The sequence below is a fragment of the Rhodopirellula sp. UH5 genome, assembly GCF_056839225.1.
In genome coordinates this window covers 3919729-3977399 of record NZ_CM166390.1, presented here as the reverse complement: position 1 = coordinate 3977399, position 57671 = coordinate 3919729, and the positions used below count along the sequence as shown (strand labels likewise).

Annotated in this window: 44 protein-coding genes, 2 tRNA genes and 2 rRNA genes (2 of these 48 only partly in view); 23 read left to right on the top strand and 25 right to left on the bottom strand. The window is 56.6% G+C overall.

Features of this window, described 5'->3' with window-relative positions; genetic code table 11:
* The 3 genes in view from UH5x_RS14240 to UH5x_RS14230 are tightly spaced (at most 23 nt apart) and all read left to right on the top strand, a layout consistent with a single transcriptional unit that may run on beyond the window.
* Positions 1 to 754 carry the 3' portion of an MBL fold metallo-hydrolase RNA specificity domain-containing protein gene (locus UH5x_RS14240; RefSeq protein ID WP_482632768.1) on the top strand. 581 nt of this gene lie to the left of the window's left edge, so only the last 754 of its 1335 coding nucleotides appear in the window; its start codon lies off the left edge, out of view; it ends in the stop codon at positions 752 to 754.
* Complete coding sequence (locus UH5x_RS14235; RefSeq protein WP_482632767.1) at positions 751 to 2184, top strand: NAD(P)/FAD-dependent oxidoreductase; 1434 nt, start codon at positions 751 to 753, stop codon at positions 2182 to 2184. Before UH5x_RS14240 ends, UH5x_RS14235 begins: the two co-directional genes overlap by 4 nt.
* A 23-nt stretch (positions 2185 to 2207) precedes the next feature.
* Positions 2208 to 3095: an RAD55 family ATPase gene (locus UH5x_RS14230; RefSeq protein ID WP_047815856.1), complete on the top strand. Its 888-nt coding sequence runs from the start codon at positions 2208 to 2210 to the stop codon at positions 3093 to 3095.
* Positions 3096 to 3211: 116 nt separating this feature from the next.
* Here UH5x_RS14230 and UH5x_RS14225 read toward each other — a convergent pair whose 3' ends face one another.
* Entirely contained in the window at positions 3212 to 5152 is a 1941-nt protein-coding gene (locus UH5x_RS14225; RefSeq protein WP_482632766.1) for a redoxin domain-containing protein, read from the bottom strand.
* Between the two features lie 278 nt (positions 5153 to 5430).
* Here UH5x_RS14225 and UH5x_RS14220 point away from each other — a divergent pair.
* The 4 genes from UH5x_RS14220 (at position 5431) to rrf (ending at position 9578) form a co-directional block, all read left to right on the top strand.
* Positions 5431 to 5504 (top strand) — tRNA-Ile (locus tag UH5x_RS14220).
* Positions 5505 to 5582: 78 nt separating this feature from the next.
* Positions 5583 to 5655, top strand: a tRNA-Ala gene (locus tag UH5x_RS14215).
* An 817-nt stretch (positions 5656 to 6472) separates the two neighbouring features.
* Positions 6473 to 9362: ribosomal RNA gene (locus tag UH5x_RS14210) — 23S ribosomal RNA — on the top strand.
* A 107-nt stretch (positions 9363 to 9469) separates the two neighbouring features.
* Positions 9470 to 9578 (top strand): 5S ribosomal RNA (gene rrf / locus UH5x_RS14205).
* A gap of 698 nt (positions 9579 to 10276) precedes the next feature.
* Here rrf and UH5x_RS14200 read toward each other — a convergent pair.
* The 3 genes from UH5x_RS14200 to UH5x_RS14190 all read right to left on the bottom strand — a co-directional run bounded on the left by UH5x_RS14200 (position 10277) and on the right by UH5x_RS14190 (position 12999).
* Entirely contained in the window at positions 10277 to 10537 is a 261-nt protein-coding gene (locus UH5x_RS14200; protein WP_047815853.1) for a hypothetical protein, read from the bottom strand.
* Between the two features lie 132 nt (positions 10538 to 10669).
* Positions 10670 to 12151, bottom strand: a complete 1482-nt coding sequence (locus tag UH5x_RS14195) for a DUF58 domain-containing protein (protein ID WP_482632765.1) — start codon at positions 12149 to 12151, stop codon at positions 10670 to 10672.
* Positions 12152 to 12378: 227 nt separating this feature from the next.
* Positions 12379 to 12999, bottom strand: a complete 621-nt coding sequence (locus tag UH5x_RS14190) for a peptidylprolyl isomerase (RefSeq protein WP_482632764.1) — start codon at positions 12997 to 12999, stop codon at positions 12379 to 12381.
* 313 nt (positions 13000 to 13312) lie between these two features.
* On the opposite strand from UH5x_RS14190, the gene UH5x_RS14185 reads away from it, so the two are divergent.
* Positions 13313 to 13792, top strand: coding sequence for a hypothetical protein (locus tag UH5x_RS14185; RefSeq protein WP_482632763.1), 480 nt, complete (start codon positions 13313 to 13315; stop codon positions 13790 to 13792).
* A 50-nt stretch (positions 13793 to 13842) separates the two neighbouring features.
* On the opposite strand, the gene UH5x_RS14180 is transcribed toward UH5x_RS14185, so the two are convergent.
* Complete coding sequence (locus tag UH5x_RS14180) at positions 13843 to 14322, bottom strand: EVE domain-containing protein (protein WP_047815850.1); 480 nt, start codon at positions 14320 to 14322, stop codon at positions 13843 to 13845.
* Positions 14323 to 14452: 130 nt separating this feature from the next.
* Here UH5x_RS14180 and UH5x_RS14175 point away from each other — a divergent pair, with 130 nt between their 5' ends.
* The gene (locus tag UH5x_RS14175; protein ID WP_047815849.1) at positions 14453 to 14671 is read left to right on the top strand and encodes a hypothetical protein; all 219 of its coding nucleotides are present in this window, start codon (positions 14453 to 14455) and stop codon (positions 14669 to 14671) included.
* A gap of 61 nt (positions 14672 to 14732) precedes the next feature.
* Here UH5x_RS14175 and UH5x_RS14170 read toward each other — a convergent pair whose 3' ends face one another.
* On the bottom strand, positions 14733 to 16112 hold the full coding sequence (locus UH5x_RS14170; protein WP_482632762.1) for an outer membrane protein assembly factor BamB family protein: 1380 nt from the start codon (positions 16110 to 16112) through the stop codon (positions 14733 to 14735).
* A 98-nt stretch (positions 16113 to 16210) separates the two neighbouring features.
* Between UH5x_RS14170 and UH5x_RS14165 the strand changes: the two genes are divergently transcribed.
* From UH5x_RS14165 to UH5x_RS14155, 3 genes are all read left to right on the top strand, one after another.
* Positions 16211 to 16732 carry a SixA phosphatase family protein gene (locus UH5x_RS14165; protein ID WP_482632761.1) on the top strand — a complete coding sequence of 174 codons (522 nt, stop codon included), beginning with the start codon at positions 16211 to 16213 and terminating at the stop codon, positions 16730 to 16732.
* Between the two features lie 99 nt (positions 16733 to 16831).
* A complete protein-coding gene (locus UH5x_RS14160; RefSeq protein WP_482632760.1) occupies positions 16832 to 18079 on the top strand; it encodes a metallophosphoesterase in 1248 nt (415 codons plus the stop codon).
* 349 nt (positions 18080 to 18428) lie between these two features.
* Positions 18429 to 18848 carry a hypothetical protein gene (locus UH5x_RS14155; protein ID WP_047815846.1) on the top strand — a complete coding sequence of 140 codons (420 nt, stop codon included), beginning with the start codon at positions 18429 to 18431 and terminating at the stop codon, positions 18846 to 18848.
* A gap of 91 nt (positions 18849 to 18939) precedes the next feature.
* Here the strand turns inward: UH5x_RS14155 and UH5x_RS14150 are convergent, their stop codons facing one another.
* Positions 18940 to 20328: a class-III pyridoxal-phosphate-dependent aminotransferase gene (locus tag UH5x_RS14150; protein ID WP_482632759.1), complete on the bottom strand. Its 1389-nt coding sequence runs from the start codon at positions 20326 to 20328 to the stop codon at positions 18940 to 18942.
* A gap of 371 nt (positions 20329 to 20699) precedes the next feature.
* A complete protein-coding gene (locus tag UH5x_RS14145) occupies positions 20700 to 21377 on the bottom strand; it encodes a Uma2 family endonuclease (protein ID WP_482632758.1) in 678 nt (225 codons plus the stop codon).
* A gap of 209 nt (positions 21378 to 21586) precedes the next feature.
* Between UH5x_RS14145 and UH5x_RS14140 the strand changes: the two genes are divergently transcribed.
* Both UH5x_RS14140 and UH5x_RS14135 read left to right on the top strand, forming a co-directional pair.
* On the top strand, positions 21587 to 22417 hold the full coding sequence (locus UH5x_RS14140) for a phosphoribosylformylglycinamidine synthase subunit PurQ (protein ID WP_008661600.1): 831 nt from the start codon (positions 21587 to 21589) through the stop codon (positions 22415 to 22417).
* Complete coding sequence (locus UH5x_RS14135) at positions 22405 to 23265, top strand: class I SAM-dependent methyltransferase (protein WP_482632757.1); 861 nt, start codon at positions 22405 to 22407, stop codon at positions 23263 to 23265. The genes UH5x_RS14140 and UH5x_RS14135 overlap by 13 nt, the downstream gene beginning before the upstream one ends.
* 10 nt (positions 23266 to 23275) lie before the next feature.
* Here UH5x_RS14135 and UH5x_RS14130 read toward each other — a convergent pair whose 3' ends face one another.
* From UH5x_RS14130 to hpf, 12 genes are all read right to left on the bottom strand, one after another.
* Positions 23276 to 23359, bottom strand: coding sequence for a hypothetical protein (locus tag UH5x_RS14130; RefSeq protein WP_482635997.1), 84 nt, complete (start codon positions 23357 to 23359; stop codon positions 23276 to 23278).
* 57 nt (positions 23360 to 23416) lie between these two features.
* Complete coding sequence (locus UH5x_RS14125) at positions 23417 to 27070, bottom strand: cytochrome c biogenesis protein (protein WP_482632756.1); 3654 nt, start codon at positions 27068 to 27070, stop codon at positions 23417 to 23419.
* A 67-nt stretch (positions 27071 to 27137) separates the two neighbouring features.
* Positions 27138 to 28385 carry a hypothetical protein gene (locus UH5x_RS14120; protein WP_482635996.1) on the bottom strand — a complete coding sequence of 416 codons (1248 nt, stop codon included), beginning with the start codon at positions 28383 to 28385 and terminating at the stop codon, positions 27138 to 27140.
* Between the two features lie 753 nt (positions 28386 to 29138).
* A complete protein-coding gene (locus UH5x_RS14115; RefSeq protein ID WP_482632755.1) occupies positions 29139 to 31319 on the bottom strand; it encodes an FdhF/YdeP family oxidoreductase in 2181 nt (726 codons plus the stop codon).
* Between the two features lie 152 nt (positions 31320 to 31471).
* Complete coding sequence (locus tag UH5x_RS14110) at positions 31472 to 32809, bottom strand: sulfatase family protein (protein ID WP_482632754.1); 1338 nt, start codon at positions 32807 to 32809, stop codon at positions 31472 to 31474.
* Positions 32810 to 32837: 28 nt separating this feature from the next.
* Positions 32838 to 34400, bottom strand: a complete 1563-nt coding sequence (locus UH5x_RS14105) for a sulfatase family protein (RefSeq protein ID WP_482632753.1) — start codon at positions 34398 to 34400, stop codon at positions 32838 to 32840.
* A gap of 5 nt (positions 34401 to 34405) precedes the next feature.
* Positions 34406 to 36010 (bottom strand): Rne/Rng family ribonuclease, encoded by a 1605-nt coding sequence (locus tag UH5x_RS14100; RefSeq protein ID WP_047815838.1) that lies wholly within the window; start codon positions 36008 to 36010, stop codon positions 34406 to 34408.
* Positions 36011 to 36121: 111 nt separating this feature from the next.
* The gene (locus tag UH5x_RS14095; protein ID WP_047815837.1) at positions 36122 to 36823 is read right to left on the bottom strand and encodes a TIGR03936 family radical SAM-associated protein; all 702 of its coding nucleotides are present in this window, start codon (positions 36821 to 36823) and stop codon (positions 36122 to 36124) included.
* Positions 36820 to 38565, bottom strand: coding sequence for a phosphoenolpyruvate--protein phosphotransferase (ptsP, locus tag UH5x_RS14090; protein WP_236696466.1), 1746 nt, complete (start codon positions 38563 to 38565; stop codon positions 36820 to 36822). The genes UH5x_RS14095 and ptsP overlap by 4 nt, the downstream gene beginning before the upstream one ends.
* 392 nt (positions 38566 to 38957) lie before the next feature.
* Positions 38958 to 39305: an HPr family phosphocarrier protein gene (locus UH5x_RS14085; RefSeq protein ID WP_047815836.1), complete on the bottom strand. Its 348-nt coding sequence runs from the start codon at positions 39303 to 39305 to the stop codon at positions 38958 to 38960.
* Positions 39306 to 39447: 142 nt separating this feature from the next.
* Complete coding sequence (locus tag UH5x_RS14080) at positions 39448 to 39927, bottom strand: PTS sugar transporter subunit IIA (RefSeq protein ID WP_047815835.1); 480 nt, start codon at positions 39925 to 39927, stop codon at positions 39448 to 39450.
* Positions 39928 to 40011: 84 nt separating this feature from the next.
* Positions 40012 to 40353: a ribosome hibernation-promoting factor, HPF/YfiA family gene (gene hpf, locus UH5x_RS14075; protein ID WP_047815834.1), complete on the bottom strand. Its 342-nt coding sequence runs from the start codon at positions 40351 to 40353 to the stop codon at positions 40012 to 40014.
* 262 nt (positions 40354 to 40615) lie between these two features.
* Here hpf and UH5x_RS14070 point away from each other — a divergent pair, with 262 nt between their 5' ends.
* The 9 genes from UH5x_RS14070 to UH5x_RS14030 all read left to right on the top strand — a co-directional run bounded on the left by UH5x_RS14070 (position 40616) and on the right by UH5x_RS14030 (position 51482).
* Positions 40616 to 40906, top strand: coding sequence for a hypothetical protein (locus UH5x_RS14070; protein WP_047815833.1), 291 nt, complete (start codon positions 40616 to 40618; stop codon positions 40904 to 40906).
* Between the two features lie 103 nt (positions 40907 to 41009).
* Positions 41010 to 41996 carry an agmatine deiminase family protein gene (locus UH5x_RS14065; RefSeq protein WP_482635995.1) on the top strand — a complete coding sequence of 329 codons (987 nt, stop codon included), beginning with the start codon at positions 41010 to 41012 and terminating at the stop codon, positions 41994 to 41996.
* A gap of 471 nt (positions 41997 to 42467) precedes the next feature.
* Entirely contained in the window at positions 42468 to 44234 is a 1767-nt protein-coding gene (locus tag UH5x_RS14060; protein WP_482632752.1) for a hypothetical protein, read from the top strand.
* 87 nt (positions 44235 to 44321) lie between these two features.
* Positions 44322 to 45239: a sugar phosphate isomerase/epimerase family protein gene (locus UH5x_RS14055; RefSeq protein WP_047815831.1), complete on the top strand. Its 918-nt coding sequence runs from the start codon at positions 44322 to 44324 to the stop codon at positions 45237 to 45239.
* Between the two features lie 21 nt (positions 45240 to 45260).
* A complete protein-coding gene (locus UH5x_RS14050; RefSeq protein WP_482632751.1) occupies positions 45261 to 45644 on the top strand; it encodes a group I truncated hemoglobin in 384 nt (127 codons plus the stop codon).
* 278 nt (positions 45645 to 45922) lie between these two features.
* Entirely contained in the window at positions 45923 to 47554 is a 1632-nt protein-coding gene (gene gpmI, locus UH5x_RS14045; RefSeq protein WP_083435040.1) for a 2,3-bisphosphoglycerate-independent phosphoglycerate mutase, read from the top strand.
* On the top strand, positions 47554 to 48873 hold the full coding sequence (locus UH5x_RS14040; RefSeq protein WP_482632750.1) for a glycosyltransferase family 87 protein: 1320 nt from the start codon (positions 47554 to 47556) through the stop codon (positions 48871 to 48873). Before gpmI ends, UH5x_RS14040 begins: the two co-directional genes overlap by 1 nt.
* A gap of 150 nt (positions 48874 to 49023) precedes the next feature.
* Complete coding sequence (locus UH5x_RS14035; protein WP_482632749.1) at positions 49024 to 49530, top strand: hypothetical protein; 507 nt, start codon at positions 49024 to 49026, stop codon at positions 49528 to 49530.
* A 422-nt stretch (positions 49531 to 49952) separates the two neighbouring features.
* Complete coding sequence (locus UH5x_RS14030) at positions 49953 to 51482, top strand: transposase (protein WP_482632748.1); 1530 nt, start codon at positions 49953 to 49955, stop codon at positions 51480 to 51482.
* Between the two features lie 235 nt (positions 51483 to 51717).
* Here the strand turns inward: UH5x_RS14030 and UH5x_RS14025 are convergent, their stop codons facing one another.
* The 5 genes from UH5x_RS14025 to accC form a co-directional block, all read right to left on the bottom strand.
* A complete protein-coding gene (locus UH5x_RS14025) occupies positions 51718 to 53250 on the bottom strand; it encodes a hypothetical protein (RefSeq protein WP_482632747.1) in 1533 nt (510 codons plus the stop codon).
* A gap of 14 nt (positions 53251 to 53264) precedes the next feature.
* Complete coding sequence (locus UH5x_RS14020) at positions 53265 to 54791, bottom strand: protein kinase domain-containing protein (RefSeq protein WP_482632746.1); 1527 nt, start codon at positions 54789 to 54791, stop codon at positions 53265 to 53267.
* 7 nt (positions 54792 to 54798) lie between these two features.
* Entirely contained in the window at positions 54799 to 55434 is a 636-nt protein-coding gene (locus tag UH5x_RS14015; RefSeq protein WP_047815824.1) for an RNA polymerase sigma factor, read from the bottom strand.
* Positions 55435 to 55564: 130 nt separating this feature from the next.
* The gene (locus UH5x_RS14010; RefSeq protein ID WP_482632745.1) at positions 55565 to 56560 is read right to left on the bottom strand and encodes an NAD-dependent epimerase/dehydratase family protein; all 996 of its coding nucleotides are present in this window, start codon (positions 56558 to 56560) and stop codon (positions 55565 to 55567) included.
* A gap of 110 nt (positions 56561 to 56670) precedes the next feature.
* Positions 56671 to 57671, bottom strand: partial view of an acetyl-CoA carboxylase biotin carboxylase subunit gene (gene accC / locus UH5x_RS14005; RefSeq protein ID WP_482632744.1) — the 3' portion only. 352 nt of this gene lie beyond the right edge of the window; the window shows 1001 of its 1353 coding nt (coding positions 353-1353); the start codon falls outside the window, past its right edge; its stop codon occupies positions 56671 to 56673.

The window sequence follows — 57671 nt, the reverse complement described above, 5'->3', positions numbered from 1 at the left end:
TTACGGGGATCGGTTGCATCCACCCAAGGCCGATCGACAAGCGGAACTGGAGGCAGTCATTCGGCGAACACTGGATGATTCGGGCGTGACCATCGTGCCGGCCTTTTCGCTGGGGCGTACCCAGGCGTTGTTGTATGAGCTCAACGCCATCTTTGAACGCATTCAAGAGACGGAACATCGAACGCTGATGAAACGAGTCGATGTGATCGTCGATTCGCCACTCGCCTCGCGTTTCACCGCGCTGTACAAGGAAATGAAATCGCACTGGGGCGAAGAGGCTCAGGTGACACTGGAAACCGACGATCAACCGCTGGTGTTCGAAAACCTGACGACGGTCGGCAGCCACACCGAACACAAAGAAACGGTTCGGTACTTGTCTCAGCACAAACTGCCCGCGGTGGTGATTGCCGGAAGTGGCATGTGCACGGGAGGGCGGGTGGTCAATTACCTCAAAGAGTTCATTGGCCAAGAAGAGACCGACATCGTGTTTGCGGGCTATCAAGCGGGAGGCACGCCGGGAAATCACATCTCTCGCGGGAGCGAATGGGTGCGTTTGGATGGTCGCCGATACGATGTGCGAGCCAAAACGCATCAGTTGACCGGTTATTCAGCGCACGGCGATCAGCAAGATTTGATCGCGTTGGTCGACGGAATGGCCGATGCACCCAAGGAGATTCGATTGGTGCACGGCGACTACGCCGCCAAGCGAGCGTTGACTCAAAAACTGACCGCCAAGGGTTACCACCTGATATGAGTGATTCGGAATCATTCACCGACAAATCATTCACGGAAACGTTGATCATCGGTGGAGGATTGGCTGGGCTGACTTGCGGTCGCGTGTTGGCAGAGGCGGGCCGCGAATTTCGGATTTTGGAAGCGACCGATCGGGTGGGTGGTCGCGTTCGCAGTGACGTGGTCGACGGGTTCACGCTGGACCATGGCTTTCAAGTTCTGCTCACGGCGTATCCCGCCTGCCGGCGTTTTCTGGATTATGACGGGCTGCGGTTGCGTCCCTTCGAACCTGGGGCCTTGATCCGCCAAAACGGTCAGTTTCGGGTTTTGGGAGATCCCTGGCGAAGACCGGGGCAAGCGATTCCGTCGGCGATGAATCCCGTTGGTTCCTTGGCGGACAAGCTGCGGATCGCGAAATTGCGTCGGGACAGCTTGCGTGGTTCCTTGTCGGATTTGTACGAGCGACCAGCGTCATCGACCATGGATCGCTTGCAAGCGGAGGGTTTCAGTGAACGAATCATTGACCAGTTCTTCCGTCCGTTTTTGGGCGGGGTGTTCTTGGATGAGTCGCTTTCGGTGTCCAGCCGGATGTTGGAGTTTGTGTTTCGGATGTTTGCCCGTGGCGAGATTGCCGTTCCCGCGGATGGAATGGCGGCGATTCCCCGGCAGTTGGCAGAATCGTTGCCGCGAGGATCGGTGCAATTTCGTACGACCGTGAAATCCATCGAGTCGCTTTCGGAATCGGAGCGGACCGCGGTTGGGAGTGAGTTGCCAGGTCATGCCAGGCACCGAGTGGTGTTGTCCGATGGGACGGCGGTGATGTGCCGGCACCTGGTGATCGCGACGCCTGCGAGTGCGGCGGCGAGATTGTTGGGGATGGAGTCCATCGCGACGCCCTGGTTCGGAACGACCAATTTGTATTACTCGGCCGAGCAATCACCGGATTCGCATCGGTTGCTGATGTTGCGAGGCGATGAGTCGGGGCCGATTCAGAGTGCCGTGGTGTTGAGCGATGTGGCGCCGTCGTACGCGCCGCCTGGCAAGGCGTTGGTTTCGATCAGCGTCGACAGCGATCATGAGCCAGCGGACGGTCTGGACGACGAGGCCCTGGATGCTCGAGTGAGATCGCAATTGAAGGATTGGTTCGGGGAAGAGGCGATGCGGTGGAGACTGCGGCGTGTTTTTCGAGTTCCCTATTCGCTACCGAAAATGTCACTGGACACGGTGGTGAAATCACCTGCGTGGGAAGATTGGCGGCGGGCGAACTTAGGAGACGGCAATGTGTCTCTACCCGAAATGTCATCGGGTGCAGCTCCTTCCGCAGACGACAGCGGGGCAGGGCAGGGTAGGGCAGGGGTGTGGATCGCGGGCGATCACTGTCAGACGCCCAGCATTCAGGGGGCCATGGACAGCGGACGAATCGCTGCCGAGCATCTGCTTTTGAATTCTTAAAACCCCGCGAGAATGGACGCACCATGAGTCAGAGATTGCATACAGGTATTCCCGCTTTGGATGAGATGCTGGGAGGAGGCCTGTTGCCCGGAACGATGACGGTCGTGCTGGGAGCAACTGGAATCGGTAAAACGCAGCTCGGGATTCAGTTCGCCAAGCAAGGGCAAACCCAGGAAGGCGAACGCGGCATCGTGTTTGACTTGACCTCAAGAGGGGATTCGCAAAACCACTCCGAGTACGCCAAGCGTTTGGTCGAGTGGCAATTGTCCGAGGCTTCGGCAGACGAACCGGTTGCGTTGAGTGAAGTGTGGAACCGCGAAAAAATGCGTCGCGACAGCATGCATCTGTTTCGCGATTCCGGCCGCCGAGTGACTTCCACGGACATGGACGCCGACGATTGGCGTCGCTGGTCGTCCGAGCGGGCCAAAAAACTGGACCGCGCGATCGCGTTTTTCTATGGCAACTTTGCCCATGGGGTCCGGCGAGTGGTGATCGATGGGGTGGAGCCGGTCGATCGGGCAGCTGAATCGATTCAGTTCGAGTTGATCGAATACATTCAGAATCAGATCCTTCGCAAAGAGCACGATTGGCTGGCCCGAGATCTGTTTCGCGTTCATTTTCGAGAGAACGCGGAGTCGATCCAGGCTCATGGATACGACCATCAGGAGCTTGGCAGTCTGCTGCTAGCGACCTCGCACGAGGTGATGTTGGATGATTTGATCTCTCGGCCGATCCAGAGCGGGGATGTGTTGTCCAATGCCAACACGATCATCCTGATGGGCAAAACGCGCGACGGAAACAAGATGGGGCGGGCGCTCTGTGTCGCGAAACATCGTGGCAGTTTCTGCGAGGAATCGATCGTTCCGTACCGAATCACCGAAGCCGGTTTGGTGGTTGGCGACGCCGCCTGAGCGTCGTTGGCGGCCTGAACCGAGGGTTTCTTGGGTTGGAAATGCCTGCCTGCGCAAAAAAATCGGCGAGCAACCAAGGTTGCTCACCGATTGAAATTCGACTGTGACAGCGACGTCTACTTCAGCAATTTCTCGATGGCGTCATCCAGTTCGGCGGCACCGATGTTGTGGTCGACCACGCGTCCTTTGGAATCGATCAGCATCGTGGTTGGTAGCGTTTGCACTCCAAATTGCTTGGCCAAGGGGCTGCTTTCCAGTCCACCATCTTCGTGCAGGTGAACCCACGGCAAGGCGTTGGTCTTCAGGAATTCGGACGCTTGTTCCAGTTGGTTGTCGATGTTGACGCCCACGATTTGCAGGCCGGCGCGTTGATAGCGAGCTTGCAGGCCACGCAGCAATTTCATGTCGTTCTTGCAGGGTTCGCACCAAGTCGCCCAGTAATGAAGCACGACCGGGCGGCCGCGAAGAGCACTCAAGCGAAAGGCTTTGCCTTGGACCGTGCGGCCTTCGAGGTCGACTTCTTTGCCTTCGGATTCCAGTCGACGAACCGCACCAGCGGCGCGCTCGGCGGCTTCGGTGCCGCGGAAATCTTTGGCGACCTCTTTGTAAAATCGAAGGGCTTCGGCTTCTTTGTCCTCAAATTCTTTGCTGAGTGCCAATTGCAGTTTCGCGGCGGCCGTTTCCGGTGCTTGGGGGTACTGATCGGCAAATTCGGTCAGTTGTTCCAACCACCAAACCTGGTTTTCCGCGAAGTCGGCGTCCCCGGTTTGGCGAGCGATGTACTCGGTTCCGATCAATTGATACTCGGTGTACGCCCGCATGGCGTCGGACTGGGCGCCCTTGGAATCGCGGAACGAAGCGGCCAACGTTTTCAGTCGTTTCAGGCCACCTGGGTAGGTTCCGCTCTGGGTCGCCACGCTGACGGTGTCGACCAATTGTCGCGTCCAGGTTTCGCGTTCGGCGGGAGTTTCCGCGGCAGCGATCAGTTTTTCAACGATGTCGGCACGGCGTTCGTTCAGCGTTGCGAGGGCTTTGGGATCGCCTTCGCCAACCATTTGCGAGTCAACCGCTTCGAGCGCACCGACCAATTCTTGTGTCTTCGAGTTCCCGGCCGATGAGATGCCAGCGCCTGTGTTGGCCATGCCACCGGGGGTGAAGAAATTGCCGTTGGACTGGGCAATTGGCTCGCCTGTTTCGGCCAGGACGGGCAGGTCGACCAATTTCCATGTGTCATCAATGCGGATCACGGTGCCGACCAGCATTTGGCCCGATTGGCCATTGGACTCGTACATGGCCACGGCGTTTTCGTATGCCATCACGTCTTTTTTGACCCCGATGTCATCTGCGGGAACGATCCCGGGAGTCGCCGCGGCGAACTGGATCCATTGCGATTTTGGGCCAATGGCACGTTGGGTGGCAGCGAACTTTTTGAAGTTGGAAGCGGCTCGCGAGGCCTTTTTGACCAAGCTTTCCAGGCGTTCGCCGGTCAGGCCGGCGGATTGCAGTTCTTTGGGGGACGCCAGCAGTGTGACAAAGCGGTTGCCATCGGAATTGGCCAATGATTCCACCAACTCTCGGGTGGTTTCCTCGGCTGAGATCATCTTCCAGCGATCGATTTGGCCATCTTCGTTTTCGTCGATGCCCCAGCGAGTCCCTCCGGTTCCCATCCAGCGGTATTGGTCCGCCTTGCCGTTGAAATTCGCATCGACATCGCGATAGACCTCGACGCCGAACTGGAAATAGCACCACAGATCGACCTTTTTGTCGCCGTTGGTGTCGGCGAAGCGTCGCAGCACGGTGCCATCGCCGGCGATGACTTCCCATCCCGACCAGTCATCTCGTTCGATGTCGCGAACCTCACATTTTTCGACATCGCCCGATTCGACTTGTTCGAATTCCACACCGTCCTGAACCGGTTTCAGCCCCAATGCGGCGGCGGCGGAAGGAGGAGCTGCGGATGCTGTTGTCGCCAATAGGCTGGAAAGGACGAGCGAACCGCCCCCGAGGACGAAGCCTCGAATCGACCAGGGCGCGGGAAAACGGTTGTGTTTACTCATGGCAGCTAAACAAATCCTTCTGATTGACTTGCACATCGAAATGGAGTGTTGGATCCGAACGACACGGACCGCGGACAAGCATTTTGGCTGAATTTGGCCGTCTGGGGGAACGTTGATTCAAGACTTCCTGTGGATGAAGCCGAAAAAAACACTCGCGGAAATGAAGGAATTGGTCAAAAACATGGCCAAAGTGCGTTTGACAACAAACCAAAACTTCCTAAACTTCCGACCCGCCTCACGAAAGCGAGGCGGAAACCATCAGGTCCTGTGGGCCTGACGGGCGTGTAGCTCAGTTGGTTAGAGCGCGTCGCTGATAACGACGAGGTCCCAGATTCGAGTTCTGGCACGCCCACTCGAGGTTCGAGGTGGCAGGGTGAGGTTCCCGTTCTGAAACGGAACGTCACCCTTCCTCCTCGGAGCTCAACACCACGGGGGTATAGCTCAGTTGGGAGAGCGCCTGCTTTGCAAGCAGGATGTCGTCGGTTCAAGTCCGTCTACCTCCACTTGGTTGAAATCACAAACTGACTCAAGTCAGAGGGTGAGGAAAGCCGAAAGTTGAAAGACACCCGCTCACTGCGGGTGACTGGAAACAAGCAGGGATGAGAAGTCCCGGTTTGCTTCTGAGACGCTTCCGTCTGAAACACTTCACGAAGAATCAAAGTTTTCTTCAGAAATGAGACAAGACGGGGTTGACCAGAATCGCCGGCTCGCTATCTTTCCTGTCCCGCCGCTGAGCAAGTCTCTGCGACACTCTTTCAAAGGGTTGAGCAAAGGTCTGCAACGCGGCAAACAAGTTGAAGTCAGCTTTGAAACTTTTTAAAAATTCATCGCTTCTTCCCCTTGACTCGAAGTTAGCAAGTCGCTAACTTCCTCGCTCGCTTAAAGGCGACCGGCTGATCTCTAACGCTCAACGCAAGAGATTGACCGGCTGTTTTTAGCAGCGTCTCTCGGGTCCTCGCCTAGCGAGCATCCGGGAAATTGATTTTTGAAAATTTGGTTGTTTGGTAGTTGGCATCTGAAAAGAGCACCATGCGACGGATGTGAGTGAACCTTTTTCCGGGGTTCAGGAGCATTTGTCAGTAGGGTAATAAGTTCTTCGGAAGCGTCGCTGCAAGAGAGTTTCGAAAGAAACTGACGGCAGTGATTTGATTCTGATTGGATTCTTGAGCGGTTCAGCAGCTTCTCGATGAGAAGTGTTGAGCCACTGTGTGATATCGTTAACTAGATAGCACTGAAGCTTGAAACCAAGATGTTGTGCCGGTTCGATGCTCTCGCAAGAGGGTGTGGTTCGGGTCTGCGTTTTGAGTTCGGGATTTCGGTGGCCAATCTATTAAGGGCACATGGGGGATGTCTTGGCGTTAGAAGGAGAAGGGCGTGGAAGTCTGCGAAAAGCCTGGGGAAGTTGACACACAAGCGATGATCCCGGGGTTCCCGACAACAGCACACTGAATACATAGGTGTGTATGTAACAACCTGGTGAACTGAAACATCTAAGTAACCAGAGGAATAGAAAGAAAAATCGATTCCGTCAGTAGCGGCGAGCGAAATCGGAATAGCCCAAACCGAGAAGGTTTCCTTCTCGGGGTTGTAGGACTTCAATATGGGATTGAGACGTGTTAGTGAAACGACTTGGAACGGTCGGCCACAGAGGGTGACAGCCCCGTACGCGAAAATATTGTCTCACCTTAGAAGCACCTGAGTAGGTCCAGTCACGTGAAACCTGGACTGAATCCGCGGGGACCATCCCGTAAGGCTAAATACTCTCTAACGACCGATAGCGAACCAGTAGCGTGAGTGAATGGTGAGAAGAACCCCTGCTAGGGGAGGAATGTGAACCTGAAACCATGTGCCTACAAGCGGTCGGAGCACTATTTTAATGTGTGACGGCGTGCCTTTTGCATAATGATCCGGCGAGTTGTGGTAACCGGCTTGGTTAAGTTCTGACGGAACGAAGCCCAAGGGAAACCGAGTCTGAATAGGGCGTTGGTCGGTTGCTGCAGACGCGAAACCTGTGTGATCTACCCATGGGCAGGTTGAAGCGCGGGTTAAACTGCGTGGAGGACCGAACCCACTTAGGTTGAAAACTGAGGGGATGACCTGTGGGGAGGACTGAAAGTGTAATCAAACCAGGAGATAGCTCGTTCTCTCCGAAATATCTTGAGGGATAGCGTCGAGCCACTATTTACCGGGGGTAGAGATACTGAATCGGATGGGGGCCCTTCCAAGGGTACCCCACCGAACCAAACTCCGAATACCGGTAAAATTATCTCGGCAGTCAGTCCCTGGGGGATAAGCTCCAGGGTCGAGAGGGAAACAACCCAGATCGCCTGCTAAGGTCCCGAAGTACTACTTAGTCACTAAGGAAGTTGAAGTGCCGTGACAGCTGGGATGTTGGCTTAGAAGCAGCCACCATTTAAAAAGTGCGTAACAGCTTACCAGTCGAGCATTTCTGCGCCGATAATGAACGGGAGTAAGTAGTACACCGAAGCAGCGGATTCTAGATTTATCTAGAGTGGTAGGAGAGCGCCGATGACCAGATACGAGCCGTACGGTAACGAGCGGTGTCGGGGTCATCGGGTGATTATGCCGGAATGAGTAACGATAAAACAGGTGAGAATCCTGTTCGCCGAAAGCCTAAGGTTTCCTGGGGAAGGTAAATCCGCCCAGGGTTAGCCGGTACCTTAGTCGAGGCCGAAAGGCGTAGACGATGGATAGAAGGTCAATATTCCTTCGCCACAAGGGTACTTCGATGCGGGGACGGCGTCCAGAAAGTGAGCGGTACGAATAGAAATGTCCGTAGCGAAAACTGAGGTGTTGGGGGATAAATGACCTGACATGAGCCAAGGTTGAGCTCGAGAGCATCCAAGTTCTCGAAGTCATTGGAAGGACGTCCAAGAAAAGCCGCTAAGTTATGTGCCCTGTGACCGTACTAAAACTGACACAGGTAGGCGAGATGAGAATTCTAAGGCGCTCGGGAGAACGGTGGTTAAGGAACTCTGCAAAATGGCCCCGTAAGTTCGCGATAAGGGGCGCCTCCGACGGTTCACGCTGTTGGAGGCCACAGAAAATCGGCTCTAACGACTGTTTATCAAAAACACAGGTCTCTGCTAACACGCAAGTGGATGTATAGAGACTGACGCCTGCCCGGTGTTGGTAGGTTAAGGAAGACGGTTAGTCCTTCGGGACGAAGCTGGCGACCGAAGCCCCAATAAACGGCGGCCCTAACTATGAGGGTCCTAAGGTAGCGAAGTTCCTTGTCGGGTAAGTTCCGACCTGCATGAAAGGCGTAACGATTGGAGCACTGTCTCAACCACCGACCCGGTGAAATTGTAGTTGTGGTGAAGATGCCACATACCCGCGGTTAGACGGAAAGACCCCGTGAACCTTTACTGTAGGCTGCTATTGGGTTGAGATATGTCTTGTGTAGGATAGCTGGGAGACTTTGAACTTTGCACGCTAGTGTAGAGGGAGTCGTTGTTGAAATACCAGCCTGGTCATATTTTAATTCTAACTTTGATCCCCTGAAACGGGGCAAAGGACAGTGTCAGTCGGGCAGTTTGACTGGGGCGGTCTCCTCCCAAAGAGTAACGGAGGAGTGCAAAGGTACACTCAGCCTGGTCGGCAATCAGGCGTAGAGCGTAAAGGTATAAGTGTGCTTGACTGCGAGACTCATAAGTCGAGCAGGAACGAAAGTTGGCCTTAGTGATCCGGTAATCCCGAATGGAAGGGTTATCGCTCATCAGATAAAAGGTACTCCGGGGATAACAGGCTTATCGCATCCGAGCGTCCACAGCGGCGATGCGGTTTGGCACCTCGATGTCGGCTCATCACATCCTGGGGGTGTAGAAGCTCCCAAGGGTTTGGCTGTTCGCCAATGAAAGTGGTACGTGAGCTGGGTTCAGACCGTCGTGAGACAGGTCGGTCCCTATCTGCCGTGGGCGTTCGAATCTTGATGGGATTCAACTTTAGTACGAGAGGATTTAGTTGGACGAAGCTCTGGTGTACCAGTTGTCGCGCTAGCGGCATGGCTGGATAGCTAACTTCGGAAAGGATAAACGCTGAAAGCATCTAAGCGTGAAGCCCGCCCAGAGATAAGGATTCGTAGACATTAGTCGAAAGCCCCCTGGAAGACTACCAGGTTGATAGGTTGGACGTGTAAGTGCAGTAATGCATTAAGCAAACCAATACTAACGGGCGAAAGTTTGGCCACCGATATCCCGCACTCATGCGGTCCAATCGGATCGGCTTCAAGAAGTTAACTTGTTCAACTACCAAACAACTGGCCTTACGGCGGCGAAACATTCGTCGTGAGGTCTTTCCGGCGATCATATCTGAAAGGTTATACCTGTTCCCATTCCGAACACAGTAGTCAAGCTTTCAGAGCCGATGATAGTGCCCACCAGCGTGAAAGTAGGTCTTGCCGGATTTTTAAAAACCCTTCTGAGTTTTCTCAGGAGGGTTTTTTTATGCGCGCACCGAATATTCGAGATCCGTTGCCAGTTGCCAGTTGCCAGTTGCCAGTTGCTAGTTGCTAGTTGCTAGTTGCTAGTTGCTAGTTGCTAGTTGCTAGTTGCTAGTTGCTAGTTGCTAGTTGCTAGTGGCTAGTGGCTAGTGGCTAGTGGCTAGTGGCTAGTGGCTAGTGGCTAGTGGCTAGTGGCTAGTGGTCTGTCACGACTTGTTTTTGGGTGGTGGACGAGGCCACGAGTCCTGAACTGGCGTCAAATCCAAGGACTCGTGGCCTCCTCCACTACGACCAACCCTAACTTTTAGCTTTAACAGACCACTAGTTGCCAGCGAGTAGCGATCAAAACTGCTGATCGGGCACGCTTCGCTGAGGTGGCTTGATTTGATTTCGGCGGTTTCAGGATCGCTTGGGCCCTGGATGCACGTTGCGGCGACCTGTTTTCCCCTTTGGGGCGTTGAATCGGGCAGAGCACGCCAGTGTGGTTCTTGTCTTTCGATTGCTCGGATAGCCTGGCCGCGTTTGATTGTCTGGTTCGTTGCGGGGTTTTGCTTGGATTGATGCCTGCATCAGTGTTCTGATTCTGATAGCGCAGCAAAAACGCCACGATCATCGGGTTGATGCGTGGCGTTTTCGGTTTTCAGTCAGTCGAAAGACCGGTTTCAGTCTCCGCTTCGTCCCCAGCGTTTGGGAAGGGTGATGGCGTAGAGGATGACCACGGCACCGACTGCGAGCATCACCCAAGGAAATCGCTCGGTTGGTGTCCAGACCTTGGTGGTTTGGGCGGGAGTCACTCCCGGATCCATGAACTCAGCAGCACTGGATTCGGCAGCTGCGTAGACGGTGGCGGAGTCGATGAGCATGGTTTCAACGCCCAGGATCACCATCATGATTCCGACGGCTAAAAAGAGACTTCTCCACATCCGATCACGCTCCGTTTGACTTGTCTTTTGGTTTGGTAGACATCCAAAGGAATCGGCTTGTGAAGTGGGTGCGGATGAGGGAGAGAGATTTCGTCGCCTCGACCGCCGTTTCTGTTGCGTTTGTTGCAATCGTTAGAGCAGGTGTTTGGCTTTGACCTGCAAGTATTGGTTGACCATGGGGGCGCTGAGTTCGTCTGGGAAGGCGTCGACGACTAGAACTCCTTTGTGCCGGAGCCCTGAGAGGACTTCTTCCCGCCAAACGAGCATTTCGGCCGCGGCGGCGGCACGGTAGGTCCGAGTTTCGTCGAGCATGTTGGAGTGCTGGACGTTTCCAGCGGTCTGCAGCATTTCTGCGGGGTAGTCTGCCGCATCGAACATTTCTCGATCGCGGAGCACAACTGCGAGGGGCAAGTGGGTGCCAGTCAGGTTGGTGAGATGGTCGGCGACCACTTCTGCGTTGACTTCGTCGACGATGTTGGTGGTCAGGGTGACGAGAGAGCGTCGTTTGCAGTGGGAATTGAGGTACAGAAAGGCTTGGTCGTAGCGGGATTCAACCATTCGCGGGAATTGGTCAAAACCGGCTTGAAGCAAGCGATTCATCTGGCTGGCCCCGCCCTTGGGTGGGAGATAGGCGTGGATCGTGTCGCTGAAACAGATCATCCCGACAGAATCGCCTTGATGGAGTGCCACGTAAGACATCATCAAGATGGAATTGAGTGCGTGATCGAGAAGGGAGTAGCCGTTTCTTTGGTTGGTCATCATTCGGCCGCAATCGAGCAGAAAGATGAGGCGTTGGCTTTGATCGCTTTGAAATTGTCGGACGGTGAGTTTGTTTCGGCGAGCGGTGCTGCGCCAATCGATGTGGCGATAGCTGTCATCGCGTGTGTAATCGCGAAGTCGTTCGAAATCGCTGTCTTGCCCGATTCGACGAGTTCTCCGGACTCCGATCAGGCTCAAGCGATCGGTTCGAGCTAACAAGGCGTAGTCCGACAGTTGTTTCATGTCGGGAAAGACATTCAGCGGGCTTTCGAGGGTGCGAGAAATATGTCGCTGCCACAGTCCCAGAGGGCTGATGAGTTTGAGATCGACGCGATCCATCTGGAAGGCACCTCGTCGGTGAGGTGTGAGTTTTCGACGAAGTTGCAATTGCAATCCGGGGGGCAAATCCAACTGGTGTTCTTCGGGATCTGATACGAAGGAGTTTGGAACGTCGTCACGAAGGACGCCTTTCATTCGCATCTGAGTGTGGTTTTGCAGCGAGAGGGAGCTGTCCAGCGGGACCCCGAGCGAACCGGTCCGAGAGACGCTTCGTTCCACGGTCAAGCCGTTTCCGAGCATCTTTTTGGTGGCAAAGAGATGGAGAAGGCCGTCAATTGCGGTGACCGTGAAGACCAATCCGTCGAACAATCCAAGGACGACCAAGAGGCTAGGAAAGAAGACCACCGCGACACTGAGGACAACACTCGTACCCAGCAGAGCCACCCAGCGACGGGTGGGGTAGATCCGCAACCAAAATGCCGCGACCACCAATGGCAAACTCACCAAAACCAGCAAGAGCCACGGCCATTGGCTCGCGATTTGGAAGAGAGCTTGAAAACGGTTTCCGAAACCCATGGAGACTCGGTCGGGTTGGAGAAAACAGAGGCGTGTTTCACGGTAGCCACCAGTCTATCACGGAGGTGGCTGGATCGTGGTTGTCGATTGAGTCAGCTGTTCCTCAGGCGAGCGATGTTGCGTGAGCATAAAAAAACGCGTTGTCGACTTGGAGCAAGATTCCAAGTCGACGACGCGTGCGTTTGTGTGGAGAGGCGTTGGATGCCGTTCCAAACGGAGGTTTGCTGTTATTTCACTTCGCCGGCTTCGGTGATCTTGATCAATTGGCGAGTGCGACCGGATTGGCTGCCTTGGGCTTCGACTTTCTTGACGACGTCCATGCCTTCCACCACGCGACCGAAGACAACGTGTTTGCCATCGAGCCAGGGGGTGGCGGCAACGGTGATGAAGAATTGCGAGCCGTTGGTGTTTCGACCGGCGTTTGCCATGCTCAGCAGACCCGGGGTGGTGTGTTGGAATTTGAAGTTCTCATCCGCAAACTTTTCTCCGTAAATGCTCTCGCCACCGGTTCCGTTGCCTGCGGTGAAGTCACCGCCTTGCAGCATGAACCCGGGAATGACACGGTGAAACGCGCTGCCTTCGAAATCCAAGGGGATGCCCGCTTTCCCTTCGCCTTTTTCGCCTGTCGACAACGCACGGAAGTTTTCGGCTGTCTTGGGGACATCTTTCCCGAACAACCCGATCACGACCCTTCCCGCTGGTTCATTGCCAATCGAGACATCGAAATACACTTTGTGAGTGACCTCTCCTTGGGCGGGATCCGCCGCAAAGGATGGGGAGGCGGGGCCTGCAGTCAAACCGAAGGTTGAAATTCCAACCAGCGACAAAACGAAAGCACGAACAGTCATGGCACACTTTTAAAGGGAGAATGGAGGGAGCCGCTCGCGGAGGGGCAGCTGACTTTGCTCATATTGAACCAAATCCGCCGGACAGTCTCCAACCCCACAATGCAGTCTTCGGTGCATCGAAGTTGGAGGACAACGATCGAAGAGCGTCTCGAGAATTTCTCTTGATCGGGGCAGGCATCGCTCTGAGCGCGAGTGGTTCATGAGTCAGACGCACGAAAGCTCGGTCTGGTTTGTTAAAATCGGTGGTCGTGTTCCAGTTCTCACGTGAATCGCGAGGGCACGGTCGATTTCATTGGATCCCAAGAGCGATGCCTTGATTGAATTTCCACAGTACGGGATTTATCCGCGTTGGCCGGAAGACGGTCAGGGGTGGATTCATCCGGACGATCTCCCCGTCGTTTCGAAGCTTTTGCCTAGCGAACGCGTCATCCGACGCGATTCTTTCGATGGCATCTACTACCACTGTTGCTATGGGAAATGGGCGTTTCGGTTGCGGCCGGCCCTGTGGTTGCAAATCAAGGCAGAGGACTTGGATTTGGGGGATGAAGTCGAAACGATCGGGCTCGGAATGGAGCGGGATCTGTTTGTGGGAGAAGTGATCGGCATGTACTTCGTTCGCCGCAAAGGGCGAATCGCTTACCGATTGAGACGGGCGGACCAGAGTTTGCCGAAATTGTTTCTGAGGGAGCACCTGCGGTTGCTGTCGGAAAAACAACGTGTTCGGCAGGGCGAGATCGAACACCCCACGCCCAAGTGGGATGGATCGGGGGAGCGAATCGACTTCACGGATTGATCGCAGTCGAACTGGATTGCTGGGAATTCGATGGTCTCCGCCTTAGCGGTTCATTTCTTTGACAATTTGATGACGCGGTCAAACTGCTTCTTGGTCACCGGTTGGACAGAAAGTCGGCTGCCTTTTCGCAACAACATCATGTCCACCAGGGGGCTGCCCGCCTGAGTGGCTTCTTCTCGGAGTTCAGCCAGGGTGACCGGGCGGTCCAGTTTCTTTTCAAGTTGAATGTCGACCATGAACCAGGTCGGTGAGTCGGGGGTGCTTTTGGGGTCGAAGTAATGGCTCTTTTTGTCCCAGGCATGGTGGTCGGGATAGCCGCCGCGAGAAACGGTCGCCAGTCCAACGACCGCAGGCGTTTTGCAAGCGGAGTGATAGAACAGGACTCGATCGCCTTCTTCGATCTCGTCCCGGAGCAAATTGCGAGCTTGGTAGTTGCGGACGCCTTCCCAGCAAGTGATTTGGTCGGGTTGCTCAGCCAAATCATCGATGTTGAACGTGTTCGGTTCCGTCTTCATCAACCAGTACTTCATCGGTTTGCTCAGTGTGTTGTTTGGGGGCGGGTGTTCGGTTGAGTCAATTTGTGCGGGCGCGGCGATTTTTCATCGAATTGTTTCGGAGCCATGCCGATAACTCAAGAAGACACACTTCCATTGTGTGTCGATGAAACGAATTCGTCTGCTTCCGCATGATCGCGGCAGCTTAATTCAGGCCATGGAAACGGCCTTGTATCCGTTTTCCATGCGCGGTCTCGTGTTTCACGCGAGATCACGCCATCGGCTTGAGACAAATATGAACGTTGACGCAATTCACACCGCCTTGGGCATCGCATTCACCGCCGTTTGGCTTTTTGTCGGCCAGATCATCGTCGATAGCCATTGAAAAAGCCTCGGTGGATGAACACCGAGGCTTTTCGGGACTTTGGAATTCAGGTGGCAGAAACTCACTCCGGTTTTGCCAAGTTGTAGGCGACGATTTCCTGGTCGTTCCGAATGAAAACGGTTTGGTTCGCGTAGGCAGGGTGAGTCCACGCCACTGAGCGGCCAAAGGCTTCGCCGGTGGGTTCGATCGCATGGAAACGCCCATGTTCTTCGAAACCATCTTTGGACAGAGTCGCGACCATCAAGTCGCCATTTTCGGAGAAGATGAGGAAACGGTTGGAGTCACCCAAGCGAGTCAAAAATGCAGTGCCGTGTTTGATGAATCGTTTTTCGTCTGGTTTGGTGGCTTGGAAGGTTGACCACAATCGGTCGCCGTTGTCCGCATCAAACGCAATCAGTTCGCCGACATTGCAATCAGTCCCGTAGACCACCCCGTCCATGAAGACGGCGGGGCTGTTGCTGGAAAAGACCGAGTGATCTCGTTCGCCACGCCAAAGTTCCGTGGCGGCAGTCGCGTTTTCGTTCAGTTCGAACATCACCGATTCGGTACGGATCCCGCTGGCGTAGATCCGATTGCCCTCAACCGCAGGGACCGCAATCGACATATCGAACATCGGGCTGAGTTCAACATTCCAGATGGGTTCGCCGCTGATCAGGTCCAAGCCGTGCACACCGGTGGGGGAGAACACCAGCAGTTTTTTCTGACCGCCCTGATTCAAAATCGAGGGTGCGGCGTAGCCCGCGTTGCAGTCGAGTTGTTTCCAGCGAACTTCGCCGGTCATTTTATCGAACGCGACCACGCCTTGTCCTTCACCGCCGACCATCGTGTAGAGCAGGTCCCCTTCGATCAGTGGATGCGAAGAGAATCCCCATATGGGCACTTCCGCACCGAAGTCGCTGGCAAAATTTCGGCTCCAGATCAATTCGCCATCGGTGACCGACAAGCATCGCAAATCGCCTTCGCTTCCGAGGATGTAGACTCGGTCGCCATCCACGGTGGGGGTGCAGCGAGGTCCCGCGGGATAGGAAATGCTGTAGGGACGTTCGTATTCATGCCGCCACAATTCTTTGCCGGATTCAGCGTCCAAGACGATCAGTCGTTCGTCACCGGACAGGTCCGCTCGCTTGCCAGGGTCGTTGAAAGCTTCGCCTTGACGGCGTGCGTAATCGAAAACGAACACACGCCCATCCGCAACCGAGGGGCCTGCGTATCCACCGGCAATTTTGGCTCGCCATTTGAGTTTCAGCCCTGATTCCGGAATGGAGTCCACAATGCCGGATTCGCGATAGACCCCATCGCGTTGATCACCCATCCAGCCGGACCAGTCGTCGGCGGATGCCAGCGACGAGGTGGTGAAAATCAACCCGAGTGTGAGCAACTTGGATCGAGCGAAGGAATCAAAATCCAAGGGCAAGAACTGGGAAAGAGAAGCTGCACGCATGTTTTGAAGTCCGAAAATTGGGATGGGAACCTGTGCGTACTATATGTTCTTTTGCGGGTTCAAACCGCTTTGTCTTCCCTCCGACTGATCGAAACCGAATGCGATTGATTTTGATGCGTCACGCGAAAAGTGACTGGGCCGACGCCAGTTTGTCGGATCACGAACGGCCCTTGAATGCTCGGGGACGACGCGATGCGCCGAGAATCGCCGGATGGATGGAGGAGCAGGGCTGCCAGCCCGATTTTTTGCTGTCCTCTGATTCCAAGCGGACTCGCGAGACGGCCGCGTTTTTGAATTCTCGCTGGGGGACGCCCGTTCCAAGCTTTTTTTCATCGGATCTTTATCTGGCGACGGCGTCCATGATTTTCCAGATGATTCGATCGACGGAAGAGTGGTTGCCGGAAACCAATCGCGAACCTGGAAACGCACCAAAAACCTTGCTCGTGTTGGGGCACAATCCAGGGATCAGTTCTGCGGCGAGCGAATTGTTGGACCACGCTTGCGGATTTCCCACGGCAGGGTTGGCCGTGTTTGATTGTCAGATTTCTTCTTGGGCAGAGGCACTGAGTCCGAAGAACTGCCAAGTGTGGAAAGAGATCCGGCCGAAACAACTTCCGTGATCGTTTGTCTGGATCGTTTGGGGCCCCATCGGGTTGACGATATCTCCCGGTGGTCACAATTCTTTTCCTTGGACGAAGACATTTGATTTTGTGCCAGTGATGGCAACCGTGTTTCACGGGTTCGTTTCTCGAGTTCAATCATCGGCCAATCGCTTGGACAGTTTTTTCTCGGACCCGTTTTCACGCATCGTGCTGCTGGCCGTTGTCTTGTTCTGTCACTTGGGGCTGCGGCTGACGTTTTACAACCGGCTGAATTCTCTGGGGTGGAAGAGAGCGACGATCAAGCGAACCGAAAAGATTGCATTTGCAGAAACGTGGGTCACGCCGTTGATCCTGGGTGCAATCTTTTGGCAGCCCATTTCCAAGTGGGTGCTCGGTCAGTCGGACTCGGAAGTCTTGCCGGTTGTTTTGCTGGTTTATGCGGCCTTCTGTTTGGTGATGGGCGCTATGTTTGGATTTCTGTGGTTGTTGTGGCGACCGATTTGGAGATTCCAGCATGTGCCTACGAAACGCGATGTCGAGGTGCATGACGTTTCGAAGCGAACTGGACTGACGTTGGCCCGGACTCGCAAGTGCCGATGGGCGGCGAAGGTTCCGGTGAACCAGATCTTTGAAATGGCGGTGGAGCAGATCGAGTTGCCCGTGGTTGGTTTGCCGGAGCAACTGGACGGTTACAAGATCGCTCATCTGTCCGACATTCATTTGACTGGGCAAGTCGCACCTGACTTCACGGCTCACGCGGTTTCGATCGCCACGCAGTGGTCGCCGGACTTGATGGCACTGACCGGCGACATTGTCGACAAGCAACCTTGTGTGGCTTGGTTGCATGATTTGTTTTCACCCGCGCGAGCGAAGGACGGTTGCTACTTTGTGCTCGGGAACCACGACACTCGCATTTCCGATCCGAGCGTGGTGCGTGATCGAATGACGGACGCCGGATGGATTGACGTTGGCGGGAAGATTGAAACGGTGTCGCTGCGTTCGCTCGATTGTCAGTTGCTGGGGAATGAGTGGCCCTGGTTCACTCGGCCGAACGACCCGTTGATCTCTGATGAAAGCATTGGCTTTCGATTGTGCCTGTCTCACAGCCCCGATCAATTCGATTGGTGTCGTCGGAACGGAGTGGATCTGATGTTGGCCGGTCACACGCATGGCGGCCAAGGTCGATTGCCGTTGGCCGGTCCGATCTTGAGTCCCAGTTGGCACGGCAGTCGTTGGGCATCGGGCGATTTTTATCGATCGCCAACAACAATGCATGTTTCGCGAGGACTCAGCGGAGTTCACCTGTTGCGAATTCGTTGTCGGCCTGAGCTGTCGCTGATCACCCTGCGCTGCCCAAGTTCGTGATCCGGAACGCAATCTCCGTAGCCGGATTCGCCAAGAATTCGGATCATTGAATCAGGCTCCTCCCACCCACCTCCATTATGAGCGATCCTTACGAGTCTCCCCGCACTACCGAGGATTCGCGGAAGACTTTGCTGCGAAGTACCTGAAACAGTAGTTTGTAAGGCAGCACATTCGAACTGGTTTTATCGTCGACCCGCGTCATCTCTGATTTTTGCTGAACCACAACCAAGACCATCACTAACAAACCGAACGCAACACAATCACCTTGTGATCACTGACGACGAGCTTGCTCTCTTTGGTTCGTTGCGCACCTGACTCTTTTCTCGACTCCAGATTGATAGGCCGCTCGATGAAAATACAGAAGTTCATGGCCGGAGTGCTTGCAATTTTGGTTGTATGCTTTGGTTGCACTTCGGCTTTCCTGTGGTTAAAAGTCCGCGACGCAAAAAAAGAAATTGACTTCCTCAGCAGGCAGAACGAGATATTCAGACTGGATAGGGCTTCCTTTGCTCACCGGTATTTCGCGTTGACTTTGCTGCTTGATCCTGAGCTACGAGCCCACGTGTATCTGCCGACAGAAAACCTTCCAGAAGAATTGGAAGACGAAAGCATCCTCCGAATCAGTGATGTCTACGAAGACGCTCTGGCGGCGGTCTCAATGTACCACGAAGGAAAGAATCTCTCTTATCCAGAGATAGTCGCTGTGCTCACCGACGAACTTGCCAAGGCTGAGCAGCGGTTGTCACGGGGGAGTGAAGAGGGCCAATGACATCCGGACGGTGTGCGCGTTCAGGCGATCGAATCTGCTGGTCATGAAGCTTTGTGATCCACTCATTGCTTCGTCCACTACGGTTCGATTCTTACTTTTGCGAAACGAACTTCTCGAGGGATCGGTCGAGCAACTTGATCGCAGCGTCGATGTGTTCGGTGGTGGTGATCATCGGTGGCGGCAAGAAACGCAAACGCGCCGGTTCGGCTCCGCAGAGGAATCCGAGCAAGCCTTCTTCGAACATCAAGTTCATCAGCAACTTGGCGTGATCGAGTGTGCCTTTGCCGGGTGTGAACACGATCATCATGCCTTCGCCGAACGGACCTGAAATCGAACCGGGGTATTTCTCGGCCAGCTTTTGAAGTTGCTCGGCAAAGTAGGCGTGGCGTTTCATGTTTCCGCCGTCCGCACCGAAGCAATTGGTGGATTGCAATGCATCCAACGTCGCCAGTCCGGTCGAAATCGCGGACGTCGATCCGGTGAACGTTTGGCTGAGGATCGGTGCCTTGGGGTGGAAGTCGTTTCGGTACAGCGTCGCGCAGACCTGAGTGATTTTGCCAACGGTGACGATGTCCGCGAACTGGTCCAGGCCGTAATGTTGAAACGCAAATGGTCGGCTGGTTCGCGAGAACGTTTGCACCTCGTCGAAGATGACCGGCACACCGGCTTCGCGAAGTGGCTCGCACAATGCGGTGAAGAAATCGTGGCTGCCGGGGTAGTAGCCGCCTTCGCCTGCGATCGGTTCGGCCCAGAAAGCAGCGTGCTTGCCTGGGTAACGTTGGAGCAATCGTTTCAATTCATCGACGGCCCATCGCTGAGATTTTTCGGGATGGTCTGGATGCAGGAAGGGCAAGTAGTCGACCTGGATCGCTTCGGGCAAACCGTTTCGATAGGCGGGCCGGTCGGTCAAGGCTGCTAACGCAATCGATCGCCCGGCGAAGGCATTGTCGAAGGCGATGATTCGGTCGGCGGGCTGTCGGTGGTGGAACGCGAGTTTCAATGCGTTTTCGTTGGCCATCGCGCCGCTGGTGGAAAGCAACACGTGTTCGAGTGGTGCTCCCGATTCGGAGGCGAGCGAGACGAGTCGCTGCATCATTTCGACGCTGGCCGGGTTCTGCTGCAAGTTTCCCTGCATGACCGTGTCTTCGATCGCCGCATCGATGCTGGCCGAAACCAAGTCGGGATTCGAGTGACCGCCGCCGTGCACGCCGATTCCGCCGATGAAATCCAGTTTGACGCTGCCGTCGGCCAGTTCGACGTAGGGACCGTTTCCGAGTCCGGACGCGAAGTAGGGCCAGATGGGTGGGCCGCCTCGGACCGAGGTGAACCCGTCGATCAGGGATTGGTAGCTCGCCGATTGGTCGGGATCGCTGGGCGAAACATCCGTCATGGAAGCGGAATGATCACGCATCGCCTCGGCAATCAATTGCTTGGCTTGTGCGATCCGGGGGTCCTGACGAAGTGATTCGGCGTGAAGCATGTTCAAAAGCGATTGGCGAAAACGGTATCAAACGAGGGGGGCCCCCGAGCTACAACAGAGAGCACGCATCTTGGTTCCCGGTTCGGTTCTTGGCAATCACGGGGGCACTGTGTAGCCGGATTCGCCAAGAATTCGGACCATCACTGCCACTTCGTGCTTTTCGCGTCCTTTGTGGCCTGAAAACGACACCAGAGTAGGACATTTGTCCCCAAATGTTTGCGTGACGGGTGAGTGCCGTCGAAGCAGCGTGACGCGAGCGGTTGGCAGTGGGATGGGGGGCAACAAGGCTTGGCGTTGGAGAAACGCTCGACGGAACAGTTGGGGACAACTGTTCTACTCTGGTGCCGTCGGTCCAGGCCATGAGGCGACTATCATTGTTTCGTAGTTCCTTCGGTGAGTATATGAGCGAGTGCCACGAGGTTTTTCTCGTCGTCGAAGATGGATTCGACATCCATCTCCAGGCCGGTGATGACATTGCTGACCAGGCGTCCTGAGGAGGATTTCATTCGCAAATGGTAGGTCCCCTTTTCGAGAACGAATTGTTCGATGGTCGCTTCTTCGGTGCTGATGATCCAGTATTCGCCGACCCCGTTGGCTGCGTAGTCTTCGAATTTGACCCCGCGATCACGTGACTCGGTGGAGGATGACAAAACCTCGACGGCCAAATCCGGTACCGGGAATTTCATCGTTTCGGGTTGGAACTGGGAGGTTTTTTCAGGGCCAAAAAAGACGATCTCTGGTTCGTAATCGTTTCGAGGAAAAACGCAGAGGCACTTTTCTGTTTTGACCGTCCCTAAGCGATGCCTTGCTACATAGGTGTGGAGAAGTTTGTAAATCCGGCCTGACGCGTCCAGATGACGATTGCGAGCGGGCGAATGCAAAATGACCTCTCCGTCAATGAACTCGATTTTTTGTTCGGGCGTCATCTCGTCATAGAAACGCTCTCGAGCGTCGCGTTCTGCTTGAAGTTGCTGCGTCAAACGATCGACCAACAACGGCAGTTGCGGTGAATGACGGATCGGTTGAATCAGTTCCTCGAGGGGGTCCATCGAAGGTTCCGGTGATCAGGGCTGCAGCGGCGGTCGAACCTGAATAGTTTAGCCTCGCTGTCGGATTGCTGCTACTTTTGACCCTTCGGAGTGACATCCCTTGAAAAAAACGTTCTGTGGTTGGTCACACACTTCCGACCGTTGACCCGAAAAACTAAGCTTTGCGGATTGGATTTTGTTCACCTACCTGCCTGAAAAGCTGCTTTTCCATGCCTCAGCCTCGCGTTCTTGTCCTGCGTGCTCCCGGTACCAACTGCGACGTCGAAACCGCTCACGCTTTTGAGTTGGCCGGCGCGGTCGCTGAACGCGTCCACGTCGGGCGATTGATGGAAAACGCGGCTTTGGCGAGCCGCTACCAAATCCTCTGTCTGCCCGGTGGATTCAGCTACGGCGACGACATCGCGGCCGGCCGAATTCTGGCGACTCGGATGCGGCGGCACCTGGGTGACTTGATGCATCACTTCGTCGACAGCGGCGACAATCTGGTGCTGGGGATTTGCAACGGGATGCAGGTTCTGATGCGGTTGGGCGTTTTGACCAGTGGCGTCGGGCAATTGCAAACCGCAGGCGGACCCGCCGAATCGGCGGACGACTCGATTCCACCCGCCACATTGACTTGGAACAATCACGGTCGATTCGAAGACCGCTGGGTGAACTTGGCCGTCGACAAAACGCCTTGCGTGTTCCTGCGAGACATCGAACAGATGTACCTGCCAATGGCGCACGCCGAAGGCAAGTTCATCGCTCGCGACGCGGAGGTGTTGGAAGAGTTGCGATCGGCTGGACGACTGGCTCTGCGATACTGCGAACCATCGGGCGAGATCCAATCCGAAACGTTGCCATTCCCGATCAACCCCAACGGTGGTGATGCCAACGTGGCCGGAGTGTGTGATGCCAGCGGCCGCGTGTTCGGTTTGATGCCGCACCCCGAGCGACACATTGATCCGACTCAACATCCGTTTTGGACTCGTCGCAAAGAGCAGCCTGAGCACGGTGAAGGATTGCAGATGTTCCGAAACGCGGTGGAGTGGTTTGCTTGAGTGAGCCTGTGACGCCCGTCGAAGAGTCGGAAACCCGGTTCGCGTTTGGCAAAAACTGGGCGTCGTTCTTGGATCGGTTTGACACCGAAAGATTGCAGCACGCGACGGCTTCCTTGAAGGCGCTTTTGCAAGTGGAATCCCTGGCGGGCAAACGGCTGCTCGACATTGGATCCGGCAGCGGTCTGTTTTCTTTGGCGGCTGTTTCGATGGGTGCCGAAGTCGTCAGCGTGGATTTGGACGATGACAGCGTGGCTTGCACTCGAGAGCTTCGCGATCGAGCGGTCACGGAGGATTCGGCTGTGGCTGAGCAATGGCAGGTCCAGCAAGGCTCGGCGCTCGATGCGGAGTGGTTGACTTCGCTAGGGTCGTTTGATGTTGTCTACAGTTGGGGAGTGCTCCATCACACCGGCCAAATGAACGCGGCGATCGAGGCAACCTCATCGGTGGTCGCACCTGGTGGTCAGTACGCGATTGCGATCTACAACGATCAAGGTGGCGGGAGCCGACGATGGTTGCGGATCAAGCAAGGTTATCATCGCCTGCCTGCCTTTTTACGTCCGGCGTATGTCATTCTGGTCGCAGGTTGCTACGAACTGAAGTTCGCACTCGCGAGGCTGGCTCGAGGACGCAACCCGCTGCCGTTCGCGGATTGGCGAGCGAAGAAGTCTGACCGCGGCATGAACGCCTGGCATGACTGGGTCGATTGGATTGGTGGCCTCCCGTTTGAGGTTGCCAAACCAGAAGCCATCGTTCTGCCACTGCGTGAAAAAGGATTTGTGCTCGACAACCTGACCACGGTTGGATCCGGGTGGGGATGCAACGAGTACGTGTTTTCTCGTTGCGAATGAGGCGATGGAATCATCGCCGTAGGCCAGGTTCCACCTGGCGATGGTTACTGGCTGGACGATTTACCACGTCAATGACATGCCCGACCGGGAACACGCCTCGCTTTGTTCCAAAGCATCGGCGTGGTTGCCAGGTAAAACCTGGCCTACCGATTTACGACTCGTCGGAGAGCGGGTTTCGTGGAGGAATGAGCAGACCCGCGGCGATGAACGCGAATTGGGTGACGAAGAAGATCGCGAGGTTGCGAAGCATGCCTTCGGTGAAACCATAGCTGTGCAGACCAATGCCCAGTTCGTTGGTGCCGAACCAGCTCCAGGCGGTGATGATGTTGCCGCCGATGGCCAAGATGGCGAACCCGCGTGCTTTGACCATGCCGTCCCAGCGAGCGTGGAGCATCAATGCGTTCCAGATCACGATCAACAGCGCTCCGTTTTCTTTCGGGTCCCAGCCCCAGAATCGGCCCCACGAGTCATCGGCCCAAAGCCCACCGAGCACGGTGCCGATGAAACTGAACAGGATGCCAAAGCAGGAGGCCCCGTAAACACAGCGATACAAATCGCGGCGGGCTCGATCGCTGGCGTTGATCCAACCGGAGATCAAGTACCCGATGCCGAGCAAGCCAGCGACCAGCGTCGCGACGTATCCGAGCGAAACGCTGATCACGTGCGTGCTGAGCCAGAACTGGGTGTCGAGCACCGCTTGCAGCACGCCCATCGTTTCGGCTTGGCCGACGTTCAGCGTGAGGTTGTAAGCGACTCGCAAAGTCATCATGCCAGCGACGGCGGCGAGCATGTTGCCAGTGCCGTAGCGGAAGATCCGTTCCACGACCAAGCCGAACAACACCGCTGCCCAGCCGATGAAGATGGCCGAAGAGTAAAGGTTGATGACGGGGGCACGACCGGTGATGTACACCCGAGACAGAATCACGATCGTGTGAATGACAAACGCGATCGCGATGGTGCCCCAAACCGCATTGCCAAGTCGAGGCGAATCCACTGCGAAGTAGATCAGCCCCAAGATGATCGCCAGGATATAGAGCCCCGTTGCAATGGCGGTTGGGTTGGCGGCGCCCAGCCATTGTTCCAGCGACACGGCAAAGTGATCGTAGCCGGGCACCTTGTAAGCTTGCACCGCGGCCAGGTGCGCGTCGACGGTTTCGTTGAACGCAGCGGGGTCACCGTCACCGTAGTCGCGAATCAATTCGCCAAAGGTGCGAATGCCAGGTTGGCTGTCTTTGGGAGCGATGCCATTCTTGGCCATGTTGAAAAAGGCGGGTGCGAACGCGGTCCAGTCGGCTTGTTGTTCGCTGTCGGTGGCTTGCTCCATGGAAGGCGGAATGATGGCCGGAGCCGGCATTTGTGCCAGGCTGTTCATTTGCCGTTCCAGCTGACGGAGCGCGAACAATTGGCGAGTTTGTTCATTGGTGCCCTCAGGGAAGAACTCCGCAGGAATGTCTTCGGGAACGGGCAACCGCATCGCGGCGGCGGCAACGGTGTACTGCCGGGTTCGCATGTCGAGTTCAATCGCCTTCTTGTCTTTGAAATCTTGGTCCAGCGATTCTTTTTCGCGAGCGTCCTTCACCATCTTGGTGAATCGCTCCAGGTTTTCGCCGATTTCGTCCAACGAATAGAGTTTGCTCTCGCGGCGATCCAGGTCCAGTTCCGCACGAATCTCTTCGGCATCGATGCGGAACATTGGAAGGTAACGCAGTGCTGGTTCGTCGATGGCGACTTCCATCAGCCACTGCACCGCGGACAGCTTTTTGGTTTCGACTCGATCTTTGATTTCACTTGGGGCGGCATCCAGTGGCAATGAATCCTTGTTGGTCATCGCTTTCATTGTCTGCCGGGCATAGGCGTCCAGCGGCATCACGCGACCCCCGTATTGAACGGGGATTCGTCCGAGTGCCGCCAAATCGAATTCGCTGGCTCGGTCAACGGGCTTCAGTTTGTTCTTCAGTGAGACACTGGGGGCGAGGATCACGGTGACCAATGCCGCGATTGCCGCGAGATAAATGATGACGGGCAGGTTCTTCCGAGACGCGGGGGTGGCGGAGCCCTCCATGCCTTCTGCAAATTTGGAATCGCCATCCGATTCTTCGCTGCCGAATTCGGCCAAGGCTCGTTCGTTTTCACGTCGGCGACGCGAGATGAATCGCGTGAGTGTTCCCCAGAAGTGGACCAGCATTCCCAGCCCGGTGATGCTGCAGGCGACATACGGGATCAGCCATCCGGAGTTGCGGACGACTTGAATGCCGGTCAGCTCCTTGCCACCGGGAAGTGGCGTGTAGTTGGATTGATAGAACGTTTCGCCGCGATAGCGAAGCGGGTTGTTCATCCAAACGCGTTCCTTGCGATCTTCACCGGTTTCGCTGTCGACGATGCGGATGAAGGAAGAGTAATCACGCGGTGTGTCGGTGTTGCTGTAGTTGACCCGACGAACGTCTTCGAGCTGAACCCAGTACGGTTTGACTTCGCGGTGCAAACGCAATCCGATTTCGTATTCTTTCTCACCGACGGTGATGGAATCGAACATGTCTTTGGACGTTCCATCGGGGACCAACATTTCGCGGTCGTTGATGGATTGACTGACCAGGAAGACCCCCAGCGATTCGTCGGATTTGGGGTCGAGCAGTTCGACATAAGCGGCGGGCAAGTTCATTGCCATGTCGGCGCCGCCCGATTTCGGACGTTCCACAGCGGAAACTTCCAGCCCGATTCCCTTGGTAGCGGGATCGTCGTCCTGACGGTCTTGGATGCCAGCGTTGTCGAAGTAGTCGAGCACCTTGATTTTGACCGGCAGCGAATCGTTCTCGATCGTCGACTTGGCCGACGCGGCGTCGGCCAATCTTTGAGCCGGAACAGCGACCACGTTTTGGAATTCCTCTTCCGTTTGGATGAACTGCAGTTCGACTTCGTCCAAATTCACAAACGTGTTCGTTGATTGCCCTTCGACCAGGCTGAGGCGTTGCTCCATTTGGCGGTCACCAAACGCGAACTGCCCGAACATCAGCAACCCAACGCCGAGGTGCAGCAGCACGTTGCCGCCTTGTTTGCCAAATGCCAACTGGCATCCGACCAACATGATCAGGCCAGCTCCAACGCCCTTGGCGAGTTGCCAGACGATTCGCAGTCCGGGATCGTCGATCCGGGTTCCGGTGAACAAGCAATACAACACCGTCAACGCCAAAGCTCCGGTGACGAAGTACGTCAACCAACGCAGGACGGGGAGTTTGACTGAGGAAGCCATCACGCCCGTCGCGACCGCACTGATGGATAGGATTGCCAGGACCACTGCCCACAGCCGATCGTAAGACAACCAGCTCGGCGGCGTGCCTTGCAGACCGTCGTCATTGTGTCCGGTGAAGACGATGACCCCGGCGACGAGGATGCCGGCAACCAAGAGTGCGAGCCCTGCCGCCAGGCGTCCGCCGCTGGCTTGCAAGCGAAACCGGGTGATCTTGGCTGCAATCAGGTTGACCATCAGCAGCATTCCGATCATCGCTCCGCCGGGAAATGGCAGGATGCCCGGGATCGGCTGCGCGTGACGGTAGAAGGCTTGCGGGAAAAAGTCGTCCAAGTGCAACGGAGCGACCCACGAGAGGAAGTACCGTTGTTTGACTTCCTGCATGTTCATTTCGTCTTGTGCCAACGTGCCGACCAACACCAGCACAATCGACATCGCGAACAGAGCGACGGTGAATTTGAGCGATCCTGCCAAGGCGAGCAATCGCGTTGGTGTCAGCCAACTCATCAAGGATGAGGTGCGATCGTCAGTGACGTGAGTGTCGTTGGTGACGGATGCCATCGGAAGACTCTTGAAAGGTGGGTTCGCCGCGGAAGCGGTGGGGAGGGCAGGGCGGTTGTTTTGAAGCTCAGTACTTCAGGGACTTCAAAAAACTTCGCATCGCTTCGTCTTGGTCCGCGATCACATCAGCGGGGCCGACCATCTTAATGAACAGACTGAAGTCATTTTCAAGCGGCACGATCGTCGCATCAATCGAGGATGCTTGGTTGTCGTCGCTCTTGTCTTTGGGATGCAGGATAAACCGTTGGGCGTCGCGTCCGGCAACGGTCAGTTTCTCGGCGGATTCGAGGGCTTCGTCAACATCGGTGTCCTCGGGTTGGCCGCCCTCGACCTGGCCCATCCAACGTGCCACGTTGCCACGCAGGTCGCCACCGGCGGAAATCACGGTGATCTCTGCGGAAGCTTCTTCGGGACCGGCGTTGAAGGCAGCCATTCGCATCATGCTCATCCGTCCGTCCCGCCATCCTTCGGGACGGTCAAAGTCGAGAGCCGGGTCGGATTTGGGGGCGTCATCGCTGGCGGACTCTTTCGGAAACGCTTTATCCTTTGCCGCCGGCATCGCTTCGCCACTGGCTTTGGCTTGTTCAATCGCTTCCTGTGCATCGCGTGGCAAACCAGCGTGCGGGTCGGATGCGGGAGATGCACTGGAAGGGCCACCTGTCATGGGGCCACCCGCCATCGAGGCAAACGGTGCTCCGCCAGCCATCATCGGCGGCCCGGAATCGGCAGGACGCCCGGTGACATCGACCCAAATCGCGGGAGCGTCGGCGAACTCTTCCGAGTCCGCTCCCGACCAAGTCATGGTCTCGGCCGAGGCCCATTCTTCTTTGCTGTCCGACAGCCCGACCTGTTTTCGCCAGCGATTGACATTCATGACGACTAGTTCGGACCAGTCATCCATGCGAGAAAGTTGGGAGACGCTGAGGTCGAGTTGTTGAGCGGGGGTGTTGATGTCGAACGAAGCGAAACGCATCGCTTTGTCCGCGCCTTTTCGCCAGTCGGCTGGTGCCGAGTCCAAGTTGGGTTTGCCGTCTTCGAACTCGATGTTCTCGACGAACTCCCGGAAGGTGTCCTCGATCGAGTCGACCGCCGATTGGCGGCCCATGATTTTGAAGAACCAAGCTTGGTCCTTTTGCGGCAAAATCGCAGCGATCATGCGAGTGTCTTCGGCGGCCAAGACCGCGGGCATTTTGGTCGGCACCTGGTAAGTGATGATCGGTGCTTCTTGCGAGCATCCAGCCAGGGCGCTCAACCAGCCAAGACAAAAGATGCTGGCAAGGATCGGGACGCATGACGTCCGGCGGAAATCAGGCATGCGACGAATGGGGGACGACATAGGTGGGACGACGAAGAGTGTGGGGAGGCGGGGAGCAGCGGCAAATCGCATTGGAATCGCTCAAAACTGGCAATTTCACCAGAAACGTTGTCTGAAAACCGCCATCCATCATGGTGACTGATTTTCACGCGAATCCAAGCTCAGATTAGCTGCTATGACTATTGAAACGCGACCGCAGTCCGATTTGTTCTCATCACGAAGTCAATGGATTGCGTGAGCGGGGTGTTTTCGGTGGAGGGGGTGGCAAAGCGTCGCGGGCTCGGGGGCTGCCACGGTTTCGGGAGGGAAGTCGGAATTCCGGCGAATTCGGCCGCAGGAGAGTGGGACGGATGAGCGACCTGCCGTCCCTTCAGGACTCCATCAGATTGTTTTTCGCGTTGTCCATTGGCTGACGCCAATGGCTAGAACCTGTCGCCACTTCGTGGCTTTTGCGGCTGTCGTCGCTCAGGGGGCAGGTGTGCGGAGGTGCAACCGCGGAGCGGTGACAGGTTGTCGCCACAGGCGTCAGCCTGTGGGAACGAAATCACGGGCAGCCGGGAAACCCCGACGGGGTGGCAGGAGCGGATTGGGGTGTGCGACCTGTCGTCCCTTTCGGGACTTGGGGAAATCGTTTGCTGCGTTGTCCATTGGCTGACGCCAATGGCTAGAACCTGCCGCCACTTCGTGGCTTTTGCGGCTGTCGTCGCTCAGGGGGCTGGTGTGCGGAAACGGGGCTGGTATGCGGAATCGCGATCACTCTGGCACAACGCGGACGACCACGCCTTTGAAGGCTGGCGTTTTGCTTTGCGGGTCGGCGTAGCGAGCGACCAGGACGTTCGACTCGGGGTAATACATCAGTGCGTTCCCGGCACGGATTTTCTCGTAGCCACGAGCCAGAATGCCGGGCATCGATCCAATTTCGTTCATGACTGTCACACGTTGGTCGTGGGTCAGCCCGAGTCGCTGCAGGTCATCGGGGTGCATCAAGATGATGTCCCGGCGATCTTGGTTGCGATACAGGTCCTCTTCTTCATAGACGACGGTGTTGAACTGGCCTTCACTGCGGACGGTCATCAACCGCAGTTCATTTTCGGCGGTTCCTTTGAGATGGGGGATCGTGTGGCAGTGCAGCACCGCTCGTCCGTCCTCGGTTCCAAATTCGGGTTCGTAGAACGTGCGTCCGTCGATCTGGAATTCTTCTTTGGTTTGATCGATCGAGCTGATCTTTCCGTATCCCGGCACGACCCGGCCGATCCAGTCTCGGATCGTCGAAGTGTGATGCATTTGTTTCCAGTCGATGCCTTTCGCATCGGGAAGCAATCGCTCGCCTAGCGTCGCGATGACCTCGACTTCGCTCCGCGGTCCTGGCAATCGGCGAGGCCCGCCGTCACTCAGTCGGACGAAGTTGAACATCGATTCTTGCGTGGTCGGTTCGGGTTCTTCGTCCCGAGCGAGGACGGGCAAGATAATCGTTTCTTTGGCCAGTCCGTGAGCGTGTCCTGTGTTCATCGTGGTGTTCATCATCACGTTGAGATCGAGCTTCGACAGCGCTTCGCCAGCGAAGGTTGCATCCGGGTTGGAGCCATACAGGTTGCCGCCCAAGCAGAACCCGGCTTTGATTTTTCCCGACGCGGCGTCTTCCATGCAGGCGAGTGTGTCGAGACCTTCGGTGGTTGGAAGTTCGACGCCGAAGTGTGCTTGCAACGCATCGAAGATTTGTTGCTTGAGTTTGGGCGTGACGCCGACGCTGCCGATGCCCTGCACATTGCTGTGCCCGCGAATCGGCATCAAGCCACTGCCTGGGCGGCCAAGCATGCCGCGACACATGGCGAGGTTGGCAATCGCCTGGACATTCTCAACGCCGTGAGCGTGGTGGGTGATTCCCATTGTCCACGAGAACACAGCCCGCTCGCTCTTGGCGTACACCGCTGCGATCGACTCCATTTCGGATCGATTGATGCCAGATTTGTGTTCGAGTTCTTCCCACTCAAAGGCCTGCAGCGCGGCGAGGTATTCCTCGTGACCGCGGCAGTGTTTCTGCAGGAATGGCAGATTGATTTGGTTGGTTTCTTGCAGGGATTTCGCGATGCCCCACAGCAACGCTAAGTCGCCACCAATGTGTGGTTTGACGTAGTGCGTCGCGACCTTGGTTCCCTTGAGCAACGAGATCGGATCGCTGGGGATTCGGAACTTGACCAGCCCCGTTTCTTCGACCGGGTTGATGACGATGACCTTGCCACCGCGACGGCGGACGTGCATCAGGCTGGTCATCAGCCGGGGGTGGTTGCTGGCCGGGTTGCCGCCGATCAAGAAGACGCAGTCGGATTTCTCCAGGTCCTCGAGCTGGATCGTTGCCGTCCCGCTGCCGATGCTGGATTGCAGCCCGACACCGCTGGCTTGGTGGCAGTAGAAGCTGCAGTTGTTGACGTTGTTGGTGCCATAGACACGAGCGAGCAACTGCAACAGGAAACCGGCTTCGTTGCTGCTGCGTCCGCTGAAGTACCAGAACGTTTCTTCGGGTGAGAGCGACGCGAGCTTGCCCGCGATGGTGTCGAAGGCTTCTTCCCAGGTGATTGTTTCGTAGTGCGAGTCACCTTGGCGGTAGCGAACCGGATGGATCAAGCGGCCGAGATGTTCGAGCTCGCGGGGTGTCATGGCCGCGAGCTGTTCGACCGAGGTTCTTTTCCAGAATGGCGGTTCGATTCCGGGCTGCATGTCCGCGACCATGGCCTGCAAGCTCTTTTTGCAGACCTCGGGGAACGAGCCCGTTTCGTTGACCATGCCGCCTTTTTGGCCTCCCATGCCGACCGCACAGGTCTTGCAAGAGTTGCGAGTCCGCATGGCTTGGTAGAGCTTCCAAACACTTCCGGTCTCACGCCCTTTTTTGAACGTGTACCAAATGGCTCGGAAGCCACCACCGCTGCCAACTTTCATCGAATTCGTCTTTCAAGATTGAGGGAGGAGTGAATTCGTCGAGAATGACGGCCTTCACAGTCATGCCCCGAAAGGCTTTTCTCCACGATGCCCCGAAAGTCTTGACGACTTTCGCTACTTCACTCGTCGTTCCCGCGATGGCGAGTCGAAGATCATGCCGAGTCGGGTGAATACCATTCGTCCAGCAAGGACTGCAGTGCTTCGACCATCTCGGGCTTTTGGTCCGCCAAGTTTTGGTTCTCGTGCGGGTCCTTCACAACATTGTAGAGCTCAGGCGATTGGCCCGTCATGCGACTGGATGGATCGATCAACTTGTAGTCGCCTTGGATGACCCAGCGATATCGCAAACTTGGGGAGGGATCGTCCATGGATTGGATGTCGTGTTCGAAAATCTCTCCATAGACAGCGTCTCGCAATTCAAGTTCGTCGGCGTCAAGGACATCGATCCCGGGCAGGCCTTCGGGGACCTCGAATCCAAGCAGGTGCTGAACCGTTGGGACCACGTCGATGGTGGATGCCAGATGAGTGGTGTCCATACGGGGTTCGATCACGCCGGGCAAACGGTACATGATCGGGGTGCGGGTTCCGCCTTCGTTGGGGCTGCGTTTGCTGCGAGGGGCGTATCGGCTGGCGGCGGTTTCGTTGATCCAGCCGTTGTCGGTGACATAGACGACCAGCGTGTTTTCGGCGAGCGAATGTTTGTCGAGCAGACCGAGCAGTTCGCCGCAGGTTTCGTCGAACCACTCGCACATGGCCCAGTACTTGGCCATTGGCAGCGAGTCAGTTTTGTCGCGGTATTTGGCCAGCAAACGCTCGGGTGGATTGTGCGGCGTGTGTGGCAAGAACGGTGCGTACCAGAGATAGAACGGTTGTTTTTTGTCTTGCGTGTCAGCCAGGAAGTCATCGATGACTTGCATTCCTTCTCGGCCAACCTTCAGGCCCTCGTCACCGTGGCGACCGTTGCGGGTGAAGTCACCGTGGGTCATCGCGTCGGTGAAGCCCGCACGAGCTGGTTTGCCCTCCCACCACTTGCCCGTTTGCAGGCTGCGATAGCCGTGGGGAGCGAGTAGTTCGGGTTGACAATCCAATTGGTCCACGTGCTGCAGGTAATCCATCCGGGCTTTGACGTAAGCCGGTTCGTTGTGCGCTGGTCGACGCTTGCCGTCTTCCATGCCAGCCCATGGCGGATCGTTTCCAACAATTCCATGTTGGTGGGGATAGAGGCCACTGATGATGGTGGCGAGCGACGGACGGCACAGGCTGACCGGCGAATAGCCGCGGGTGAACGTGAGGCTTTCCTTCGCCAGACGGTCCAGGTTGGGTGTCTCGATCTGGGGGTGTCCCATGAACGAGTAGTCGGTCCAAGCCTGGTCGTCACTGAGAATGACAACGACGTTCAGTTGGTCGTCTTCAGCGGAGGTGGGATCCTGGAACAGAAGAGCGAGGCAAATGGCTGGCAACGCCAGCAGCAAACGGTGGGGAGCGTTCATGTTGGGTGGGGTTTGATGGGGGTGGGAGTCACTGGTCCGAAAAGTATTCCTTCGGAAAAGTGGCTTGGGGAGATTGGTTCGGATCGCGACGCGGGAACCGAGGGCCGTGATCTTCCAGCAGAGGCATCTCCATGCCAGTGCTGTTTTTCAACAGTTTCCAAAGTTGCTGATTCAGCGATTCGACGTGTTCAGCATACCTGGAATCATGGATCAAGTTTTGCATTTCTGCTGGGTCAGACTCGAGGTCATAGAGCTCGTCTCGGTCCCACAATCCGTGGCAACGGATGTACTTGAAACGGCCGCCGATGACGGCATGCAGCGTGGGCGTGTGCGGGTAGTTTCGTTCCCAGTAGTACTCGTAAAGCAGTGTGCGGTCCTTCAGGGACGACGCGTCGCCGGAACAGAGTGCTTGCCAAACGCTTTGCCCGTTGATGTTGTTTAGCTTGGGGGCTTGGGCAGCTTCCAAGAGTGTGGGGGCGATATCGATGTTGCCGACCAAGCCATCAAACGGAACGCCCGCGGGAACTTTCCCAGGGGCGACGACCAGCAGTGGCACTTTGGCACTGGCTTCATAGGCGGTGCGTTTGTCGATCAGTCCGTGGTCGCCAAATTGGAAGCCGTTGTCACCCATGTAGACGACAATGGTGTTCTCATCGAGGTTTTGTTGCTTCAGGAATTCACGCAGGCGGCCAACCGATTCATCCACCGCCAACAGGGATTCGCAATAGCGACGGTAGTAAACCTCGGGGCTGAATCCCGGCAGGTTGTAACCAAAGTCAACGCCATGACGACTGTTGCGTTGGTTGCGAACCCACATGGGTTTGTTCCCGGCTTCCATTGCTTCGGTGGTCGGGATCTCAATCGGCAGCGTTTCGTTGTCGTAGCGACCGCGGTGCCGGTCGGCGGGAACGAAGTCCGCGTGCACGGCTTTGTGGCTGACGTACAAAAAGAACGGCTTGTCCGGATCGCGTTTGTTCAGCCAATCCAGCGAGTAGTCCGTTAACTCATCGGTGATGTAACCGCGTTGAGGAACCCGTTTGCCATTGACGTTGAAGCCGTCGTAAGTGGTTTGGGGGACTTCACGCGTGGTCCCGTGACCGTCGGGCCAGTAAGTGCCTTGGCCTCGGAAAGAGACCCAGTGATCAAAGCCGCGTTGCGGGTCATCAATGTCGCCACCCATGTGCCACTTGCCGATGAACGCGGTTTGATAACCGGCTTCTTGCAAGGACTGTGGGAAGAAAACCAGGTTCGGGTCGACCGCGTGGTAGTTGTCGACGACGCGGTGATTGTGAGCGTACTGGCCCGTCAGGATCGAGGCCCGACTGGGAGAGCACAGCGAGGTGGTCACGTAGGCACGTCGGAGCATCGCTCCATCGTGAGCCATGGCATCGAGATGGGGTGTTTCCAAGAACGGATGCCCCGCGGCGCCCAAGCAATCAAAGCGATGATCATCGCAGAGGATGAACAAGATATTGGGCTGGGATTCAGCGGTCGCCGTCAGGGGCGTGCCGAGGCACACGGCCAGCAGCAGCGACAAAAACCCAATCACAACACGAGTTTGTGATTGGGTTGTGGAGGCGTCAACTTGCATTGGGATCAGGAGTCGATTTCGACGCGTTCGCCGTGCTCGTCACGGCAATCCACTTCCAGGTGTTCCGGGAACAGTCCTTCGCTTCCGAGGATTTGAACGGTCATGTTACCGGATTCTTCCATCTCGCTGACGGTGCGGCGTTTCTTGTTGTTCAAGAACGCGGAGACTTCGTCATTGACCCGAACGGTGACGCGAACGATGTGTTTGTTCTTGACCGCCAGTGCCAGCATGCGGACGACTTCGATGGACATGCTCTCGGGAGTCTTGACCAACCCACGGCCTTCGCAGCAAGGACAGTCTTTGTAGATACTACGTTTCAGGCTGGGGCGAATCCGTTGGCGAGTCATTTCGATCAAGCCAAACGGGCTGGTTCGAAGGATCTTCGTGCGAGCGCGGTCGTTGGCCATCGCGTCGCGAAGAACGCGTTCGACTTTGCGACGATAGCTTTCCTTTCGCATGTCGATGAAGTCGTTCACTATCACGCCGCCCAAGTCACGCAGGCGAAGTTGGCGTGCGATTTCTTTGGCCGCGGCGATGTTCAGTCGGAACGCGTTTTCTTCCGCCGAGGCGTTGCCGCGGAAGTTGCCGCTGTTGACGTCGATGGCCACCAAGGCTTCCGTCGGGTCGATCACGATCGAACCCCCGTCGGGCAACGCAACTTGGCGTTGGTTGATCTTCACGATCTCCTCTTCCAGGTTGTATTTGTGGAACAGGGGGCCGGGGCCGTCGTAGTATTTCAAGCGATCGACGACGCGAGGCATGACCATTTTCAGGAAGTCACGAGCCTTTTCGTAGGACTCCTTTTGATCGATCAGGATGTGATCGATGTCGTCGCTGTAGATGTCGCGAATGGTGCGAATGATCAGATCGCTTTCTTCGTAGATTTCACCGGGTTCGGTGGTGTTTTCGACTCGGCGGACGATCGCTTTCCAGAGTCGCAACAGGTAATCCATGTCGCGTTGCAGTTCGTCTTCGCTGCGTCCGGCGCCGGCGGTGCGGACGATGAAGCCGAGGCCCTTGGGTGGGCTGAGCGACAGCAGGCATTTTTTCAAACGTTTGCGATCATCTTCATCTTCGATCTTTCGGCTGACACCAACGCGTGAGAGCGCGGGCATGAGCACGAGGTAACGACCTGGGATGGAGATGTAAGTGCTGAGCGTGGGGCCTTTGTTGCCAATGCCTTCCTTGATGACTTGCACCAAGACTTCATCGCCGCGTTTGAAAACCTCTTGAATGGGAGGTTTGTTACGGGGGCGTCCCCCTTTGAAGACTCGCGTGCTGCCACGTCCTGATTCGCGATTGCGTTGGGCGGCCGCTTCGGCCATTTCGTCCGATTCCCGCATGATTTCTTCGGGATCGTATCCGCCTTGGCGGAAGTATTGCGGCTCGATGTCGCTGATGTGCAAGAAGCCATTTCGGCCCACGCCAAAGTCGACAAACGCCGCTTGGATGCTGGGTTCGAGATTGACGATCTTGCCGCGGTAAATGTTGCCGGAGTAGTTCTCAACGCTCTTCCGTTCGACGTAAAGCTCTTCCAGTCGATTGTTCTCGACCACGGCGATACGGCTTTCTTCGGGCTGAAGCACGTTGATCAGCATTTCACGTTTCATCTAAGTCACCTCTTCTTCTGTGTTAAGCCGGCTTGATGTGATTGCCAACAAGGACGGTCACATGGACGCCGACGTTACGAAAGTATGTGGGTGCTCCTGGGTCAGGAGCGTTTAATTCGGGTTCGGCCCTTGGAGTTCAACGCCGGTGCGAACGATGGTCGCGCCGCGTTCGGGCCAGTCGCTCAGGTCCAGCAGGTCGAGCAAGTCCTGCATTTTCAGGGACGCTCCGTCGGCCAGGACCATGCGAGCAAACAGTTGGTTGTCCTGCAGTTCGATCGTGGGCAAGTGTTCCTTCACGATCGCAGTGACCGTCTTGCCTTTCCGTTCGACGGAGACCGATTCTTGGAGTTGCAGTGCTTCGATGTTTTGATTGACTTGGTCGCGATTGGATTCGTCCCAGTCGTCTGGCAAGGAAACCGTGTACAGGGTCGCGGCGATCTGAGCCTTTTTTACTCCATCGGGAATCTTCTCGACGGAATGGATTGTGAGGCCGGGTTGCTCATCGCCCCGCAAGCGTTGCAGCAAATCGTCCGCTTCGAGGTCTTCGCAAAGATCGATTTCGGCCACTTCGTCGAGGCTCTCAATTCCCAGGGGCAGGGCCGAGGGGAACGCGATTCGAGGCGTGGGGTGAAAACCTTCTGTCATCGACAGGGGCAGGGCCACTCGTCGTGCGACACGCTCGAACAGCAATGCCAAGTCGCGGTGGCTGATCCATCGCAACAGGCCTGTTTTTGCAAAGCGGACGCGATAGCGAATCCGCAATTGATCCAGCGGATGCAGGTTGGGCGATTGCCGAGAAGGCCGTGTTCTCATTGCATCACCAGTTCGGGAGCCAGGTCGGCCAGTCGATCCAGCAGATACAGGTCGACGTCGCGAGCTGCTTCTAGCTTCATCACACGTTCGGCGATCGCTTGGCATTGTTCGATCGAAACGTTTCGAATGACCTTTTTCACCCGAGGCAATGCCGAGGGCGGAACGCTGAGGTTGCGAACGCCCATGCCCAGCAGCAGCAGCGCGCGGCCGGGATTGCTGCTCATTTCGCCGCAAACGCTGACTGGCGTTTGGCTTTGGGCAGCCACATCAATGCTGCGCTGGATCAATCGCAGCACCGCTGGGTCGCTCGATTGATAAAGGTCGGCGACGTATTCGTTGCTGCGGTCGACCGCCAAGGTGTACTGAGCCAAGTCGTTGGTGCCGATGCTGAAGAAGTCCACTTCTTTGGCGAAGTGTTCCAGCATCATCACGGCGGCGGGAACCTCGACCATCATTCCAACCGGCAAATCACTGCGGTATGGGAGGCCGGATTCGTGCAAGTCTTCCGCGACGACGTTCAGCAGCATGCGGGCCTGGCGAAGTTCGTTGATCGTGGTGATCAAGGGGAACATCACACGAACATCGCCATGCACGGCGGCTCGCAGGACGGCCCGGAGTTGGGGCCGGAACACATCCAGGTTGCGGAGCGACAGCCGGATGCTGCGGAGCCCTAAGAAGGGATTGTTTTCGCGATGGGCCATGTTGCCGCGGCCCATTTTGTCGGCACCCAGATCGAGCGTTCGGATGACCACGGGGCGGCCGTCCATCTTCTGGACGACTTCGGAATAGGCCTGGTAGTGATCTTCTTCCGACGGTTCGTCGTCGGAGGACAGGTACAGGAATTCCGTGCGATACAGTCCGATTCCATCGGCCCCACGTTCGATGCAAGCGGCTGTTTCGTGAGGGAACTCGATGTTCGCATTGAGCTGGATGCGGACGCCATCGGTGGTTTCGGCGGGCAGTTGGCTGAGTTCTGCCAATCGCACCGCGAGAGAGCGACGGTACTCCGCTCGTTGAAGATAGTTTTCCAGAACGTCGTCGTCGGGATCGACAATCAGTTTGCCGCGGTCCCCATCGACGATCACGCAGTTGGATCCGGCGATCTGGTGCAAGAAATCACCGATGCCAACCACGGCCGGGATCTCCAGTCCTTTGGCGACGATTGCGGTGTGCCCACCGGGGCCGCCGATTTCGGTGCAGAAACCTTTGACGTATCGGCGATCCAGGTTGGCTGTTTCGCTGGGCGTCAGCATGTGCGAAAGCACGATGACTGGTTCGCTGAGATCCGACAGCGGTTGGCGAGTAACAGCGCCGAGCTGCATCAGCAGTTGACGCTCGATGTCCAGCACGTCTTGGGCACGATCGGCCAGAAGCGGGTTGTCGAGTCGGCGAAGAGCAGAGGCGTAGTTGTGCAGCACACCACTGACGGCAAAGGCCGCGGATTGCCGGTCGGCACCGATTCGACGTTGCAGTTCGGAGTGCAGTCGCGGGTCGTGCAGCATCTGCAGTTGAGCCGCGAAAATATCGCCGGTGGAGCGTCCGGCGGTGGCGGTGGTTTCAAGCCGGCTGTGTTCCAAGTGGGCGCTGACCAAGTCGACTGCTGTGTGCAGACGCGCGAACTCATCCTCGACGTCAGACGCCGGGACGATGCAACGCGGGATGCGGTATCCATCGGCGTCCAGCACCAGGGCTGGACCGATGGCGACACCCGGTGAAACGGGAATGCCTTGCAATTCAAGCATCATGCTTCGATGCCGAAAAACTCGATCCGATTGATTTCTTCTTGTGCGTTCAGCAGTCGGTTTGTGTGGGACACAAGCCAAGGTTGCCAACCAATGATTGTCATGAATTCCCCGGCGGTGGGATTTTGCCCACCCAGGAGGTTCGCGGGGGCGTGTGAATCACACCGGTCGCGACGGTCCCCGCGGTTCCTGAGTTGGGTTCGCGGGGCGGGAGGGGGCTGTGTCGAAACGGAACATCAGGAGCGCCATTGAGGGGCGGGTGATGAGCGGTTTCGGCGGGACGCTTCGTGCCGGATGTTTCTTCGATGGTTGGGTGAAAAACTGCTTAAACGCGAACCGGCACCACCGGGCAATGGGAAAAAAGGATCGGGAAAAACGACATTTGGATCTCTCTACGAGGGTGATTGGTCAGGAGAATCGCTGGTGCCGCCGGCCGAGCAGGCAGGGGAACCAGTGGTCTCATCGAGTTCATGGAAGCCGAGGTCGAACAATCGAGCGACGGCTTCGAGGGCTTGTTCGGCGTCTTGTCCTTGGGCGGAGACCGTGAGGTCGGTCCCCTCGGTGGCTCCGAGTGTCAACAGAGACAGGATGCTTCGGCAGTCCACCTTTTCAGATCCCTTTTGAAGGAAGATCTGAGATTGGAATTCCGATGCGCAGCGAACCAGCAAATCCGCTGGACGGGCATGCAAACCTTGGCGATTGAGGACACGAACAGAACGCTCGTGTAGGGGGGCACTCATGCGATCACCGCGGGGCGGGTGACAGTGGAATCAACAGTGCGAACAGGGGCATCAAGCACAGGGCCACCCAAAAGTGGAACTGGCCGTGAGTTGCTGCCTCGGTGTTCGTTCATGATGAAGGATTGGTTCAGCAGGAAAACGTTCAACCGGCGGCAAACTGGTTGTCGTCGGCTTCTTGCAGCAATTGTTGGATGTCGTCTGGGGTCTTGCTCTGTTTGAGAAAGCGGCAGAACGATTCATCTCGCAATTGACGCGAAATGTTCTCGAGAGCTCGCAGGTGATCGCCGGGGCGTTCCGGCGGGCTGATCAAGAGGAAGAACAGTTGAACGCGTTCGCCATCGAGCGAGTCGAAGTCAACGCCTTGCTCACTGACACCCACGGTGCCAACGAGTTGTTGAACGCTGGGGTGTTTGGTGTGAGGGACGGCGACGCCGCGGCCGATGCCGGTGCTGCCGAGTTCTTCCCGCTTCATGATGGCAGCGACGATATCGTCGCGCTGGTCAGCGGAGATTTCGCCAGCATCGAGAAGCGATTGGACCAGTTCGTCGATCACCGCTTCTTTGGTTGTGGCGGTCAATTCGGCGCGGATGGCGCCAGTTTTTACAAAGTCGGAGAACTTCATGGAACAAATTGTCTGAAATGCGAATGAATGGAAGCGTTTAGGTGAAATGCCGGCACGGATTCGCAACGAGGACGGGCCGAGGGCTCATTCCTCGTTGGTGTCGACGCTTTCGATGTGTTTGTGGGCGGTGGCGCGATGTTCGGTCTTCTTCTCTTTCAACTTCCGCAATTGCTGTTCAGCTTTCGGGATGGCTGCGTCCAAGGCAGCGATGACGGTGGTCGCCTCCGCGTGCGCGATCAAATCATCCGAATGCTCGACGGAAATCCGAAATTCGACATGAGGTTTGTCGAGGTTTTCAAGGTCGATGGTGACGTCGATCGCATTCACTCGATCGTAAAGACGTCGCAGTTTGAGGGCCTTTTCTTCGACCAAAGCTTGGTCGCCGGGTTGCAATGCCCCGTGCCGGGCGGAAACGTTCACCTGCATGCTCAACCTCTTGCTGTTTTATTATTTGAGATTCGTGCGACCGAACCTAGAAAGCTAATGATAGCCGTGTCGGGTCTGTCGTCCACAAAGCCAAGCGTAGCCGACTTTGTCGCAGGGGAACAGCGATCCTTTTTGGCAATTTTGAACATTGCTCGCAGCTTTACAGCCTAGCCCCGTGACAAAACGCCTGCGAATGGATACGCTTCGCGGTTCGTCCACTGGTTTTTGATTGTCCACCCTCCAACCCCCACAGCTTTGATTTATGGCTCGAAAGGTCATCAGCCGTCAGGAAAAAGCTGCCGAAGCAGAAGCCGCTGAAAAGTTGGCCGCTGAGGCCAAGCGGAAGAAAGCGTCCAGCCGGAAAACCAAAAAGGCAGCCGCCGATGTTCGCTTGCGCCTTTATTGGGGCGTCTTTAGTCAGAACTTGAAACGCGTTGCCGTGTTTGAGTTCGACCAAAAAGACGAGGCGCTCAAGCGATCTGAAGAACTGAGCAAGGGGGGCAAGGCGCCTCACTTCGTTCAGAAGGTCAAGGAAGAGATCCGAGTCGAATAGGCAGTCGCGAGTGAACGTGCCGGTTTCCCAGTCTGCAGCCGGTTTGCCATCATCGGCCAGTTATCGCTTTCCCGCCGAATGGGAGCCTTGCAAGGCTGTTTGGTTGGCTTGGCCTCACAATCGCGACACTTGGCCAGGCCATTTCGGGCCTGTGCCAGCTGCTTTTGCTCGATTTGTTCTCGCGATCCATCAGTCGACCCCGGTGCGAATTCTGGCAACGGGTTCGGTTGCCGAGGATTGTCGCGCCCGCCTGTGTGAGATTGGGCTTTCTGAAGGTGATTCGTTGCGGATCGTCGACGTTCCCACCAACGATTGTTGGGTTCGGGACTACGGTCCGACCTTTGTCTTCGACTCGCAGCAAGAAAAGGTTGCCGTCAACTGGCGATTCAACGCTTGGGGCGGGAAATACGAGCCTTTTGATGCCGACGCTGCCGCGGGAGCGGAAATCGCCAAAAGGGCTGGACTGCGGCGAATCGACGGCGGTTTGACGATGGAAGGCGGGGCTCTGGAGACGGACGGGGCAGGGCGTTTGTTGGTCAATCCAGGGTGTTTGATTGACTCGGCTCGCAATCCCGGGGTGTCAAAAGAGGAGATCTCGCAACGTTTGAATCAATGCCTTGGCGTTCATGAAATTGTGTGGGTCGATGGTGGCGCTCCGGCGGGGGATGACACCGATGGGCACATCGACCAGATCGCGCGGTTCTTGGATCCGGAGAACGTTGTCTGTGCCGTGGCGGATTCCGAGGAGGACGCCAGTTTTGCGGGTTTGGAAGCGAATTTCCGCAAGTTGAGATTGTGGTCGCGGCAAACGGAGCCCGGTGTGACCGTTCATCGTTTGCCGACCCCGGCACCTCGTGAAATCGATGGTGCCGCTGTGCCGCAGAGTTACTGCAATTTCCTGCGGTTGGGGGAAAAGCGAATGTTGGTGCCGACCTTTCGGTCCTCGGAGAGCGATGAGCGGGCGTTGGCCTTGCTCCGTGCCTTGTGCCCCGGCGTTGAGCTGGTCGGGGTGGACTGCTTTGACATTGCTTGGGGGCTAGGGGCGCTTCATTGTGCCAGTTGCCACGAGCCGGCTGAATTTCCGGTTTGAAGTGTTGGTGATCGCTTTTTCGGCGGTTTGGGGCACGCTCGGAGGTCTGTTTTGATTCGCTGGGGCTCGGATTTCGGTCCGAAACCCTCGAAATCGAGCTGGGGACGTTGATTCGCCCTTGGGCGAAAATCCTCCGAAGGGTATACCTAGCGGCTTGACAATCCGACGGATCGTCCATTGATGCCGCGCTCGTCGCGATGCCTCGCCGCCCCATCACAAAATTGCCCGAGAAAAATCGGGTACCAGAGGGACACTCTTGTAGAGAAGAGGGTGTCAGCGGCGGGGAGCGAGGCCCGATCAATCGATGTCGGTCGGCCCACGAACCGGTTTCCTGCACGCAGGCAGAGTCCAAGCCGCGATTGAAGCCAGTTCAGATCATTGCACACTTTTTGTCGACGCACAGCTAACGCATTCCGGGCCTTTCTAGATGGGCTTGTTCGGATCGCTGGTTGGCGTCGCATTGGAAACCACATGCCAGACAATTGGAATATCCTCGCGAGTTTGTTGGGGACACCCAAGCCGCCGGATCGCCCTGCAGCCAAAGTCGAACCCGAAAAACCTGTTGCAGAACCTGAGGCCGCCGCGGAATCTCGCGAGCCAAAGGAAAAGGAAGCCGCTTCGAAGCAAGAGCAGCCTGCTGATTCTGCACCGAAGAAGGCGTCTGCCTTCTCGGATGTGGAAGAGGGGGCTGACGACGTGTTGCAGGCTTTGGCCGCTGTCAAACCACCGCCGAAATTGCCAGGTTTTGGCATTTCCGCTGAGGATGAATCCGATCAGGATTCCCCCTCGGGATTCGGAGACGCAGAAGGAAAAATCTCGAAGCGAGAAACGCAGCTGAAATCAGGCGGCGAGAAATCGCCTGCTGCCAAGCGTGATCGAAAGCATCGCGGCACCCCAGATTTGGGCGAACCGCCTCGCAAGCGTGATGGCGGCAGCGGATTCGCAAGCGGGATTCTCGGGGACGATGATTCGGATGTCGTGGACGACTCCGATCTGGAGCTCTTGGATGACGAGTCTGATCTCGTCGTTGCAGGCACCGTCGAAATTGAAAGTTGGGACGCGGAATCGGTTGACGAAGACGAATCGCCTTCCGCAGCCAAGCCTGAACGCGAGCGAAATGGCCGCGGTCGTGGTCGCGGAGGACGCAGTCGCCGGGGCCGCGATTCAGAAGACTCGCAGGACGAGTCCACTGAATCCAAGGCTTCGGAGTCCAAGCCGTCGGAATCAAAGCCCAGTGGTGGTCGCGGTGGCCGTCGTGGTCAGCGACAGAAAATGTCCGGATCGGACGTGGTCGTGGAGGCTCGTTCGGAGCCCGCTCGAGGCGATCGCGAAGAATCGGATTCGGAAGCATCTGAAACTCGCGGGCGTCGTCGACGCCGGGGTGGGCGTCGCGGTGAGCGATCGGATTCCGATCGTGGATCCGAAGAACGACCCAAGGCGGAGCAGCCGACCGCAGAACGTGGCGAACGAAGCCGTCCCGGTGGACGTGACGAGGGACGCACAAAAGCCTGGGATGATTCGGATCTGGAGTCCGATGACGATTCCTTCGCAGCGGATTTGTTCGTCGATGATGGTTCGGTTGATGAGCCGTCCGCCGACCGTGATTCGAAGCGTTCAAAAGAAGATTCCGAGGATGACGAACCCCGCGCAGGCCGTCGGCGTTCGCGTCGTGGTGGCCGTCGACGTGGCGGACGCGGGCGCGAAGAACGCGAGTCTTCCGAAGTGAAGGCACGCGGTGGTCGCGATTCCGAATCCGACAAAGAAAACGATTCGTTGGAGGACGAGTTGCCGCGATTCGCATTCGCCGACGATGACGATTCCGTTGATTCGGAGCTAGAAGAATCTGACGGCGACAAAGAGAACAGCGACAAAGAAACTCGATCACGAGGTCGTTCGCGATCTCGCGGGGGGCGTAAACGAGACCGGGACGGCGACCGTGAACGTTCGGGCGGTTCCGATCGCTCAACAAGTTCGGAGCGTTCCGATCGTGATGGCAATTCTGACCGCGAAGGCGGTTCAGAGCGTTCCAGCGGATCTGGCCGTGATGGCGAGCGATCTTCGTCTCGTGGACGTCGTGGGGAACGCAAGGATTCTCGCAAGAAGGATCCGGACATTCCGACTTGGGACGAAATCGTCAATCAGATTGTTGATAGCAATTTGAAGGGCCGGAAAACCCAGCCTCCACGTGGAGGCCGCGGTCAATCTGGCGGCGGCAGCTCTCGAGGTCGTCGTCGCTGATGGTGATGGCGGTGTTTGTCACCGCTTTGCCGTCCCAATCGTCTAGCCATCCCAAACAATCCATCCAAAATCAATCAAGGAATCTCCATGTTTAAAAACTTCTGTCCTTCCGCGCTTGGCATCAACGGTCGTCAAAGCGAGTTGATCGAATTGGCCCTGACTTACGCATTTCGCGGCATGGACGTCGACATGCACGACATGCTTCGTCGTTCGCAGCGAACCACGTTCGAAGACGCTTCGAAGTACCTCAAGGCTTCGGATATCAAAATCGGCTCGTTCCAATTGGCGATCGATTTGGATTCCGACGACGACACGTTCACAGCCGCAGTGGCTCAGTTGCACCCGCTTGGCGAAATCGCTCAGCAACTCGGTGCGGAACGCGCTTTGATTCGCGTCCCAGCGGCGACCAATCGGTTGCCGTTCAACGAGTTCTTCGATGTCCAACGCAACCGCTTGGGGCAAATCGCAGATGTCTTGGGCCAACGCGAGATCAAATTGGGCGTTGGGTTCCGAGCCGGAACGGAATTGCTGGAAGGCAAAGAGTTCACCTTCGTCAACAACGTGGAGACCTTCCGTGCGTTGGTCGACGCGGTGCCGAACGAAAATGTTGGCTACGTGATCGATACCTGGGACTGGGTTGTTGGCGACGGTGCCATGGACCAGCTCAGCGAAATCTCGGGTGAAAAGATTGTTGCTTTGCGTCTCGGGTCGGTCCCCGCAGAAGCTGACATGGCGACCGTGAAGTCGACCGACCGTCTGCTTCCCGAATTGAACGGCATGACATTGGATCACGTGAAGGTCGTCAGTCACCTGAACGAAACCAACTTCAGCGGCCCAATGAGCCCCACGGCATCGACGTCGCAGTACAAAGGTCAAACCCGCGAATTCTTGGTTCAGAAATCCCAAGAAGCGATCGATGGGATCTGCAAAGAGGCCGGCATGACCGTGGCTCCATTGCCCATGGATTTGATCGAAGACATTCCTTACGAACCGACCCCCATGTGATCCAGCGGGAGAACTTCCATTATGAGTCAATCTGAAGTCGACCTATTAGACCAGCTCGGCGGCACCGACGGGATCCGTCGCGTCGTCGACGAGATGTATGTCCGCGTGCTAGCGGACCCAGAGTTGACTCATTTCTTTGAGGGAGTTCCCATCGAGAAATTGGCGCGGATGCAGGCTGAGTTCATCGCTTCGATCACTTCGGGCGAGATTGAGTACACGGGCGCGGACCTCACCAGGGTTCACGCCGGTCGTGGAATCACCCGGGCCCATTTCTCAACGTTTTGTGGTCACTTGACGGATGCATTGGAAGCGAAGAATGTCCCCTCGCATGCCATTCATCAGGTGCTCGGTAAATTGGCGATGTACAGCGATAAAGTCACCGGTTCGAGCAACGTCGACGGTTGATGCAACGCCGCCAAATTGGACGTTCGCCTTGTCTTTTGGGAGGCAGGACGTGTCAACGGTTGGTTGATATCGTTCTGTTTTTCTAAGCGGCAAGACGCTCGTCGCATGTTTTGACTGCCTCGCAGCCGACGGCGATCGCCAGGTCGCTTTTGGCTGTCCCGGTCGACCGGATTTGGGCTACCGGATCCAGGCTACCGGACCTTGTTGGCTTCGCTGACAGTTGGAGCTGATTCTTAGCGTGAACTCCCGGTTGGGAACGTTCCAGTTTCGCACATCCTTTGGTTTTTACTTCTATGACTGCCACTCGTCGTCGTCCCGTCGTTTTGATCGTCCGTGATGGTTGGGGCCAGAACCCTGATCCCAAATGGAATGAATGCAATGCGGTTCATTTGGCCAACACACCGGTCGATGAAAAGCTGACTCAAGAGTACCCCAGTGTGCTGATTCACACGTCGGGAGAAGACGTTGGGTTGCCTGCTGGCGTGATGGGCAACAGTGAGGTCGGGCACCAGAACATCGGTGCGGGACGGATTGTCGATCAGGAAGTGATGCGAATCACGCGAGCGATTCGCGACGAGTCGTTCTTCAGCAACCCGGTGGTGGTGGGCGCGATCGAGCATGTCAAACAGAACGGCGGTCGATTGCACCTGCTGGGGCTGATGTCCGATGGTCGTGTGCACAGTGATTTGCAGCACGGCATGGCCGTGATCGACCTGGCCAAGCGGAACGGTTTGGTGGGGGATCAGCTGGCGATTCATGCGATCACCGATGGACGCGATACCTCGCCGCGTGGCGGGATCAAGTTCGTGTCGCAGTTGACGGACCGCTGTGAAGCCTCTGGTGTCGGGGTGGTGGCGTCTGTGATCGGGCGTTTTTATGCGATGGATCGTGACCTGCGTTGGGAACGCGTCGAAGCGGCCTACAAGTTGATGACCGAAGGCGTCGGGCAAACGTTCCCCACTGCCAGTGCCGCGATTGAAAGTTATTACGCCAATCCCACCGATAGCAATCGAGGTGGAGACGAGTTCATCACAGCGTCCTCGATTGTTCCTGAAGGCGGTTCGCCAATCACGGTCCAGCCTGGCGATGCGGTGTTGTTCATGAACTACCGCGGCGACCGAACGCGAGAAATCACCAAGGCGTTCACCTTTGATGAGGCGGCTTGGAAAGAGATTCCAGGCGGCGGATTCGATCGCGGTGAGAAGATCGACAATTTGTACTTCGCGACGATGACAGGCTATGAGACCGGGTTGCCGGTCAAGGTGATCTTCGAGAAACCCGCCAAGATGCCAAACATTCTTGGTGAGTACGTGGCTTCCAAAGGTTTGCACCAATTTCGCTGTGCGGAAACCGAGAAGTACCCGCACGTGACGTTCTTCTTCAATGACTATCGAGACAATCCTTTTGAAGAAGAGGAGTGGGGCATGGCTCCTTCGCCCCGCGATGTTTCCACCTACGATCAAAAGCCGGAAATGTCCGCGGAGGACATCACGGAAAAAGTGCTGGAGCAAATTGAGTCGGGCAAGTGCGACATGATCATCGTCAACTATGCCAACGGCGACATGGTCGGCCACACAGGAGTTTTGAAAGCTGCGATTGAGGCGGTTGAGAAGGTGGATGCCTGTGTCGGCCGAGTGGTCGATGCGACCTTGGCGGCGGGCGGGTCATTGGTCGTCACTGCCGATCATGGCAACTGCGAGCAAATGATTGATCCTGAAACGGGTGGCCCCCACACGGCACACACGACCTACCAGGTCCCGTTGATTCTGGTGGATCCAGAGTTCGTTGGCAAACCTTTGCGTGAGGGCGGTCGTTTGGCTGATATCGCTCCCACCGTGTTGGCGTTGATGGGGCTGGAAGTGCCACCTGAAATGACCGGGCGTCCTCTGATGGAAACTCAGACCGCCTGATGTCGGCTGCCCCGCGGGAAGGTTGGACCATCGGGAATCGAACCGTTGCGATCATTGCTGCCGCGTTGATGTTGGTGGGTTTGGTCGCGACGTTCTCTCGCATTCTCGTCAAGTATCAAACCCCGGGGCCCTTTGATCCGGAACGCCAAGGTCTCTGTGATTTTCACAATGGGATCTACTTCCCCACGCGAGCGGTGCTGGCGGGGGAAAGCCCTTATAGCAATGCCTACGCCGCCAAGTATCCGGTCGCGAGGCAAATCCCATTCTTCTCGCCCGTGATTCTGTTGATGCACGCACCGCTGGCGGTGCTGCCGCTGCATGTTGGCGAAGTGTTGAATGTGATTCTGCAGCTGTTTTTGCTCGCGGCGATTGCGATTCTGGTGGCTCGCGAAGCAGGGTACCCAAAGCGATACGACGTAGTGCTCTGCATTGCCATGGCGATGGTTTACAGCCGCGGTGGTCACATCACCTTGTTCAACGGCTACTTCACCTTTCAGTTGGTGTTGGCAACGTTTTTGTCAGTCGTCTGGGCGGACCGCCGGCCCGTTCGGGCGGCGTTTGCGTTGTTGGTGGTTTCGGCCAAACCAACTTATATCTTGCCGCTTGGATTCCTGATGCTGGCTCGCGGCAATTGGCGAGCATTGATTGGCGGTGCCGTGCTCAGTATTGCTGGTGCTGCTTTGCCGCTGGCTTGGATCGCACACCACGAAGGTGACGGTAACATCGCGGCGGGAGTTTCGATCCTGCAGCAGCAAATTGTCGACACGCAGGAAGTTCACCGTTCGATGGACGACGAGTCGCCCGTGTATTCTTGGACACGGCTCGATCTGTTTGCGATCATCGCGAAATGGCGAGGGGAAGACCCGGGGGATCTGCCGCACATTCTGGCGATGGCGGCACTGTTGATCGTCCCGATGTGGGTGTTGTTTGTGCGTGCCAGGCGAGGCCAGGACGATGGGATTGCTGGCGTGACCGGCGGCGTTTTGCTGACCGCTTTGTTGGTCAGTTTGTATCACCAATCGTACGACTCGCTGCTGATGATCGCTCCCGTTGCCGGTGCTTGGATGGCGAGGCTGAATGGCTGGGCAAGTGTTTCGCCCAAGCTGCGCTGGGCGTTGTGTGGCTTGATGGCGTTTCCGGCGCTGAATTATCTGTCGACACGAACGTTTCTGCTGCGGTTCGAGTTGCCAGAAGTTGCGGTGCGTATTTTCACCAGTCTCAATGGGATCTGCCTGGCGATTTCGTTGGTGATCCTGTGTTGGATTGCATTTCGAAAGCCAGCCGACGAGAAGAGTCAGGTCAGCGGGAACGTCGAGTGAGCTAAATTGGGGTGGAACTTTGGGGGATCGCGTTCGTCCAAAGTTTGTTCATGGAACATCTCCCCCTTGTTGAGGTTCGCTCAAATGCTCGCCCGATTCCTTTCTTGCGTTCGCTCGCGTTTTGCTCCGCTTGTTCTTGCCGCAGTTTCGGTGGCACTGTCTTCCGCGATGGACGCCCAAGAAGTGGTTGCGCAGCAGCAGGTTGCCGCTGGTCCATCGGGGCCGATCAAGGATGTTTCTTTTCAGGCGTTGTGGTTGATCGAATCCGACGACGCGAACCGGATTGAATATGCGGGGCCCGCGCGCGAGGCATTGTCGACGGTTGGATTTGGCCGATTGGTTCCTGCGGGCAGCGCGATGGCATCCGTCACGGTTGGATTGGACGCTCGTGTGGACTGTGGCTCGCGCTACGGTCAATTGCAGTGCCAGGTCCGGTTTCTGAACACGACGGAGTCGGGTGAAGTTCAGGCTCAGGTTGAGTTCCGGACGCAGCCACAATCGGGAATGACCATCGCGACCACCGTCAAAGCCCCAGTGGGAAAGTGGTTCCTGGTCGGGGCTGCTGACTCACGAACGGGATTGCCCACTCACGCAGATGATGGCAAGCGAGCAGTGATGATCATGAAAGTGACCAGGGATGTGATCACCCTGGAGTAGTCAGCCTTTCATGCTGAATCAAACGACAATCAGAAGCTCGAGATGGGCTGCTAAGCAGGTCGGCAGGAATGATCGGGCACAACCGTGTGAGCCGTTTGGGCGTTAGCCTGGGCTGTCAAAAGGTTGGTATTGACACCGCTTTGGACTGCGCAGGTTTTGTTCCTCGACTTCGCCCCAAAGGGGCAGCCCTATGCCAGCCCAGGGCAACGCCCTGGGTTGTGGCGGGACCAAGATTACAAAGCCCCAACGGGGGCGGTCCTAGCGGGTTTTGGGGAGTCTTTCTTAGGGCCGCCCCGTTGGGCAACGCCGTGAACGATTTTGAGGCCGCGATTTGTGGTGTTTTGCTGAACTGCCCTTGAAGTGTAAAAGCCGGATCCCCCTACCAACCAACTGAAACACTTCAGTCAGAAAGGAATCCGGCTGTGTCAAAGAAACTCGATTCTCACGAATCAAGCAAGGCCAAAGAACATGCTCGACAAAGGAAATCCAACCGAGCTAAGCGCAAGGTCAAGATCGAATCTCAGCGAGAGCGTTATCGGAAAGCCCAGACGCGCAACGCCAAAGAGTTCCGCAGTGCGATCGATTGGGTGCTGGGTGACGAGCAGGCAGTGCCGACGCAGGCCCACGGCAACACTGGCTGGAAGACAATGACTCTGATGATCCAAGCCTTGCTGTGGATCTTCTCTGACAAGGACAAGCTCAAGGATGCTTTTGATTCAGGCACCCGGCAATGCAAAAAGGTCCACGGGAGGATCGCATTTTCAAGTTACTCTGGACTGATCAAGGCGCTGGTTCGATGGACTCCCTGGTTGTCCGAGGTTTTGCTTACTCGGATTCACAAGCAAATCGAGGCAACCGCCGGCAAGCTTTGGAGGACGACTGGTTGGGTCGTCATGGCTGTCGATGGTTCTCGAAACACAACGCCGCGAACACTGAGTAACGAAAAAGCGTTTTGCGCTCCCAATCATGGTCACGGGACAACGGCTCGGTATCGAAAAAAGAAGACCAAAGGAATGCGCCGTCAGGCCATCGAGAAGAATCCACCGGCACCGCCAGTACCCCAGATTTGGATCACAAAGATTTGGCACGTTGCCACGCAACTGACTTGGTGCTGGAAACTTGGGCCTAGCAATGCGTCCGAACGAGCACACGTGCAAGAGATGCTAGAAAACGGCGAATTCCCGGGGAAAACGTTGTTTACCGGTGACGCGGGATTCGTTGGCTACGAATTTTGGAAGAGCATCATCGATGGGGGACACCACTTTCTCGTTCGCGTCGGCGCGAACGTCAACTTGCTGCATAGCCTCGGCTACGATGTCGAGCCTGGCGAAGACAACCTTGTTTACTGCTGGCCCAAGGACAAACGCCGTGAGGGCATGCGTCCCCTGAAGCTTCGCATGATTCAGATCCAACTCGGCCGCAAAGAGGCAGTTCTCTTAACGAGCGTTTTGGATGAGAAGAAGCTCACGGACGAGCAAGCACTGGTAATTTACAAGAGCCGCTGGGGAATCGAATTGGAATTTCGCAACCTAAAGCAAACGTATGGACGACGACAACTTCGCTGCCGCCAGAGCGTCCGGGCGTTGGTGGAGTTGCATTGGTCGATCCTCAGTATTCTGATCGTCAAGCTGTATGCCTTGAAAGTACACCTCGCGAAGAAACGTCGCCGGGGTGATCCGGTCGCGATGCCTGGTCGAATCAGCTTCGCAGGGGTGGTGCGTTCTTTCCAACGCATTCTTGAGAACCTCAACGAGACCGATCTCGAGGAACCGAGCTTATCGGAGATGCTGAGGGATGCGCTGATCGATGATTACGAACGCAAGTCGAGCAAGGAGGCGAGGTATAAACCGAACAAGAAAGACAAGCCTCGTTGCGGTCTCCCCAACGTCACTCGCGCCACGAAAGAAGATCGCGATCGACTTCAAAAACTGGGGTTTTGTACCGTCGCCTAAATCGTTCACGGCGTTGCCCGTTGGGGCTGGTGTCGGAATCTCTGTAACGAAACCCCAGGCGATGCCTGGGGCTATCTTAGAGCTGCCCCGTTGGGGCGTAGGACAGAATAAAAATCAACGCCGCATTTTCCGTGTCAATACCAACCTTTTGACAGCCCAGCGTTAGCCTCGGTTAAGTGCGGGAACCGTGGCTAACGCCAACGGCTCACATACCCGATGACTCCTGCGTACCTGTTTAGGGTGTCGTTTCTGAGTCCTCTGTTTCGAGATTTAGAGTTGGTTCTTCGCTTGCTTGGGGTTCGTCAGTTGGCGCATCCAGTTCGGGTGTTGGCTGTTCCGCACGTTCGTTTGGATTCTCGGGGGCATCGGTTGGATTGGCCGAGTCCGCACTGGCGGGAATCAGTTTCATCGCAGCCTCGTATTGTGCGATTGCATCTCTCGCTTCAGTGATCGCAGACTCAGCCCTTTGACGCTCGAGTTGTGTGGACTTGGACTTGGAGTTGGCAGAGGGATTTGATTGCTGCTGCTCGATGATGGTGGCCAGATCGAATTCAGCCGCTTTCAAATTGCGAGCCAAGCCACGCTGGATCGATTGAAGTTGCAGTTTCAGCAGGGCGGTTTGCTTTTGGGCGGTTGTGTAGTCGAGGGTTGCCTTTCGCAATTCGGAGTCAGGGATCGCGCCCTGTTCATGCAGGCGAGTGTAGTCGTTGAGGCGTTCCTTGTTTGACTGCTCAAGCAGTGCCGCGTCGTTCGCTTTCAGGGCAGACTCGAAAGCTTCCATGAGTTTGCCGGGGGAGGATGAAGGAATGGATTTGGACGCTGGTTTTTGTGGCGAACGATTCGGGGGCCGGTTGGGGCTCGGTTGCCATGAGTTGTTTGAACGAGAGGTGTTGGCTTGCGGGGTTGGGGAGTAGGGCTCTGAATAGCCTCTAGGAAGTAAGTCCGGACCGATCGAGTCGGTGCCAAAATACGGCGAGACGGGGCCATACGGAGTGGTTGGTGGTGTGTAGTTCCAATCCAGTGGATCGCTGCGGCCGAGCAGTTGATCGATTCGTCGCTGAATGATTTTGTCTTGGTCTTCAGCGCGTTGCTGATGGATATTCTTGAGCGATTGGAGGCGCTTTTCAATCGCAGCGATCTCCGAGCCTTGCTGTTCGTGCATCCGCTTGAATTCCGATTCCAGTTCGGTGCGTAGTTCGGCCAGCTTGGCGTCCATCTCGTTGCTGTTTTCGTTGTTGGTTGTTGATCCCCGCAGTTGATTGACCAGTTGCTTGATTCTTTCGTTGTGTTTGGAATTCCCCTTGGTCATCAGGCGGCCGGTCGCTTGGAGGGGGATTCTTTGTCCAACATATTCTGTCGTGATTGAGATATTTCCGTATTTGTCCCTGGTTTGACGCGTGACTGGTACGTCGACTTGTTGGGTGGGTTGTCCTTGTTTTTCGAATCGCAGCGTCGTCTTGGATTGGTTGTTGAATCCTGGTTGCGATTGGTGATCGCTGTTGGGATATGCCTGATGTGAGAGGCTCGGTTCGCTCGCAATTTGCGCACGCGTCTCCTGGTACGGTAGGTTGTTCGGTTGGGGATAAGAGTTCAGGGGGCGCTGTTGGCCGATCGGTCGTGAATCCCGGTTTTGGGCCCAGGTTGAGGGCAGAGAAGTCCAGGACCAAACCAAGATGGCAGCCGTGGGGACCGTCAATGTCGCGATGAATGCCGACTTCCAGGCACGGCTTCTTCGCTTGGGCAACGTCGGAGTGGGAACCGAATTCATTTGAGCTTCATCCTTCATTTTTGATCTCCATCGGTGAGGTCGGGATTGATTGTTGAATCAGTTCCTTCGAGTTGGATTGCCAGTCGCTCCAGCGAGAACTGAATCGAATTCAGTTCTGCGTTGAAGTGAACTGCGTCCCAGTCGTCGGTGGTCGGAGTGGGGGCCGCGGGGGCGCTCGGTGGCATCGCGATCAACCGTCGCGATTGTTCGATGACGGTTGGCTGCGATGGTTCCGTGTGAGTGTTTTCTGGCGGGCGGTGGTTCCAGGTTGCAATCGCGAATACCACTGTCAGCAGGCCTGCCGTTGCAAGCGTCCATCGAATGGAACGTTGCGGGCGACGTTCATTGAGCGAGTCAGGCAGTCGATTGACCGTTGGGTTTCGCACATGGGCGTTGACCTCGCGCAGGAGCGTGACCGCCTTGTCTGCGGATCCGATCCGAAGCGTGAGATCAGGTTCCATGAAGCGAGCGACCAAGTTGTCGAACCAACCAGGCATTCGTTCATTGATCTCTTGGATGGGTTTGGCACGTGTCTCGGTGATCTTTCGCAGGACTCCGAGAGGGGACTCGGCGCGGAAGGGCGGTCGTCCCGTTGCCAGCGCGTAGAGCAGGCTTCCCAAGCTGAACAGATCGCTGCGGGCGTCCAAAGTTTCGCCGCGAGCTTGCTCCGGGCTCATGTACTGGGGTGTGCCAGCGATCATGCCGCTGTTGGTCAGCGTGGCGTCATCGAGTGCTCGGGCGAGTCCGAAGTCACTGATCAGGACGCGGCCGTTGCCTTCTTCGATCAAAATATTTGCGGGTTTGATGTCTCGGTGAAGCACGCTGTTCTTGTGAGCGGCTGACAATCCTTCGGCGATTTGCAAACCGATCCTGACGACTTCGGTCAGCTCCAGCGGGCCTTCGCGATCAAGATGCTGTTGCAGGTTTCCGCCGTCGATGCAGGGCATCACCAGGTAAGGCAATCGAGCGTTGGGGACGACGCTGTAAATCGGCACAATCGCAGGGTGCACGATCGCCGCGGCAGCTTGAGCCTCCCGCATGAAGCGTGTCCGCGCCGCACCAACGCCAGCGAGGTGAGGCGAGAGGACTTTGATTGCAACCGGTCGATTCAGTTCCGGATCCATGCCTCGTAGCACGACGCCCATGCCTCCTTGTCCGATCACGCTGTGAATCGAGTATTGATCCAAGGTGCCAATTGCAGGCGTGTCATCGGCGGCGCCTGAGCGTTGATCCTGCGGTGGTTGCAGCAGCGGACGGATCCAGTCCAAGGACGCGTCGAAGGATCGCTGGGGTTCGGCTGGATCGCTTGGGGTTGGGCGTGCAGGCCAACTGCTTTGGTCGATGAATGTGCTCTTGCTGAGGACTTCGACGGTTTCGTCCCACCACATGGGCTCGCCGGCAATTTCTCGCAGTTGCGATCGGCAGTGTTCGCAATTGCTGAGGTGATACTCGATGCGATCCGCTTCGGGAGCCGGTAATCGCTCATCGAGCAATTCACGCAACTTGTCCATTTCAAAGTGTGGGTCTTGCTTGGCAATCATGATGCGATCAATCACTCAAACGTTGGTGGACAAGTTCGCGAATCCGTTTGAGGATTCGACATCTGGCGACGTAGACGGATCCTTCGGAGATGCCCAGGTCGGAGGCGACGGCCGCGACGGATTGGTCCTCCACGGCGGTTCGCCAGAACGCGATCCAGTTTTTTTCGCCCGTTCGCGATCGCACCTTGCTGGCGGCCCAGCGAAACAGTTGTTGTCGATGATCGCGATCGAACTCGTGGGAAAGTTCCGCGTCCTGTTGAGTGCCGTCGATGCTTCGGTCGTTGGAGGCAACGGCGTCGATGATTCGAACGATGCTGCTGCCTCCGGTCAGTTCGCGGCGAGATTGAACGGATCTCAGTCGGTCGATGGTGGCGTTCCGCGTGATCCGGCTGAGCCAACCGCGAAAGGAGCCTTGGGCGGTCACGTCAAACCGCTCGATCGCACCGGCGACCGACATCAGAATCTCTTGCACAATCTCACGAGCGTCTGCGTCCTGCACGCCACGCCGCTTGACCAAGCGGTAGATGACTGGCTCGTAGATTGCGGAGAACTCGGCCCAGGCAAATTCATCCTTGGGATCATGCAGTCGCAAAAGCAGGCTTTCGCGAGTGGTTGGTTCGGCGGCGGTGGAATCAAAATCCAAAACGCAGTTCCAGGTAGGTGGACCGACTGTTCAAAGAGTCTCACGGATGTCCGAGCCAAATATTGCGCCTAACTTTTGAAAAAGGCAAAAAGCCTGGTGAGTGCGATTGAGAGAGATTCTGTGCCGAGCCTCATCGGTGGTGCTGGCGGATCCAGTCGGCGGCGTCGGAGAGGCTTTCTTCGAAGGGGCGGATTTTGTAGTCGAGTTCGCTTTGGGCTCGCGAACTATCGTAGTAGTGGTATTGGCTCGACATGCCCATGGCGGCACTGTTGAAGTCGACTTCGTGGGGCAGCAGTTTGCCAACGATGTCTCCAGCGACTCCTGCGATCCAGCGTTGGGCTGGTCCGGCTCGCATGATGGGCTGGCGGGCGTCCATCGCCTTGGTCATGGCTTTCCAAAGCTCGAGGTATCGCATGTTGTGGCCAGCGAGGATGTATTGCCGGCCCGCGGGGATTTCATTGGCCAGCAACTTTTCAGCGGCGCGGATGGTGGCGGCAGCCACGTCTCGTGAATCGCAGGTGCTGTTGCCGCCTGAAGGCGCAAGCGGACGCCAGGCTTTGCTGACTTCCAGCAGCATTCGGCCGCTGCTCGGTTTCCAATCCCACGGTCCGAGCATGAATCCGGGGTGAACCAAGACCGCTTTCAGGCCATCTTGAACACCTTTCAAAATGACTTCGTTGCCAGCTCGTTTGCTGAGGACGTAGCTGCACGGGATTTGCCCGCCGGCGTGATCCAGCGGGGTGTCTTCGTTCGCCACCCCATCACGGTCCGCGATACCGAGCGTGTTGACGGTGCCGACGTGAACGAGCTTGCAGTCGTGATGCAGGCAGGCGTCGACGATGGTTTGGGTGCCATCGCGATTGACAGCCAGGGAGTCCTCGAGGCGGTGCCAGCCCAGGTGAATCAGGCCAGCGGAATGGATGACCGCGTCACACTGGGACACGGCATCTTCGATCGCTGTTTGATCGAGCAAATCGCCGTGAGCGAATTGAGTGTGGATGCCATCGAAGACTTGCGAGTCAGGTTCGCCTCGCACCAAGGCGATCAAGTCGTGACCGGCGCCCGACAGTTGGCGAAGGATCGTGTTGCCTAGCAAGCCAGTGCCGCCAGTCACAAAGACTCGCATGGTGATTCCTCAAGGGACCGAGGGAATACAACGTGGCAGAGTTTTAGCGGAACGGCGCAAGCCGTCCGGTGCCGTGGAACCGGAGGGCTCTCGCCCTGCCGCTAAAATTCTTAAGACGTTTGGCCTTTGTAGTTCCGGTCGACGAACTTGGTGTCCACGGTGCCATTCACAAAGGCTTCGTTTTGTAGGATCCAGTTGTGGAATCCAACCGTTGTCGTGATGCCTTCGATTTGCAATTCCTGCAACGCACGCAGCATCGTCGCGATCGCTTGTTCTCGCGTGGGGCGATGGACGATCAGTTTGCCGATCATCGAATCGTAGTAAGGCGGGACCACGTAGCCCGACTTCACGTGCGAATCGAATCGAACTCCCATGCCGCCGGGCACGAACATCGATTCAATTTTGCCGGGGCAAGGTTGGAAGTTCTTGGTTGGGTCTTCCGCGTTGAGTCGGCATTCGATCGCGTGACCGGTGCACGTCAGTTCTTCTTGGCGGAACGACAGAGGCAGTCCCGAAGCGACTCGGATTTGTTCTTGGATCAGGTCCACGCCGGTGATCATTTCGGAGACCGGGTGTTCGACTTGGATCCGAGCGTTGACTTCGATGAAGTAGAAGTTGTATTCCTTGTCGACGATGAACTCGACGGTTCCCGCACCGGCGTAGTCGGCGCCAGCGATCATTCGCACGGCAGCATCGCAGATCGCTTCGCGGCGATCAGCGGGCAGGTCCGGGCTGGGGGCTTCTTCGACCAGTTTTTGGTGTCGTCGTTGGACGCTGCAGTCACGTTCGAACAGGTGGCACACGTTGCCGTGTGTGTCCGCGATCACTTGGACTTCGATGTGACGTGGTTGCTGGATGAATTTTTCCAGGTAAACACCGCCATTGCCGAATGCCGCGATGGCTTCGTTGCGAGCCGCTTCGAGTTGGCTTTTGAGGACATCTTCGGTTTCTGCGACCCGCATGCCTTTGCCGCCACCACCTGCGGTGGCTTTGATCAGCACGGGAAAGCCGATCTCTTTGGCGGTGTCGATGGCGCGGTCAAAGTCCGCGATCAATCCATCGCTGCCGGGGACGACCGGGACGTTTTGGGCAATGGCCATCGAGCGCGCGG

What these genes read in the sequence shown, in the direction of transcription:
- UH5x_RS14235 (WP_482632767.1), top strand. Translation starts at nt 751, where the DNA reads ATGAGTGATTCGGAATCATTCACCGACAAATCATTCACGGAAACGTTG.
- UH5x_RS14230 (WP_047815856.1), top strand. Translation starts at nt 2,208, where the DNA reads ATGAGTCAGAGATTGCATACAGGTATTCCCGCTTTGGATGAGATGCTG.
- UH5x_RS14225 (WP_482632766.1), bottom strand. Translation starts at nt 5,152, where the DNA reads ATGAGTAAACACAACCGTTTTCCCGCGCCCTGGTCGATTCGAGGCTTC.
- UH5x_RS14200 (WP_047815853.1), bottom strand. Translation starts at nt 10,537, where the DNA reads ATGTGGAGAAGTCTCTTTTTAGCCGTCGGAATCATGATGGTGATCCTG.
- UH5x_RS14195 (WP_482632765.1), bottom strand. Translation starts at nt 12,151, where the DNA reads ATGGGTTTCGGAAACCGTTTTCAAGCTCTCTTCCAAATCGCGAGCCAA.
- UH5x_RS14190 (WP_482632764.1), bottom strand. Translation starts at nt 12,999, where the DNA reads ATGACTGTTCGTGCTTTCGTTTTGTCGCTGGTTGGAATTTCAACCTTC.
- UH5x_RS14180 (WP_047815850.1), bottom strand. Translation starts at nt 14,322, where the DNA reads ATGAAGTACTGGTTGATGAAGACGGAACCGAACACGTTCAACATCGAT.
- UH5x_RS14175 (WP_047815849.1), top strand. Translation starts at nt 14,453, where the DNA reads ATGAAACGAATTCGTCTGCTTCCGCATGATCGCGGCAGCTTAATTCAG.
- UH5x_RS14170 (WP_482632762.1), bottom strand. Translation starts at nt 16,112, where the DNA reads ATGCGTGCAGCTTCTCTTTCCCAGTTCTTGCCCTTGGATTTTGATTCC.
- UH5x_RS14165 (WP_482632761.1), top strand. Translation starts at nt 16,211, where the DNA reads ATGCGATTGATTTTGATGCGTCACGCGAAAAGTGACTGGGCCGACGCC.
- UH5x_RS14160 (WP_482632760.1), top strand. Translation starts at nt 16,832, where the DNA reads ATGGCAACCGTGTTTCACGGGTTCGTTTCTCGAGTTCAATCATCGGCC.
- UH5x_RS14155 (WP_047815846.1), top strand. Translation starts at nt 18,429, where the DNA reads ATGAAAATACAGAAGTTCATGGCCGGAGTGCTTGCAATTTTGGTTGTA.
- UH5x_RS14150 (WP_482632759.1), bottom strand. Translation starts at nt 20,328, where the DNA reads ATGCTTCACGCCGAATCACTTCGTCAGGACCCCCGGATCGCACAAGCC.
- UH5x_RS14145 (WP_482632758.1), bottom strand. Translation starts at nt 21,377, where the DNA reads ATGGACCCCCTCGAGGAACTGATTCAACCGATCCGTCATTCACCGCAA.
- UH5x_RS14140 (WP_008661600.1), top strand. Translation starts at nt 21,587, where the DNA reads ATGCCTCAGCCTCGCGTTCTTGTCCTGCGTGCTCCCGGTACCAACTGC.
- UH5x_RS14125 (WP_482632756.1), bottom strand. Translation starts at nt 27,070, where the DNA reads ATGGCATCCGTCACCAACGACACTCACGTCACTGACGATCGCACCTCA.
- UH5x_RS14120 (WP_482635996.1), bottom strand. Translation starts at nt 28,385, where the DNA reads ATGCCTGATTTCCGCCGGACGTCATGCGTCCCGATCCTTGCCAGCATC.
- UH5x_RS14115 (WP_482632755.1), bottom strand. Translation starts at nt 31,319, where the DNA reads ATGAAAGTTGGCAGCGGTGGTGGCTTCCGAGCCATTTGGTACACGTTC.
- UH5x_RS14110 (WP_482632754.1), bottom strand. Translation starts at nt 32,809, where the DNA reads ATGAACGCTCCCCACCGTTTGCTGCTGGCGTTGCCAGCCATTTGCCTC.
- UH5x_RS14105 (WP_482632753.1), bottom strand. Translation starts at nt 34,400, where the DNA reads ATGCAAGTTGACGCCTCCACAACCCAATCACAAACTCGTGTTGTGATT.
- UH5x_RS14100 (WP_047815838.1), bottom strand. Translation starts at nt 36,010, where the DNA reads ATGAAACGTGAAATGCTGATCAACGTGCTTCAGCCCGAAGAAAGCCGT.
- UH5x_RS14095 (WP_047815837.1), bottom strand. Translation starts at nt 36,823, where the DNA reads ATGAGAACACGGCCTTCTCGGCAATCGCCCAACCTGCATCCGCTGGAT.
- ptsP (WP_236696466.1), bottom strand. Translation starts at nt 38,565, where the DNA reads ATGCTTGAATTGCAAGGCATTCCCGTTTCACCGGGTGTCGCCATCGGT.
- UH5x_RS14085 (WP_047815836.1), bottom strand. Translation starts at nt 39,305, where the DNA reads ATGAGTGCCCCCCTACACGAGCGTTCTGTTCGTGTCCTCAATCGCCAA.
- UH5x_RS14080 (WP_047815835.1), bottom strand. Translation starts at nt 39,927, where the DNA reads ATGAAGTTCTCCGACTTTGTAAAAACTGGCGCCATCCGCGCCGAATTG.
- hpf (WP_047815834.1), bottom strand. Translation starts at nt 40,353, where the DNA reads ATGCAGGTGAACGTTTCCGCCCGGCACGGGGCATTGCAACCCGGCGAC.
- UH5x_RS14070 (WP_047815833.1), top strand. Translation starts at nt 40,616, where the DNA reads ATGGCTCGAAAGGTCATCAGCCGTCAGGAAAAAGCTGCCGAAGCAGAA.
- UH5x_RS14060 (WP_482632752.1), top strand. Translation starts at nt 42,468, where the DNA reads ATGCCAGACAATTGGAATATCCTCGCGAGTTTGTTGGGGACACCCAAG.
- UH5x_RS14055 (WP_047815831.1), top strand. Translation starts at nt 44,322, where the DNA reads ATGTTTAAAAACTTCTGTCCTTCCGCGCTTGGCATCAACGGTCGTCAA.
- UH5x_RS14050 (WP_482632751.1), top strand. Translation starts at nt 45,261, where the DNA reads ATGAGTCAATCTGAAGTCGACCTATTAGACCAGCTCGGCGGCACCGAC.
- UH5x_RS14040 (WP_482632750.1), top strand. Translation starts at nt 47,554, where the DNA reads ATGTCGGCTGCCCCGCGGGAAGGTTGGACCATCGGGAATCGAACCGTT.
- UH5x_RS14025 (WP_482632747.1), bottom strand. Translation starts at nt 53,250, where the DNA reads ATGAATTCGGTTCCCACTCCGACGTTGCCCAAGCGAAGAAGCCGTGCC.
- UH5x_RS14020 (WP_482632746.1), bottom strand. Translation starts at nt 54,791, where the DNA reads ATGATTGCCAAGCAAGACCCACACTTTGAAATGGACAAGTTGCGTGAA.
- UH5x_RS14010 (WP_482632745.1), bottom strand. Translation starts at nt 56,560, where the DNA reads ATGCGAGTCTTTGTGACTGGCGGCACTGGCTTGCTAGGCAACACGATC.